The organism is Rhodococcus sp. BUPNP1, from assembly GCF_002215235.1.
Lineage (GTDB): Bacteria > Actinomycetota > Actinomycetes > Mycobacteriales > Mycobacteriaceae > Rhodococcus.
The window spans coordinates 57,150-114,820 of sequence record NZ_NERM01000010.1; the positions used below are offsets into that span (position 1 = coordinate 57,150).

Annotated in this window: 51 protein-coding genes (3 of these 51 running past the window's edge); 27 read left to right on the forward strand and 24 right to left on the reverse strand. The window is 67.8% G+C overall.

Annotation, left to right across the window (positions count from 1 at the left end; translation table 11 throughout):
* On the forward strand, positions 1–601 hold the 3' portion of the coding sequence (locus B9C99_RS12255) for a LysR family transcriptional regulator (protein ID WP_088898038.1). 296 nt of this gene lie to the left of the window's left edge; only the last 601 of its 897 coding nucleotides appear in the window; its start codon lies beyond the left edge, outside the window; its stop codon occupies positions 599–601.
* Between the two features lie 94 nt (positions 602–695).
* On the opposite strand, the gene B9C99_RS12260 is transcribed toward B9C99_RS12255, so the two are convergent.
* Positions 696–1,283 carry a PadR family transcriptional regulator gene (locus B9C99_RS12260; protein WP_088898039.1) on the reverse strand — a complete coding sequence of 196 codons (588 nt, stop codon included), beginning with the start codon at positions 1,281–1,283 and terminating at the stop codon, positions 696–698.
* 128 nt (positions 1,284–1,411) lie between these two features.
* On the opposite strand from B9C99_RS12260, the gene B9C99_RS12265 reads away from it, so the two are divergent.
* The 3 genes from B9C99_RS12265 to B9C99_RS12275 are packed head-to-tail and all read left to right on the forward strand — an operon-like array spanning position 1,412 to position 4,894.
* Entirely contained in the window at positions 1,412–2,527 is a 1,116-nt protein-coding gene (locus tag B9C99_RS12265; RefSeq protein WP_088898040.1) for an aromatic ring-hydroxylating dioxygenase subunit alpha, read from the forward strand.
* A 1-nt stretch (position 2,528) separates the two neighbouring features.
* Positions 2,529–3,509, forward strand: a complete 981-nt coding sequence (locus B9C99_RS12270) for a PDR/VanB family oxidoreductase (protein WP_088898041.1) — start codon at positions 2,529–2,531, stop codon at positions 3,507–3,509.
* Between the two features lie 32 nt (positions 3,510–3,541).
* Positions 3,542–4,894 carry an MFS transporter gene (locus B9C99_RS12275; RefSeq protein ID WP_088898042.1) on the forward strand — a complete coding sequence of 451 codons (1,353 nt, stop codon included), beginning with the start codon at positions 3,542–3,544 and terminating at the stop codon, positions 4,892–4,894.
* A 121-nt stretch (positions 4,895–5,015) separates the two neighbouring features.
* Here the strand turns inward: B9C99_RS12275 and B9C99_RS12280 are convergent, their stop codons facing one another.
* On the reverse strand, positions 5,016–6,695 hold the full coding sequence (locus B9C99_RS12280; protein ID WP_088898043.1) for an ABC-F family ATP-binding cassette domain-containing protein: 1,680 nt from the start codon (positions 6,693–6,695) through the stop codon (positions 5,016–5,018).
* Positions 6,696–6,999: 304 nt separating this feature from the next.
* Here B9C99_RS12280 and B9C99_RS12285 point away from each other — a divergent pair, with 304 nt between their 5' ends.
* Together B9C99_RS12285 and ygiD are read left to right on the forward strand one after the other, a co-directional pair.
* Positions 7,000–7,836, forward strand: a complete 837-nt coding sequence (locus tag B9C99_RS12285; protein ID WP_088898044.1) for an alpha/beta hydrolase — start codon at positions 7,000–7,002, stop codon at positions 7,834–7,836.
* Positions 7,837–7,873: 37 nt separating this feature from the next.
* Positions 7,874–8,716, forward strand: a complete 843-nt coding sequence (gene ygiD / locus B9C99_RS12290; RefSeq protein WP_088898045.1) for a 4,5-DOPA dioxygenase extradiol — start codon at positions 7,874–7,876, stop codon at positions 8,714–8,716.
* A 4-nt stretch (positions 8,717–8,720) separates the two neighbouring features.
* On the opposite strand, the gene B9C99_RS12295 is transcribed toward ygiD, so the two are convergent.
* The 5 genes from B9C99_RS12295 to catA form a co-directional block, all read right to left on the reverse strand.
* Entirely contained in the window at positions 8,721–9,689 is a 969-nt protein-coding gene (locus B9C99_RS12295; protein ID WP_006553169.1) for an alpha/beta hydrolase, read from the reverse strand.
* A gap of 75 nt (positions 9,690–9,764) precedes the next feature.
* A complete protein-coding gene (locus B9C99_RS12300) occupies positions 9,765–10,901 on the reverse strand; it encodes an alkaline phosphatase family protein (protein ID WP_088898046.1) in 1,137 nt (378 codons plus the stop codon).
* Positions 10,902–10,935: 34 nt separating this feature from the next.
* A complete protein-coding gene (gene catC / locus B9C99_RS12305; RefSeq protein WP_006553167.1) occupies positions 10,936–11,217 on the reverse strand; it encodes a muconolactone Delta-isomerase in 282 nt (93 codons plus the stop codon).
* 37 nt (positions 11,218–11,254) lie between these two features.
* Positions 11,255–12,382 carry a muconate/chloromuconate family cycloisomerase gene (locus B9C99_RS12310; RefSeq protein WP_088898047.1) on the reverse strand — a complete coding sequence of 376 codons (1,128 nt, stop codon included), beginning with the start codon at positions 12,380–12,382 and terminating at the stop codon, positions 11,255–11,257.
* A gap of 150 nt (positions 12,383–12,532) precedes the next feature.
* The gene (gene catA, locus B9C99_RS12315; protein WP_088898048.1) at positions 12,533–13,384 is read right to left on the reverse strand and encodes a catechol 1,2-dioxygenase; all 852 of its coding nucleotides are present in this window, start codon (positions 13,382–13,384) and stop codon (positions 12,533–12,535) included.
* A gap of 192 nt (positions 13,385–13,576) precedes the next feature.
* Here catA and B9C99_RS12320 point away from each other — a divergent pair, with 192 nt between their 5' ends.
* Positions 13,577–14,374, forward strand: coding sequence for an IclR family transcriptional regulator C-terminal domain-containing protein (locus B9C99_RS12320; protein ID WP_088898049.1), 798 nt, complete (start codon positions 13,577–13,579; stop codon positions 14,372–14,374).
* Between the two features lie 10 nt (positions 14,375–14,384).
* Here B9C99_RS12320 and B9C99_RS12325 read toward each other — a convergent pair whose 3' ends face one another.
* Entirely contained in the window at positions 14,385–15,305 is a 921-nt protein-coding gene (locus B9C99_RS12325; protein WP_088898050.1) for an AraC family transcriptional regulator, read from the reverse strand.
* Between the two features lie 254 nt (positions 15,306–15,559).
* Here B9C99_RS12325 and B9C99_RS12330 point away from each other — a divergent pair, with 254 nt between their 5' ends.
* The 3 genes from B9C99_RS12330 to B9C99_RS12340 all read left to right on the forward strand — a co-directional run bounded on the left by B9C99_RS12330 (position 15,560) and on the right by B9C99_RS12340 (position 18,392).
* Positions 15,560–16,126, forward strand: coding sequence for a flavin reductase family protein (locus tag B9C99_RS12330; protein WP_016691163.1), 567 nt, complete (start codon positions 15,560–15,562; stop codon positions 16,124–16,126).
* A 66-nt stretch (positions 16,127–16,192) separates the two neighbouring features.
* A complete protein-coding gene (locus B9C99_RS12335) occupies positions 16,193–17,806 on the forward strand; it encodes a 4-hydroxyphenylacetate 3-hydroxylase family protein (RefSeq protein WP_059382681.1) in 1,614 nt (537 codons plus the stop codon).
* Between the two features lie 91 nt (positions 17,807–17,897).
* Entirely contained in the window at positions 17,898–18,392 is a 495-nt protein-coding gene (locus B9C99_RS12340) for a hypothetical protein (RefSeq protein ID WP_016691161.1), read from the forward strand.
* A 108-nt stretch (positions 18,393–18,500) separates the two neighbouring features.
* Here B9C99_RS12340 and B9C99_RS12345 read toward each other — a convergent pair whose 3' ends face one another.
* The gene (locus tag B9C99_RS12345) at positions 18,501–19,418 is read right to left on the reverse strand and encodes an AraC family transcriptional regulator (RefSeq protein ID WP_232622079.1); all 918 of its coding nucleotides are present in this window, start codon (positions 19,416–19,418) and stop codon (positions 18,501–18,503) included.
* Between the two features lie 170 nt (positions 19,419–19,588).
* Here B9C99_RS12345 and B9C99_RS12350 point away from each other — a divergent pair, with 170 nt between their 5' ends.
* The 9 genes from B9C99_RS12350 (at position 19,589) to B9C99_RS12390 (ending at position 31,874) form a co-directional block, all read left to right on the forward strand.
* On the forward strand, positions 19,589–20,800 hold the full coding sequence (locus B9C99_RS12350; RefSeq protein WP_088898051.1) for a cytochrome P450: 1,212 nt from the start codon (positions 19,589–19,591) through the stop codon (positions 20,798–20,800).
* Positions 20,801–20,802: 2 nt separating this feature from the next.
* Entirely contained in the window at positions 20,803–21,795 is a 993-nt protein-coding gene (locus B9C99_RS12355; protein ID WP_172414936.1) for a 2Fe-2S iron-sulfur cluster-binding protein, read from the forward strand.
* A gap of 317 nt (positions 21,796–22,112) precedes the next feature.
* A complete protein-coding gene (benA, locus tag B9C99_RS12360; RefSeq protein ID WP_088898053.1) occupies positions 22,113–23,486 on the forward strand; it encodes a benzoate 1,2-dioxygenase large subunit in 1,374 nt (457 codons plus the stop codon).
* A gap of 14 nt (positions 23,487–23,500) precedes the next feature.
* Positions 23,501–24,004 carry a benzoate 1,2-dioxygenase small subunit gene (gene benB, locus B9C99_RS12365; RefSeq protein ID WP_088898054.1) on the forward strand — a complete coding sequence of 168 codons (504 nt, stop codon included), beginning with the start codon at positions 23,501–23,503 and terminating at the stop codon, positions 24,002–24,004.
* A gap of 32 nt (positions 24,005–24,036) precedes the next feature.
* Positions 24,037–25,656: a benzoate 1,2-dioxygenase electron transfer component BenC gene (gene benC, locus B9C99_RS12370; protein ID WP_088898055.1), complete on the forward strand. Its 1,620-nt coding sequence runs from the start codon at positions 24,037–24,039 to the stop codon at positions 25,654–25,656.
* Positions 25,653–26,450: a 1,6-dihydroxycyclohexa-2,4-diene-1-carboxylate dehydrogenase gene (locus B9C99_RS12375; RefSeq protein ID WP_088898056.1), complete on the forward strand. Its 798-nt coding sequence runs from the start codon at positions 25,653–25,655 to the stop codon at positions 26,448–26,450. The genes benC and B9C99_RS12375 overlap by 4 nt, the downstream gene beginning before the upstream one ends.
* Positions 26,451–26,550: 100 nt before the next feature.
* On the forward strand, positions 26,551–27,894 hold the full coding sequence (locus tag B9C99_RS12380) for an aromatic acid/H+ symport family MFS transporter (RefSeq protein ID WP_088898057.1): 1,344 nt from the start codon (positions 26,551–26,553) through the stop codon (positions 27,892–27,894).
* Positions 27,891–30,620 carry a LuxR family transcriptional regulator gene (locus tag B9C99_RS12385; RefSeq protein WP_088898058.1) on the forward strand — a complete coding sequence of 910 codons (2,730 nt, stop codon included), beginning with the start codon at positions 27,891–27,893 and terminating at the stop codon, positions 30,618–30,620. Before B9C99_RS12380 ends, B9C99_RS12385 begins: the two co-directional genes overlap by 4 nt.
* Before the next feature lie 12 nt (positions 30,621–30,632).
* Complete coding sequence (locus tag B9C99_RS12390; RefSeq protein WP_088898059.1) at positions 30,633–31,874, forward strand: benzoate/H(+) symporter BenE family transporter; 1,242 nt, start codon at positions 30,633–30,635, stop codon at positions 31,872–31,874.
* Here the strand turns inward: B9C99_RS12390 and B9C99_RS12395 are convergent.
* The 3 genes from B9C99_RS12395 to B9C99_RS12405 form a co-directional block, all read right to left on the reverse strand.
* Positions 31,864–34,263 carry an excinuclease ABC subunit UvrA gene (locus B9C99_RS12395; protein ID WP_088898060.1) on the reverse strand — a complete coding sequence of 800 codons (2,400 nt, stop codon included), beginning with the start codon at positions 34,261–34,263 and terminating at the stop codon, positions 31,864–31,866. The genes B9C99_RS12390 and B9C99_RS12395 overlap by 11 nt on opposite strands.
* 79 nt (positions 34,264–34,342) lie before the next feature.
* On the reverse strand, positions 34,343–34,753 hold the full coding sequence (locus B9C99_RS12400) for a VOC family protein (RefSeq protein WP_026061047.1): 411 nt from the start codon (positions 34,751–34,753) through the stop codon (positions 34,343–34,345).
* A gap of 5 nt (positions 34,754–34,758) precedes the next feature.
* On the reverse strand, positions 34,759–35,208 hold the full coding sequence (locus B9C99_RS12405; RefSeq protein WP_088898139.1) for a helix-turn-helix transcriptional regulator: 450 nt from the start codon (positions 35,206–35,208) through the stop codon (positions 34,759–34,761).
* A 157-nt stretch (positions 35,209–35,365) separates the two neighbouring features.
* Between B9C99_RS12405 and B9C99_RS12410 the strand changes: the two genes are divergently transcribed.
* On the forward strand, positions 35,366–36,373 hold the full coding sequence (locus tag B9C99_RS12410; RefSeq protein WP_088898061.1) for an NAD(P)H-dependent glycerol-3-phosphate dehydrogenase: 1,008 nt from the start codon (positions 35,366–35,368) through the stop codon (positions 36,371–36,373).
* Between the two features lie 110 nt (positions 36,374–36,483).
* On the forward strand, positions 36,484–37,158 hold the full coding sequence (locus tag B9C99_RS12415; protein WP_088898062.1) for a nitroreductase: 675 nt from the start codon (positions 36,484–36,486) through the stop codon (positions 37,156–37,158).
* 24 nt (positions 37,159–37,182) lie between these two features.
* Here the strand turns inward: B9C99_RS12415 and B9C99_RS12420 are convergent, their stop codons facing one another.
* Positions 37,183–38,370 (reverse strand): ATP-binding protein, encoded by a 1,188-nt coding sequence (locus B9C99_RS12420; RefSeq protein ID WP_088898063.1) that lies wholly within the window; start codon positions 38,368–38,370, stop codon positions 37,183–37,185.
* Between the two features lie 217 nt (positions 38,371–38,587).
* On the opposite strand from B9C99_RS12420, the gene aztD reads away from it, so the two are divergent.
* Both aztD and B9C99_RS12430 read left to right on the forward strand, forming a co-directional pair.
* Positions 38,588–39,829: a zinc metallochaperone AztD gene (aztD, locus tag B9C99_RS12425; RefSeq protein ID WP_088898064.1), complete on the forward strand. Its 1,242-nt coding sequence runs from the start codon at positions 38,588–38,590 to the stop codon at positions 39,827–39,829.
* A 271-nt stretch (positions 39,830–40,100) separates the two neighbouring features.
* Complete coding sequence (locus B9C99_RS12430) at positions 40,101–41,348, forward strand: glycosyltransferase 87 family protein (protein ID WP_253250059.1); 1,248 nt, start codon at positions 40,101–40,103, stop codon at positions 41,346–41,348.
* Here the strand turns inward: B9C99_RS12430 and B9C99_RS12435 are convergent.
* Positions 41,318–41,647 carry a branched-chain amino acid transporter permease gene (locus tag B9C99_RS12435; RefSeq protein ID WP_088898065.1) on the reverse strand — a complete coding sequence of 110 codons (330 nt, stop codon included), beginning with the start codon at positions 41,645–41,647 and terminating at the stop codon, positions 41,318–41,320. The two genes, B9C99_RS12430 and B9C99_RS12435, sit on opposite strands and share 31 nt — an antisense overlap.
* Positions 41,640–42,338, reverse strand: a complete 699-nt coding sequence (locus B9C99_RS12440; RefSeq protein WP_088898066.1) for an AzlC family ABC transporter permease — start codon at positions 42,336–42,338, stop codon at positions 41,640–41,642. Before B9C99_RS12440 ends, B9C99_RS12435 begins: the two co-directional genes overlap by 8 nt.
* Positions 42,339–42,391: 53 nt before the next feature.
* On the opposite strand from B9C99_RS12440, the gene B9C99_RS12445 reads away from it, so the two are divergent.
* Positions 42,392–43,123: a M50 family metallopeptidase gene (locus B9C99_RS12445; protein ID WP_016691737.1), complete on the forward strand. Its 732-nt coding sequence runs from the start codon at positions 42,392–42,394 to the stop codon at positions 43,121–43,123.
* A 4-nt stretch (positions 43,124–43,127) separates the two neighbouring features.
* Here B9C99_RS12445 and B9C99_RS12450 read toward each other — a convergent pair whose 3' ends face one another.
* Positions 43,128–44,678, reverse strand: a complete 1,551-nt coding sequence (locus tag B9C99_RS12450) for an acyl-CoA synthetase (protein ID WP_088898067.1) — start codon at positions 44,676–44,678, stop codon at positions 43,128–43,130.
* Between the two features lie 161 nt (positions 44,679–44,839).
* Here B9C99_RS12450 and B9C99_RS12455 point away from each other — a divergent pair, with 161 nt between their 5' ends.
* Complete coding sequence (locus B9C99_RS12455) at positions 44,840–45,895, forward strand: acyl-CoA dehydrogenase family protein (protein WP_088898068.1); 1,056 nt, start codon at positions 44,840–44,842, stop codon at positions 45,893–45,895.
* 68 nt (positions 45,896–45,963) lie between these two features.
* On the opposite strand, the gene B9C99_RS12460 is transcribed toward B9C99_RS12455, so the two are convergent.
* The 6 genes from B9C99_RS12460 to B9C99_RS12485 form a co-directional block, all read right to left on the reverse strand.
* Positions 45,964–47,475: a class I adenylate-forming enzyme family protein gene (locus B9C99_RS12460; protein WP_088898069.1), complete on the reverse strand. Its 1,512-nt coding sequence runs from the start codon at positions 47,473–47,475 to the stop codon at positions 45,964–45,966.
* A gap of 72 nt (positions 47,476–47,547) precedes the next feature.
* The gene (locus B9C99_RS12465; RefSeq protein WP_088898070.1) at positions 47,548–48,738 is read right to left on the reverse strand and encodes an acyl-CoA dehydrogenase family protein; all 1,191 of its coding nucleotides are present in this window, start codon (positions 48,736–48,738) and stop codon (positions 47,548–47,550) included.
* 1 nt (position 48,739) lies between these two features.
* A complete protein-coding gene (locus B9C99_RS12470) occupies positions 48,740–49,522 on the reverse strand; it encodes an enoyl-CoA hydratase/isomerase family protein (protein ID WP_088898071.1) in 783 nt (260 codons plus the stop codon).
* 70 nt (positions 49,523–49,592) lie between these two features.
* Complete coding sequence (locus B9C99_RS12475) at positions 49,593–50,882, reverse strand: MaoC family dehydratase N-terminal domain-containing protein (protein WP_088898072.1); 1,290 nt, start codon at positions 50,880–50,882, stop codon at positions 49,593–49,595.
* Between the two features lie 96 nt (positions 50,883–50,978).
* Positions 50,979–52,463 carry a class I adenylate-forming enzyme family protein gene (locus B9C99_RS12480; RefSeq protein WP_088898073.1) on the reverse strand — a complete coding sequence of 495 codons (1,485 nt, stop codon included), beginning with the start codon at positions 52,461–52,463 and terminating at the stop codon, positions 50,979–50,981.
* 42 nt (positions 52,464–52,505) lie between these two features.
* Positions 52,506–52,814 (reverse strand): hypothetical protein, encoded by a 309-nt coding sequence (locus B9C99_RS12485; protein ID WP_088898074.1) that lies wholly within the window; start codon positions 52,812–52,814, stop codon positions 52,506–52,508.
* A 111-nt stretch (positions 52,815–52,925) separates the two neighbouring features.
* Here B9C99_RS12485 and B9C99_RS12490 point away from each other — a divergent pair, with 111 nt between their 5' ends.
* Positions 52,926–55,073 (forward strand): acyl-CoA dehydrogenase, encoded by a 2,148-nt coding sequence (locus B9C99_RS12490; protein ID WP_088898075.1) that lies wholly within the window; start codon positions 52,926–52,928, stop codon positions 55,071–55,073.
* Between the two features lie 22 nt (positions 55,074–55,095).
* On the opposite strand, the gene B9C99_RS12495 is transcribed toward B9C99_RS12490, so the two are convergent.
* Positions 55,096–56,877, reverse strand: a complete 1,782-nt coding sequence (locus B9C99_RS12495) for a 2-isopropylmalate synthase (RefSeq protein ID WP_088898076.1) — start codon at positions 56,875–56,877, stop codon at positions 55,096–55,098.
* A 183-nt stretch (positions 56,878–57,060) separates the two neighbouring features.
* Between B9C99_RS12495 and B9C99_RS12500 the strand changes: the two genes are divergently transcribed.
* Positions 57,061–57,671, forward strand: the 5' portion of a protein-coding gene (locus B9C99_RS12500) for a FadR/GntR family transcriptional regulator (RefSeq protein WP_088898077.1). Its footprint extends 61 nt past the window's final position; 611 of the gene's 672 nt are visible here — the first part of the coding sequence; it begins with the start codon at positions 57,061–57,063; its stop codon lies off the right edge, out of view.
* Positions 57,642–57,671, reverse strand: the 3' end of a protein-coding gene (locus tag B9C99_RS26120; protein ID WP_253250060.1) for a DUF1016 N-terminal domain-containing protein. The gene runs 531 nt beyond the window's last position; 30 of the gene's 561 nt are visible here — the last part of the coding sequence; the start codon falls outside the window, past its right edge; its stop codon occupies positions 57,642–57,644. The two genes, B9C99_RS12500 and B9C99_RS26120, sit on opposite strands and share 91 nt — an antisense overlap.

Consider the following 57,671-nt stretch of genomic DNA (forward strand, 5'->3'; position numbering starts at 1 on the left):
GCAGAGCCTCGACGCGATCTCCAGCGTCCGCGAGCGTCACCCCAAGATCGACGTGGAGTTCGTCATCAAGGACTTCACCGACCGCGTCAACGCCGTCGCGTCCGGCGACGCCGATCTCGCACTGATCCGCGGCGACGTCGACCGCCCGGGGCTGGAGGCGATCCGTCTCGGCATCGAGGAACTCGTCATCGTCACGTCGACGGAGCACCCGTTGTCGGCGTTCTCCACCGTCGACCTCGGCGATCTCGCCCACTACCCACTGCTGCTGCCGCCACGCGGCAACCAGGTGCTGTTGCACCGCGTGGTCGAGGACGCCTTCGTCGAGGTCGGCCGCCGTGTGCGTCTCGGACCTCCGATCGCGAGCGACCACACCGCGACTCTCGAGGTGCTCACCAATCCGAGGGCGTGGACCGTGCTCTACGCCGGCACCGCGGCCGACACGCCCCGCAAGGGGCTGAAGTTCATGCGCGAGATCCACCACCGGCTGCAGGTGCCGGTGTGCGGGGTGGTGCGGAGCAACGCGACGCCCAATCCCGAACTCGAGTTCCTCATGCGGGCGCTCGCGCATTCGATCGTGCCGCCGACGGACAGCACGCCGTGATCGGACCGCCGACATCGGAGCGCGAAACGGTCATCGGTGCGCGCAATTCCGCGCTCTGCTGACCGTTTCGCGCGTCGCTGCAGTCCGGGGCGACTCAGTCGCGCGGCGACAGCTTGTCGAGCAGGTCGAGGCCCTGACGTGCCCACGCGATCTCGGCCTCGCCCCGGCCGATGAGACCGTCGTACGCGAACGCCTTGAACGCGATGATCCGCTCGTGGTCCTCGGCCGGATACTTCTGCACGCGTCGCGCGATGGTCGCGTTGCTGAGGTCGAGGATCGCATCGCGCACCGTGGTCCACTGGGCGATCTGTTCGGTGTAGTGGTCGATGTGCCGTTGCAGGCACTCGCGAGCGCTGTCGGGGTCGACCCATTCGAAGTAGGCCGCGCGCATGTGGGCGGCGTCGCGCACCGGGGCGTAGTCCAGCGGAGTGGACATCCACTCACGGAAAGCCCGAATGCCGTCTTCGGTGATCGAGTACCGGGTCTTGGTGCTGTTGGGACCCCAGCGCACCTGTTCGCCCTCGACGAGGCCTTCGCGCTCCATCCGGCGTAGTTCGGGATAGATCTGCGAGTCGGGTGCATGCCAGACGTGCCCGACCGACCCGCCGAACCGTTTCGCCGCATCGTAGCCGGTCAGAGGCTCGGCGGTGAGCAATGCGAGCAGCGCGTATCGCAGGCTCATGGACCACCACCTTTCCCGGGCGAGTATTCCACCCTTGCGAATAACTATATCGATAGATAGTGTGTGCTCCAGCTCACCAACTATCTATGTAGATAGTTATTTCACTCCCAGTGTTCGGAGGATCCGACATGACCGATCTCGGCCCCACCGGGGCGACCGCGAAGAACATGGCCTACCCGCTCGACGCCTGGTACGTCGTCGCCTGGGACCACGAGGTGGGTCGCCGCGAGATCCTCGCCCGCACCATCGCAGGCAAGCCGATGGCCCTCTATCGCACCGAGGAGGGCCGCCCCGTCGCCCTCGCGGACGCCTGCTGGCACCGCCTGGCGCCGCTGTCGATGGGCAAGCTCATCGGCAGCGAGGGCATCCAGTGCCCCTACCACGGTCTGCAGTACAACTCCGCAGGTCGCTGCACGCACATGCCCGCCCAGCAGACGATCAATCCGTCCGCGATGGTCGCGTCCTATCCCGTCGTCGAGCGCCACCGCTTCGTGTGGGTCTGGCCGGGCGACCCGACGCAGGCCGATCCCGATCTCATCCCGGACATGTTCCAGATGGACTCCCCCGAGTGGGCGGGCGACGGACGCACGATCGACGTGCAGGCCAACTACCAGCTCGTCCTCGACAACCTCATGGACCTCACCCACGAGGAATTCGTGCACTCGTCGTCCATAGGCCAGGACGAACTGAGCGAGTCCGACTTCGTCGTCACCCACGACGACCGCACCGTCACGGTCACCCGCTGGATGCACGACATCGACGCACCGCCGTTCTGGCTGAAGAACATGCGCGACAAGTTCCCCGGCTTCGAGGGCACGGTCGACCGCTGGCAGATCATCGAGTTCCAGGCACCGTCCACGATCCGCATCGACGTCGGTGTGGCCAAGGCCGGCACCGGCGCTCCCGAAGGTGACCGCAGCCAGGGTGTCAACGGTTTCGTCATGAACACCATCTCCCCCGTCGACGAGAGCACCGCCCTGTACTTCTGGGCGTTCATGCGCAACTACCGCCTGGAGAGCCAGCTCATCACCACGCAGCTGCGCGACGGCGTGCACGGCGTGTTCGGTGAGGACGAGGCGATGCTCACCGCGCAGCAGAAGGCCATCGAGGCGAACCCGGATCACGAGTTCTACAACCTCAACATCGACGCCGGCGGCATGTGGGTGCGACGCCTGATCCAGCGCATGGTCGAAGCGGAACGGAGCCTCGCCTCGGCCACCGCCGTTCCCGAGGGGGCCCACTGACATGAGCAACAACCAGATCCGTTGGCAGCGGGCCCGAGTCGTGAGTGTCGAGCGGGCCGCCGATTCGATCGCCGAGATCACCCTCGCCGCCGACACCGCCCACCGCGTCGAACCCGGCGCCCACATCGACGTGCGTCTCCCCTCGGGCGACACGCGTTCGTACTCCCTCGCCGCGGGTGGCCCGGACGGTCGTCTCACACTCGGCGTCCACCGCTCCCCCACCTCGCGCGGTGGTTCCGAGTACATGCACTCGCTGCGCCCCGGCGACGAACTCGAGATCACCGAGCCGCTCCAGAACTTCCCGCTGCGGGTCGGCGCACCGCAATACGTCCTGCTCGCCGGTGGCATCGGCATCACCGCGGTCCGCGCGATGGGGGCCGTCCTCCGCCGCCTCGGTGCCGACTACCGCTTCGTGTATGTCGGTCGCAGTCGCTCCGCGATGGCCTTCCTGTCGGAACTCGAAGCCCTCCACGGCGACCGTCTCGACGTCCACATCGACGACGAGGGAACAGGATTGGACGTCGCCGCGCTCGTCGACGGCGTCGACCACACCACCGAGCTGTACATGTGCGGTCCGATCCGCCTCATGGACGCCGTGCGGCGCCGGTGGCACGACCGCGACCTGCCGATGCCGAACCTCCGCTACGAGACCTTCGGCAACAGCGGATGGTTCGACGCCGAGGAATTCACGGTCACCGTGCCCGAACTCGACGTCACCACCACCGTCGGCTCCGACGAATCGATGCTCGACGCCCTCCGCCGTGCCGGTGTCGACATGATGTTCGACTGCCGAAAGGGCGAATGCGGTCTGTGCGAGGTCTCCGTCGCCTCGCTCGACGGATGCGTCGACCACCGCGATGTCTTCTTCAGCGAGGAGCAGAAGCGCTCTTCGCGTCGGATGTGTGCCTGCGTGTCACGTGTGGTGCGCGATTCGGCGTCGTCCCGATCGACGACGGGTGTCGTCACGCTCGACCTTCCCTGACCACCGCGCATTTCACACCACGAGGAAACACGATGGATCTTCGCGCACGCATCGACGCCTCGCCGATGCATCCCTACCAATGGATGGTCGTCGCCCTGTGCGTCGTGCTGAACATCCTCGACGGCTTCGACGTCATGGCCCTGGCGTTCACCGCCAAGAGCATCGGCAGCGACTTCGGTCTCGGCGGATCGGAACTCGGCGTGCTGCTCAGCGCGGGTCTGATCGGCATGGCCGTCGGCGCTCTCGCTCTCGCCCCGATGGCCGACCGGATCGGACGACGACCCCTGATCCTGATGTCGGTCGCACTCGCCACCGCCGGCATGGGGCTGTCCGCGAGCGCCGGATCGGCGTGGGAACTCGGCATCTGGCGGGTCATCACCGGACTCGGCATCGGCGGCGTCCTCGCCTGCACCACCGTCATCGCGAGCGAATACTCGTCGGCCCGCTGGCGTGGTCTGGCCATCAGCATCTACACCGCCGGATACGGCGTGGGCGCCACGATCGGCGGCATGGCCGCCGTCGGTCTGCAGAGCGAATACGGTTGGCGTGCAGTCTTCGTCACCGGTGCCGGCCTCACCGGTCTGGTGCTCGCGCTCCTCGTCGTGCTGCTGCCCGAATCCCTGGACTTTCTAACCAACCGGGGACGTGCGGGCGATCTCGACCGGATCAACACCATCGCACGGCGCATCGGCCAGAGCCCCGTCTCCGAGCTCACCCGCTCCGCAGACAAGACTGCACCGCGGGCAGGACGGATCTCGGATCTGTTCTCCGGAAGCAACACCCGATCGACGGTGCTGCTCTGGGCGGCTTTCTTCGCCACCATGTTCGGCTTCTACTTCGTCAACTCGTGGACGCCGTCGCTGCTCGAAACCGCCGGTCTCACGAAGGACCAGAGCGCCACGGCGGGCATGATGCTCACCCTCGGCGGCACTGTCGGATCGGTGCTCTTCGGAGTGCTCGCCAGCCGCTGGACCACCCGGTCGGTACTGCTCACTTTCACGATCGCCGCCGCCGCGGCCATGACCGTCTTCATCATGTCGATCTCGACCCTGACGCTGGCGTTCGCGCTCGGCATCCTGATCGGCGGACTCATCAACGGTTGCATCGCCGGCCTGTACACCCTCGCGCCGTCCCTCTACGGACCGCAGGTGCGGGCCACCGGCGTCGGTTCCGCCATCGGCATCGGCCGAGCGGGCGCCATCCTCGCACCGACCGCGGCCGGTGTGCTCCTCGATGCGGGATGGACGCCCGAACAGCTCTACTTCGGAGTGGCCGGCGTGGTCGTGCTCGCCGCGGTGGCGCTGTTCGCGCTGCGCCCGGCACGCTCGACGGACGCCTCCGCCGAACCGGTGCCGGCCGCCGTCTCCACAGAATCGCGAAGCTGACCGACGGCCGGGAATCGGAGCGCGAAGTGGTCATCGGAGCGGGTAGTTCCGCGCTCCGATGACCACTTCGCGCGTGGATGCGGTGGCCCCTGCGGCGAACAACTCCGCGGCGCCCGGACGCTCATGCCTTCGGTCCCTTCCGGGTGCATTCCTTCGGGGCGAGCCCCAGAGCCAGGTGCGGCCAGTGGGCGATGTCGCGTCGCAGCTGCCGGTCGTGGGTGGCCACCGCGACCGCGGCGTCGGTCGCCCCCAGGGCGTCGGTCAACTCGTCCACCAACGTGATCGACAGGTGGTTGGTGGGCTCGTCGAGCAGCAGCACGTGCGGTCGCGCGGCGAGCACCATCGCCAGGTCGAGGCGCCGTTGCTGTCCCATCGACAGGTCGCGCACCCGCTTGCCGAGGTCGCGTTCGGTGAACAGTCCGAGTTCGTCGAGATCGACGGCTCCCTGGTCGGGGACGAGTCCGGCGACGATCAGCTCGCCGACGTGCGCGTCGTAGACCTGTTGTACCCGCGCCGCCGACGGGGCAGGCGACTCCTGGGCGAGCCGCCCGATCCGCACCACGGGATCGCTCTCGCGGGTCCCCGACGTCGGTTCGACCTCACCGGCCAGGACCGCGAGCAGCGTCGACTTGCCGGCACCGTTGGGTCCGGTGATGACGAGCCGCGAACCGGCGAGGACGGCCAGGCTGACCGGACGGTCGAGCCGGCCGCGCACCATGACGTCCTCGACGCGCACCAACGGGGTGTCCGGGTCGATCCCGTCGGCCTCCGCGCCGAGCGCCGGCATCGAGAACTGAAGCGGCGGTACCGGTACCGCCACCGCGTGGTCGTCCAGCGCTTCCTGACGGCGGTGCACCGACTGCACGAGCGCCGGCGCACGGGTGGCACGCTGGTGCTTACCGGTGCCCTTCTCCGGCCGCCAGCCGGTGACGAGCCGATCCTGCGCGGATTCGAGGTCCGATTCCAACCGGGCCCGCTCGGCCTGCTCGCGAGCGTATTCGCTCACCCAACGGGCGTATTCGGCTTCGCGTCCCGTCCGGAACCCGGCGTATCCCCCGCCGTACAGGCGTGGGCGACCGTCGCGGCTCGGGTTCAGGTCGAGGATCGACGTGGCGACGTCGGTCAGCAGGGCGCGGTCGTGGCTGACGAGGACCACACCGCTGCGGGTCTGCTGCAGACGCTCGGTGAGGTAGTCGAGTCCCGACGCGTCGAGATGGTTCGTCGGCTCGTCGAGCAACAGGAAATCGTGTTCGGCGCCGAGCAGTGCGGCCAGGCGCACGCGGTAACGCTGCCCGACCGACATCTCCGCCAGCGGCCGCGAACGGTCGGTGACGGCGCCGAGCGCTTCGAGGGCGGTGTCGACGCGACGGTCGGCGTCCCACGCGTCGAGCTGCTCGGCGATCTCGAGGGCGTCGGCGTACGCGTCGGCGGCGCCCGGACGCTCGTCGGCGAGCGCTGCGGTGCTCTCGTCGAGCGCCCGCAGAGCGGCGCGGACGTGCGCCAGCTCGATATCGACGAGATCACCGACGGTGCGCCCCTGCGCGACGGTCATCTCCTGCTCGGCGATGCCGAACGAGCCGAACCGACGCACGGTCCCCGAGTCCGGTTCGAGGCGGCCGGCGAGGACGTGCAGCAGTGTGGATTTGCCGCGTCCGTTCTCCCCGACGACGCCGAGCCGGGACCCCGGCGTGACCGCGAGGTCGACGCCGCGCAGGACGGGATGACCGTCCCGCGCGAGGTGGACGTCGACGGCGCCGAGTTGGGCGCGGGAGCGCCGGGGCAGGGTGATGCTGATGGTCATGTGGTTTCCTCCGGGCGGAGGCGCACTCGTCCCCGGATCACGGGTGGGAGGATGCGCTCGCTGACGAACGGCCGGACACTCGGCCGTATTCGGGTACGGCTCGAACCGCGACCTCGGAGTACGTCCCGAGTCGCGGAGGGGGTGTCGTCAGTGGAAGTAGAGCGCCTGGATCATGATCTCCAGGGTACCGAGCGCCCGACCACCGTCAATCGGATTTCGGTCCTCGATCGCGGAGTGCCTCCGCGGAGCGGTACTCGTGCGAGGATGCGAGGAACAGCTGTCGACGAGGCCGCAGGAGGCGCTCATGGAGCACACCGAATCGTCGTTCACCGGCGTCGGCGCGATCCCGATCGTGTACGACGTGTGGTCGCCGGAGGCCCCCACCGGCGTGCTGATCCTCAGCCACGGGTTGGGTGAGCACGCACGTCGCTACGACCATGTCGTCGCGCGGCTCACCGATCTCGGCCTCGTCGTGTACTCCCCCGACCATCGCGGTCACGGACGGTCGGGCGGCAAGCGTGTGCGCGCCCAAGAGATGCGCGAATTCACCGACGACCTCGACAGCCTGATCGACCTGGCGACCCATGCGCATCCCGGCCTGCCGGTCTTCATGCTCGGTCACTCGATGGGCGGTGCGATCGCTCTGGCCTACGCGCTCGACCATCAGGACCGTCTCGACGCGCTCGTGTTGTCGGGGCCGGCGGTGATCGTCACGTCGGGCACGCCGAAACCGGTCGTGGAGATCGGCAAGCTGATCGGGCGTTTCCTGCCGGGTGTGCCGGTGCAGAAGCTCGACAGCAAGGCGGTCTCGCGCGATCCCGCAGTGGTCGCGGCGTACGACGCCGATCCGCTCGTGCACCACGGTCTCGTGCCCGCCGGGCTGGCGCGGGTGCTGGTGCTCAACGAGCAGAGCCTCGAGCGTCGCCTCCCGAACCTGAGGCTGCCGTTGCTCGTCATGCACGGAACCGCCGACGCTCTCGCCGATCCGGCCGGAGCGCAGCTCATCGCCGACCGTGCGGGTTCGAAGGACCTGACGTTGAAGTTGTACGACGGGCTGTACCACGAAGTGTTCAACGAGCCGGAGAAGGACCGCGTGCTCGACGACCTGACGGCCTGGTTGAAGGCACGGCTCGACAACTGAGGCTCGACAACCGGGAGGAGAGGTCGTGTCGTCACGCATGCCGGTCGCGTTCGTCGGCCACGGCAGTCCGCTCAACGCGCTCGAATCGAATCGGTACACGCAGGCCTGGGCGGCGTTCGGGCGATCCGTGCCGACGCCCCGCGCGATCCTGGCGATCTCCGCCCACTGGTTCATCAACGCCACCGCAGTGACCGCGATGCGGTCGCCGCGCACGATCCACGACTTCTTCGGGTTCCCGCAGGAGTTGTTCGACGTCGAGTACCCGGCGCCGGGTGCTCCGGAACTGGCGGAGGAGATCGCCGACCTCGTCCATCCGACGTGGGTGGGTGCCGACGTCGACTCGTGGGGTATCGACCACGGCACCTGGTCGGTGCTCACCCACGCCTTCCCCGAGGCGGATGTGCCGGTGGTGCAGCTCAGCCTCAACGCCTACAAGCCGCTCGACTATCACGTCGATCTCGGCGCCCGTCTCGCCGGACTCCGCGACCGCGGGGTGTTGATCGTCGCGAGCGGCAACGTCGTCCACAACCTCGGCGCGATGGATCCGCGACGTCCGGGCGCGGGGTTCGACTGGGCGCACCGGTTCGACGAGGACGCCTTCGCCGTCCTGCGCGACCGTCCCGGTGACGCCGCGGCGCTGGGTGAGCACCCCGACTACCGTCACGCGGTGCCGACCCCCGACCATTTCCTGCCGTTGCTGTACGTCGCGGGTCTGGCCGCCGAGTCCGGCGAACAACCGGCGACCCTCGTCGACGGTGTCGAATACGGATCGCTGTCGATGACGTCCTACGCCGTCGGCGGGAACTGTCCGCCGCGCGACGGGGACGGCCACGGCGCCGGACTACCCGAGAGCCCGGAACCGCCCGACACCAACCTGTGAGCGCTCAGGCAGCGTCGTCCACAGCGACGATCGCGCGTCGCGCGAACCGGGTGCTGAGCCCGATCAGTTCCATGGCCTCGGGGATCGCGCGGGCCAGGACCGGCCACGCGTGGATCTGCCCGCGCCACAGATGTGTCTCCACGGTGCGTCCCGCCGACGCGAGTCGCTCGGTCATGATCTCCACGTCCGGCCTGGTCAGCTCGTATTCGGCGGCGCACATGAACATCGGAGGGAACAGCGCCGGGTCGGCGTCGACGGGGTTCGTCTCGCCCTCGATCGCCTCCTCGCCGGCGAACCAGCGCGGACTGATCTTCCCGAGTGCCTTGATGGGCAGGTAGGCATCCCTCGCCATGTACTTCGGGTCGTGCTTGTCGAGGTCGAGGTTGAGCAGCGGCGAGTAGCCGATCACCGCGGCCGGTCGCTGGATGCCGCGACGCGCGGCGAGTTCGGCGACCTTCGCCGCGAGATAACCGCCGGCCGAGTCGCCGCCGACGACGATGCGGGTCGGGTCGTCGGCCACCTCGAGCAGAGCGGTGTACGCGTTCATCGCGTCCTGCACCGAACCTGCGATCGGCACGGCGGGGACCTGCCGGTAGTCCATCGAGTACACCGGGGCGCCGGAGTCGAGCGCGAGCTGCACGCACAGCTGACGGTGGGTGGACGGGCCGCAGAAGATGAAGCCGCCGCCGTGGAAGTAGAGGATGGTGGCGTCGTCGAGCGGGTCGTCGACCGGCTTCGGGGAGATGATCCGCTCACCGGGTACTCCGCCGAGTTCGGTCTGCGTGACGTGCACGGCGCGCGGCGTGGGCGTGATCCTGTCGACCACCCACGACAGCCGGCCGAGCACGGCGATGCCGAAGTCGTTGCTCGGCCAGAGACTCAGAATGGGCTTGAAGAGGATCCGGACCACCCACAGCAGGATCAGCGCGACCCTACTGCTGCGGTCGTGCCAGGTCACCGCATCGGTACGCATGTGCACACACTATGTGACCGATACGTTTCGGGCATCGAGAGTTCCGACACCCGGCGGCCCCGGACCTCGAACGCGTCACCCGATCCGCAGCAGCGGCACGAGCAGTTCCTCGTCGGTCAACGCCCCGTGCTGCCCGGGAAGGTTCGACATGACCTGCTCGCCGTCGCTGCGGATCACCGTCGATTCGCCGCGTCCGACGGCCACGATGTCGCCGATCCGCTTGGTCAGCGCCGGATCGGGATCGGATCCGAACAGGCACGCCGCGAACGCGTCGTCGCGGGTGCCGACCCACGCGTGGTCGCCGAGTTCGTTGCGCCAGCGTTCGAGGACCCGGTCGACGTGGTCGGTGTAGATGTGGCGGCACCGCGGTTCCCCGGCGATGACGGTGACGTCCTCACCGAGACCCGGGGTGTGGTCGAAGTCGATGCGGCGGCCACGCGAGGCGTCGACCATGCCGTGATCGGCGGTGACGAGCAGGCGGGTGCCGGTCGGCAGCGCGTCGGCGAGTTGCTCGACGAAACGATCGACCACCGTGAGCTGCGCGAGCCACGCCGCGGACTCCGGCCCGTAGACGTGCCCGAGGGTGTCGACCTCGCCGATGTAGCAGTAGACGAGGCTGCGGTCGCCGGCGCTCACCGCGGCGACGACCTGGGCGAGCAGATCGCCGTAGGCGGAGACGCCGACGAAGTTGCCGCCGCGCAGCACGGCCCGGGTCAGGCCGCTGCCTTCGAAGGCCTTGGGTACGACGGTGGTGACGGTCAGGCCCGCCTCGCGGCCGCGTTCGAACACCGTCGGGTGGGGTTGCACGGTCTCCGGGACGAGATCGTCGCGCTGGTCGATCGCCGTTCCGGCGAGGGTCCAGCGGAGCCAGTTGACCGGAGCCTCGATCTCGTCGACGTACGACTGGTAACCGGTGATGCCGTGGAGACCGGAGGGCAGGCCCGTCCCGAGGGAGGCGAGGCTGACGGCGGTGGTCGTCGGGAAGCCGGCACGCATCGGGCTCCCCGGCGCCTGCGTCAGATACGGGGCTGCTTTCGCGTTGCGCTGCAGCAGTTCCCATCCCATTCCGTCGACGAGAAGGACGACGGTGTGATCGACGGGGGTGAGATCGAGTCGGTTGGCCTCACCGGTGACCCCCGCGGACGAGAGCACCGACGGCATCAGGTCGGCGAGGGTCGGCTCGGCGTAGACGTCGCGCAGCGGCAGGCTCATAACCCGAGTATGAGCCACTCGCCTGCGCCGAGGGTCACTTGATGTCGGAGCCGTGCTTCGTCAGCGGCATGACCTCGATGTTCATGTAGGGGAACAGCGGCAGGTTCCACAGGATCTCGTGCAGTTCGTCGGCCGACTCGACGTCGAAGATCGAGATGTTGCTGTACTGGCCGACGATCCGCCAGATCTCCCGCCACTTGCCCTGGCGCTGGAGATCCTGGCTGTAGGCCTTCTCCTTCGCGACGGTCTCGGCGCGCACGTCGGGGTCGAGATCGCGGGGGATGTCGACATCCATCCGAACGTGGAACAGTGCCATGATGTTTCTCCTTCTTCGATTCTGACGAGAGCGCGGATCAGGAACGCGCGTACTTCTTCACGACGTCCATGTCGAGTTCGACGCCGAGTCCCGGACCCTCGGGCAGGTGCACCTGACCCTCGGAGTAGTCGAGCGGCTTCTGCAACAGTTCGACGGCGAACAACTGCGGACCGAACAGTTCGGTGCCGTAGTCGATCCCCGGTTCGGCGCACGCGAAGTGGATGGACGCGGCGGTCCCGATGGGCCCTTCGATGGAGGTCGCGCCGTGGCACCGCAGACCGGCCGCCTTCGCGACAGCGACGACCTGCTTGCTGCGCTGCAGTCCGCCGCACTTGGTGGTCTTGAGCGCGACGACGTCGGCGGCGCCGAGCTTGGCCACCTCGTACGCGTCGTGCGGGGTCTGCACGGACTCGTCGGCCATCACCGGCGCCGCGACGCGTCGGTTGATCTCGGCGAGCACGTCGAGTTGATCTGCGGGAGTGGGTTGTTCGATGAGTTCGACACCGCCGTCGACGAGCTGCGGGACGTGACGCAGCGCGGTGAAGCGGTCCCAGCGGGCGTTGACGTCGATGCTGAATCCGACCTCGCCGCCGAACGCCTCGACGATCTTCACGACGCGTTCGGTGTCGACCACCGGGTCGAGCGCACCCATCTTGAGCTTGAAGGAGTAGTTCAGGCGCTGCTCCCGCTTGTGGGTGACCTCCTCGACGATCTCCTCGAGCGGCGCGGCGCCGAGCGCCCACCGCACGTCGACGCCGGTCCGGAAGGCACCGCCCAGCAGCGATGCGACCGGCACACCCAGCGCGCGTCCCCACGCGTCGTGCATCGCGACGTCGACGGCGGCCTTCGCGAATCGCGCGTTGGCGACGATGCGCTCGATATCGACCATGACGCCGCTGATCTCGTCGACTCCGCGCCCGATGATGTAGGGCCCGATGTAGCGGTCGACGATCTGCTGCATCGTCTCGACCGATTCGCCGCCCCACCACGGTCCGCCCGGCACGACGCCCTCACCGTAACCGGTGACGCCGCCCTCGGTGGTCACCGCGACGAGCAGGATCGGCTGCGCTTCCGCCGTGGTGGTGGCGAACTTGTGGGGTCGGATCAGCGGGACGTCGATGATCGTCGTGGTGACGGAGGCGATCTTCAGATCGGGGTCGGACATCGGAATTGCTCACAATCGGATCGGGGTGTGACAGGGGATACGTTGCTGCTGCATTCAGCACGAATGCCGGTGCCCGAGTTGGGCACCGGCATTCGTTACACAGATCCGACCTTCACTCGGGAGCCGGTCGGACGGCGTCCGCGGTGCGGATCACGCTTCGGGGTCGAGCACGAAGTTGTAGGTCACTTCGTCGATGCCGTCGGCGTTGGGCTGCGGATCCAGGATGAGCTCGGGCTTGACGGCCGTGGCGACGTCGTCCTCGACCCACTCGCCGCCCTTGAAGTACAGCTGGGTGGTGATGGCGCGCTTGCCGGGAGCCTTCACCATGAGGTGCAGGTGGGCCGGGCGCCAGGGGTGTCCACCGTAGGAGCTGATGAACCAGCCGGTCGGTCCGTCGGCCGGGATCTTGTAGGGAGCCGGCTTGAGCGTGGTGATCTCGAAGTTGCCGTTCTCGTCGACCTCGACGGTGCCGCGCAGGTTCCACTCGGGGATGCCGGGGGCGAACTGCGAGTAGAAGCCCTCTTCGTCGGCGTGCCACAGCTCGACGGTGCCGCCGGGCAGGCCGTTGCCCTCGAGGTCGGTGACCTGACCCTTGAAGATCAGCGGCGGGGCGACCTTGTCCTTCTCGCGCATCGGCATCGTGCACTTGGCCGGGAGCTTCGGGCTGTTCGGCACGTAGTAGGGGCCTTCGATGGAGCCCTTGGTGCCGGAGAAGCCCTTGCGGTCGTAGTGCACCTTCTCGATCTCGTGCTCGACGAAGACGTCCAGCCACAGCGGCCACTCGCCGTACTCACCCACGTCGATCAGCCACTGCTTGAGCACGCGGTACTCGTCGTAGGTGACCTGGTGCTTCTGGATGATGTCGGCGAAAGCCCCGATCACGTCCTGGTAGATCGCCGACGCGCGCTCGACCGAGGTGTCGGACGTGACCCGCTCGGACTTGAACTTGTCGGTCGCAGCGTTGCCGGACCCGTGGGCGGTGGGGTTCTCCATGGTGGTCATGGCTCTCCTCGTGGGGGACTGAACTATCGGGAAGGGTGGGGCCGGTGCGACACGGGGGCTGCGGTGATCACCGGTCAGTACGCTGTGCGTACTTGTGTATCGCAGTGCGTACATCACATACTGTGCGTGGTGTCACACAGCTTGTCAACACCGGATCGGGCAGTATCAACAAGTACGCAGGTAGGAGGCGGGATGCCGAGCATCGACCTAGGTAATGGTCCTAGTAACGATCGGGACTTCATCCAGAGCATCGAACGTGGTTTCGCGGTATTGCACGCCTTCGACGACAAGGACCCGAACCCCAGTCTGGCCGAACTCGCCGCCAAGACCGATCTGTCGCGACCCGCGGTCCGCCGGATCCTGCTCACCCTGCAGAAACTCGGCTACGTCACGTCGCACGGTACGCGGTGGTCGCTCACTCCGCGCGTGCTCAGTATCGGCCGGCACTACACCGAATCCCACACCCTCGTGGACTCGGCGTTGCCGAAACTCGTCGAGATCGCCGAGCACGCCAACGAATCCGCATCCCTCGGGGTGCTCGACGGCACCGAGGTCGTCTACGCCGCGCGCGTCCCGGTCCGCCGGATCATGAGCATCAACGTCTCCGTCGGCACCCGTGTCCCCGCCTACGCGACGTCGATGGGCCGGGCGCTGCTGGCCTGGTCACCGCGCGAACTCGTCGATCGCGTCCTCGACGAGACCGAGTTCGTACGATTCACGAGCGCGACGATCGACAACCCCGACGACCTGCGCGCCGAACTGGCCCACGTGCGCAACCGCGGCTACGCGATCACCTCCGCCGAGCTCGAAGAAGGGCTCATCACGATCGCCGCTCCCGTCTTCGACCCCTCCGGCTATGCCGTGGGAGTGCTCGCGTGCTCGACGTCGACCGGCCGGCACACCCTCGACTCGTTCCGCGATCTCGCGGCGAAGAGGGTCGTGAACTGCGCCGAAAGGCTCAGCAGCGAGCTCGGCTACCGCCACAACTGACGGCTCCCGGTCACTTGCGCAGCGTGACCGAGGGCGCCACCCCGTACTTGCGCTTGTAGGCCGCCGCGAACCGGCCGGTATGGGTGATACCCCACTTCAGGGCCACATCGGTGACCGACAGCTCCGCCGCATCGCCCACCGCGAGCTCCTCGTGGATGCGCTCGAGACGCAGATCGAGCAGATAGTCGCGCGGGCACACCCCGAGATATTCGCGGAAGCCCTCCTGCAGGCGCCGCACACTGACACCGGCCACCTCTGCCATCTCCGCGGTGGTCCACGCCGAGGCGGGATCCTCGTGCAGCCGGTCGAGGACACGCTTGATGATGCGCGGACGCGCACCGCCGGTCGGATCCGCGTCCTCCGGCATGACCGCGAGGATGAACGAAGTGGTCAGAGCGCCCGACAACTGCTCCGCGACAAGCGGATTCCGCCAGAGCGATTCGTCCGCTTTGAGCTGTTCCACGACCGAGCGCAACAGCGTCATCCAGCTCTGACCCGCCTGCGTCGTCAGATCCACCCGATTGGGAAGCTGCAGATCGGGACGGGCGAGGATGCGCGACATCTCGCGCTGCAGATAGTCGCGTTCGAGCTTGATCCCGACGATCTCGCAGTCGTTCGTCCACTTCTGCTCCGGAGCTGCGGTGTCGGGACGGAAGACGGCGGCGTGCCCGACCTCCGACACCAACCCGCTGCCGGCGGCGATCCGCCCCGCGATCGGAATGTTCACCGCGTACGCCCCGGGATGTTCGCTGCGGATCGACACCGCCGCTCCCCAGCCGATGCGCGCGAGACGGATCGGCCCGAGCGGCAGCGTGCGGAGCCGGAGCGAGGGCGCGACGTCGTCGAGCGGCGTCAGTTCGTGCTCGAAATAGGCATTCGAGACAACCTCTTCCACCTCTTCCCAATCGACCGGCCCCGGAGTCGGCTCCATTGCCATCGGCCCCTCACCTTCGTTTCCAGCTCGTCGTCGGCGCTCCGACCTGCGCATCCGTGTGGTTCGAGCGCGTGCGATCCAGTGTGATGTGGAACACGGTCCCAGGCAAACAAGGCCCTTCGGCCCACTCACCGCGCTAGGTGGATAGTGACCGCGCTCACTGGATCGCACAAGTTTCTCGGCGTCCATATGGTCTGTGTCACATCGAATCGAAGTCCACCACAACCCGCACCGGACAGGAGGACGCAGACATGGATCAGCGCACACTCCGCAACATCTTCGGACAGTTCGCCAGCGGCGTCACCGTCATCACCTGCGCGAACAGCGACGGAGAGCCCCACGGCGCGACCGTCACCGCCTTCACCGCCGTCTCCCTCGAGCCCCGCCTGTGCCAGGTCACCCTGACCCGCACCTCCAAGGCCTGCCGGTTTCTGTCCGACGCGCCGTTCGCGGTCAACATCCTCGCCGCCGACCAGGTCGACACCGCACTGCACTTCGCGGGACGCCCCCAGTCGCCCGAGCCGGTCTGGGAGCAGGGCCCCACCGCCCCGATCCTCGCCGGCACCGCCGCGACACTGTCGTGCACGCCCTGGCGCGAATACGACGGCGGCGACCACGTCATCTACATCGGCGAGATCGTCGACGCCACCTTCGACGAGACGGTAGACCCGCTCCTGTTCTACCGCAGCACTTTCCACGATCTCGGCGCCCCGAGCACGTCCACCGCGTGGAACGGCTCGCTGGACGACCCGCACAGCGGATGGTTCGACTCCCAGACCCGCTTCGTGCCGTTCGAACTCGCCCCGGCTCGCGTCTGACGCACCGGCCCGCGCCCGAGACACAGCCCGAACCCTCTTCATCCCCACCGGACAAGGAGAAACTCCATGACCACCACCGAGCCCCGGCCCACGGAAACCGTCGACCGCTCCAAGGTCAACGTCGCCGCAGACCACCCGGCCAACCAGCAGAAGAACTTCGCCTCCCGCCCGATGACCGGCGACGAGTACATCGCCTCCATCGACGACGGACGCGAGATCTACCTGCACGGTGAGCGAGTCAAGGACTTCACCAACCATCCGGCCTTCCGCAACTCCATCCGGATGACGGCGCGCCTCTACGACGCCCTCCACACCGGTGAGCACGTCAACACCCTCACCACCCCCACCGACACCGGAAACGGCGGCGTGACCATGCCGTTCTTCCGCACCCCGAAGTCCGCCGACGACCTGCGCGCCGACCGCGACGCCATCGCCGCCTGGGCCCGCATGACCTACGGCTGGATGGGCCGCAGCCCCGACTACAAGGCCTCCTTCCTCGGCACCCTCGGTGCGAACGACGAGTTCTACTCCCCCTTCCAGGACAACGCGAAGCGCTGGTACCGCGAGTCGCAGGAGAAGGTCCTGTACTGGAACCACGCGATCATCAACCCGCCGGTCGACCGCTCGCTGCCGCCGGACCAGGTCGGCGACGTGTTCATGAAGGTCGAGAAGGAGACCGACGCCGGCCTCATCGTCTCCGGCGCCAAGGTCGTCGCCACCGGTTCGGCGATCACCAACTACAACTTCATCGCCCACTACGGTCTGCCGATCAAGAAGAAAGAATTCGCGCTGATCTGCACGGTGCCGATGGACGCACCCGGCATCAAGCTCATCTCGCGCGCCTCCTACTCGCAGAACGCCAACGTCGCCGGCTCCCCGTTCGACTACCCGCTGTCCTCGCGACTGGACGAGAACGACGCGATCTTCATCTTCGACAAGGTCCTCGTGCCCTGGGAGAACGTCTTCATGTACGGGGACGTCGACAAGATCAACAACTTCCTCGGTGGTTCCGGCTTCCTCCAGCGCTTCACGCTGCAGGGCTGCACGCGACTCGCGGTCAAGCTCGACTTCATCGCCGGTCTGCTCATGAAGGCCCTCGATGCCACCGGCGCCGGCGGATTCCGCGGCGTGCAGACCCGCGTCGGTGAGGTCATCGGATGGCGCAACCTGTTCTGGTCGCTCTCCGACGCCATGGTCAACAACCCCGAGCAGTGGATCGACGGCACCGTCATCCCCAAGCTCGAATACGGCCTCACCTACCGCATGTTCGCGATGCAGGGCTACCCGCGCATCAAGGAGATCATCGAACAGGACGTCGCCTCGGGCCTGATCTACCTGCCCTCGTCCGCCGCCGACTTCAAGAACCCCGACGTGCGCCCGTACCTCGACAAGTACGTCCGCGGCTCGGACGGCATCCAGGCCGTCGATCGCGTGAAGGTCATGAAGGCACTGTGGGATTCGATCGGCTCCGAGTTCGGTGGGCGCCACGAACTCTACGAGCGGAACTACGCCGGCAACCACGAGAACGTCAAGGCCGAGCTCCTCTTCGCGGCCGAGGGTCGCGGTGACGTCGCCTCCATGAAGGGCTTCGCGGAGCAGTTCATGAGCGAGTACGACCTCGACGGCTGGACCGTGCCCGACATGATCGGCAACTCCGACGTCAGCGCGTTCTACAAGTAACCGACTCCCGCGCGCGGGCGGATGATCTCCGTTCCCCCTGCCCGCCCGCGCGCGGCCCCCAACATCCACCCACCGCGAAGGAGCGTCCGAGATGACCACGACCGCTTCGACCTCCGTGTCCCATCCCCCTGCACCGGAATTCGACGCAGTGGTCCTCGGACGCTCCTTCGCCTCCCAGCGGATAGCCGCCCGGTTGCGCGACGAACTGCGGTTGGCGGTTCACGAGATCGGCACCGCGAGCGTCGTCCGCTACGACGACATCGACCATCGGTGGGAGATCCTCATCGGCGGTACCGTCGTCGGCCGGGCGAAGTTCGTCGTCGACGGGCACGGCGGTCTCACACTGCACGGCCGGGAGGGCACCACGCTCGAGCGTGACGCCCTGACGGTGCACGGTTTCCCGAATCTGTTCCGCCCCATCGTCGGTACGCGCACGGACCCCGTCGGGTACACGGTGTCCTGCATCGAGTACATGCGCAGCAACGGTCTGGACTACGTCGAGCGGCGGCTGCGGACGCCGGTCGCGGACGACGACTTCCCCGAGCTCTCGTTCGATCGGCCCACACCGATCCTCTGGTTCGGCTGAGCAGTTCGGCCGATCCTCTGGCTCGGCTGAGCCGTCCGGGAAGGACGCGCGAGCGGGTGACGACCACGAGGTCGTCACCCGCTCGCGTGCGTCCGTGTCCGCAGGCGTTCAGCCCTTCAGGACTTCCGTGGGCGTGACGCCGTACCGTTTCCGGAAGGCGGCGGCGAAACGTCCCGGATGGCCGAAGCCCCACCGGAAAGCTACGTCTGCCACAGTGATTCCCCCGGCAGCAAGATCCGCGTGGGCGCGATCGAGTCGGATGTCGCGCAGACACGCCGACGGACTGCTGCCCACGTACTCGGAGAATGCCTCCTGCAACCTGCGCACACTGGTCCCGGCGATCTCCGCCATGTCGGCCGCCGTCCAGACACGACCCGGATCCTCCTGCAGAGCGTTCAACACCCGCCGGACCATGCCCGGGCGGGGCGCCGGTGACACGTCGTCGGCCGGCGCGACCGCCAGGACGAAGGCCGTGGTGACGGCACCGCCGAGCTGGGCCGACACGAGAGGATTCGTGAGCACCCGGGTCGGGCCGGCGAGCTGCTCGCTCAGCGATGCCACGAGACGGTGCCATTCCTGCGCCGACCCTCGTAGATCGAGCCGGTCGGGAAGGTCGAGTCGCGACCGCAACGGACCACCGAGGATGCGGTCCGCTTCGCGTTCGAGATGATCTCGATCGAACTTGATTCCGAGGACCGAACATTCGGCGTCCCACCGGGTGATGAGCGACGGGGTGTCCGCGCGGAAGACCGTCGCCGAGCCGGGTTCGGACACAACGGTGCCCGAGCGTCCCTGCGATTCGAGCCGTCCGCTCAGCGGGATGTTCACCTCGTAGGCACCGGGATAATCGCATTCGATCGCGACGTCCGCTCCCCAGCTCATCCGGCCGATCGTGACGCCTCCGAGATCGGCCGAGACCAGTTCGAGCTCAGGGCGATCCACCTTTCCGAGGTCCGTCAGCCGGTGCGGGAAGTACACGTCCGCCACGGCGCGCGAGGCCTCGTCCCAGTCTTCGATCTCGGGCACACTCACGTCTTCGAGACTAACCGCTGCCGAGACCTGGATCACATAGTCGCGTGATTCGTCCAGGGACCGCGCAATGTGCATCGACCGGCCGGTCGGCGACTCGTATGGTCCTGGCCACGTCAACAACGGTCCGGCCGTCGCCGGACGGCTCCCGACCCGGAGGTACACCGATGACCAGCACCCTTTCGTGGCTCGACGAGATCACCATGGAAGAACTCGAGCGCAATCCGTACCCGGTCTACGAGCGCTTGCGCGCCGAAGCCCCGATCGCCTTCGTGCCCGTTCTCGGCGCCTACGTGGCATCCACGACCGAGGCGTGCCGTGCGGTCGCGGCCGGTGACGACTTCGACGGCATCATCACCCCCGCCGGTGGCCGCACATTCGGTCATCCCGCGATCATCGGCGTCAACGGCGACATCCACCGCGATCTGCGGTCGATGGTCGAACCCGCCCTCCAACCCGCCGAGGTGGACCGCTGGATCGAGGATCTCGTCCGCCCGATCGCACGACGTTACGTCGAGGCGTTCGAATCCGACGGCAGGGCCGATCTCGTCGCCCAGTTCTGCGAACCGGTGAGTGTGCGGTCGCTCGGAGATCTGCTCGGACTGAAGGACGTCAGTTCGGACAAACTGCGCGAATGGTTCCACAAGCTGTCGGATTCGTTCACCAACGCAGCGATGGACGAGGACGGAAACTTCCTGAGCCAGGAACGTTTCGACGAGGGCGACCGCGCCAAGGAGGAGATCCGCTCCGTCGTCGATCCGCTGATCGACCACTGGATCGAGCATCCCGACGACAGCGCCATCTCGCACTGGCTGCACGACGGGATGCCCGAAGGCCAGACGCGGGATCGCGACTACATCTACCCGACGCTGTACGTCTTCCTCCTCGGCGCCATGCAGGAACCGGGACACGCCATGAGTTCCACCCTGGCCGGCCTGTTCACCCGACCCGAACAGTTCGAGGCCGTGGTGGACGAACCGGGGCTCATCCCCCGCGCGATCGCCGAAGGGATGCGGTGGACCTCCCCGATCTGGTCCGGCACCGCACGTATCGCCAAGCGCGACACCGTCGTGTCGGGAATCGAGATCAGCGAGGGTTCGGTGGTCATGCTGTCCTACGGGTCGGCGAACCACGACATCGACATCTTCGACGCCCCCAGCCGCTACGACCTGACCCGCCCGCCGCTCCCCCACCTCGCCTTCGGTGCCGGCAAGCATGCCTGTGCGGGAATCTACTTCGCGAACAACGTGAGCCGCATCGGTCTCGAAGAACTGCTCGAGACCATCCCCAATCTCGAGCGGGACACCTCCGAGGACGTCGAGTTCTGGGGCTGGGGTTTCCGCGGCCCGAAGACCCTGCATGCCCGGTGGGAGATCTGACCATGTCGTACACACTGACCGCGGGCACCGGCGTCGTTCCCTGCGAACGCGGCCGGACGGTGCTGGAAGCGTTCCTGCGCAACGGCAACTGGATGCCCAACTCCTGCAACCAGGGCACCTGCGGCACCTGCAAGATCAAGGTCCTCGACGGCGAACTCGATCATCGGAACTCGCCGGAGGAGACGCTCACCGCCGACGAACTCGCGGCCGGATTCGTCCTCGCATGCCAGGCCACCCCGCGCGGCGACGTCGTCTTCGAGACCCCCGCAACAGAGGAATCCGCTGGCACGCATGTGCTGCGCGACGTCGTCGCCACCGTCGCCGAGGTGCGCGACGTCGCTGCCGACACGCGCAAGGTGTTGCTCACCGCCGACGAACCGCTCGAATTCTCGGCCGGGCAGTACGTGGAGGTGACGGTTCCCGGGACCGAGATCCGCCGGCAGTACTCGCTCGCGAATCCGCCGTCCGAGGCCAAGCAGTTCGAACTGCACATCCGCCGGCAACCCGGTGGAGTCGCGAGCAAATGGGCCTTCGAGCGCATCGAGGTGGGTGAACGCGTGGCCGTCACCGGCCCGTACGGCGACTTCACCTTCGATCCGGAGGGCACCGGCCCGATCGTCCTGCTCGGTGGCGGGACGGGTCTCGCCCCGCTCGAGGCCATCGTGCGGCAGGCGCTCTCCCTCGTCCCCGACCGGCAGATCCTGCTCTACCACGGAGTCCGTACCTGCGCGGATCTGTACGACGTCGACGTCCTCCGCGAATTGGAGACCCGTCATCCCGGTTTCCGCTACATCACCTGCGTGAGCAGGGAGAGCGGCGGAGACCGCGAGGGTTACGTCACCGACGCCTTCCTCGAGGACGTCGCGTCCGCGAAGGAGTTCACCGGTTACATCTGCGGATCGGACGCGTTCGTGGAGGCATCGGTCAAGGCGTTCAAGCGTCGCCGCATGTCGCCGCGGCGCATCCGGCGCGAACGGTTCACCCCGGCCGGCTGAGTACCCTCTCCCCGTACCGCTCGTACGCACGCGCTGCTCCCGCACCGCGATGCGCGCGAGCGGTACGGCCGTGTCGAGGAGTCTTCACGCCCCAGGGTCTCGGGGGCCTTTCGGCCCTCTGCCCAGGGGTCCTAGGTATCCCTAGGCATTTGCCTGGTGTGACCGTAGCCACAGGCTGTCATCGTGGAGATATCGCCGGACACATCGCGTCGAGCCGGACCGGAAACCCGGTCACCACGAATCTTCAGTACAGGCTCGGCCGCGTCGGACACAGCCCCGTCCGTCCCGGGAACGAAGCCCGATACCTGGAGGATCCCATGACCGACATCGTGGAGCACGTGCGCACTCGCCTCGACGGCGCACTCGTCGAAGACCCGAGCACCGGGCGGTACCAGATCCGCCGCGACGTCTTCACCGACGAGGAGATCTTCGAACTCGAGATGAAGCACATCTTCGAGGGCAACTGGGTGTACCTCGCCCACGAGAGCCAGGTCCCGAACGTCGGTGACTACTTCACCACGTACATCGGCCGCCAGCCCGTCGTCATCAGCCGCGACAAGGAAGGCGAGCTGCACTGCCTGATCAACGCGTGCAGCCACCGCGGCGCGATGCTGTGCCGTCGCAAGACCGACAACCGCACCACCTTCACGTGCCCCTTCCACGGCTGGACGTTCCGAAACAACGGAAAGCTGCTGAAGGTCAAGGATCCCCGCGACGCCGGCTACCCCGAGCAGTTCAACACCGACGGCAGCCACGACCTGCGGAAGGTCGCTCGTTTCGAGAGCTACCGCGGTTTCCTGTTCGGCAGCCTGAATCCCGACGTCAAGTCGCTCGAGGATCACCTCGGCGACACCACGAAGATGATCGACATGCTGGTCGACCAGTCGCCCGAGGGCCTCGAGGTGCTGCGTGGTTCGTCCACCTACACCTACGACGGCAACTGGAAGCTGCAGGCGGAGAACGGTGCCGACGGCTACCACGTCTCGGCCACCCACTGGAACTACGCGGCGACCACCGCGCGTCGCACCGCCGGTGAGTCCAGCAACGAGACCAAGGCGATGGACGCCGGCACGTGGGGCAAGCAGGGCGGCGGCTACTACTCGTTCGACCACGGTCATCTGCTGCTGTGGATGTGGTGGGGCAACCCCGAGGACCGTCCGCTGTACCCGCGCAAGGACGAGCTGGCGAAGGAGTTCGGCGAGAAGAAGGCCGAGTTCATGGTCGGGGCGTCGCGCAACCTGTGCCTGTACCCGAACGTGTACATCATGGACCAGTTCTCTTCGCAGATCCGGCACTTCCGCCCGATCTCCGTGGACAAGACCGAGGTGACGATCTACTGCATCGCACCGAAGGGTGAGAGCGCCGAGTCCCGCGCCAACCGGATCCGTCAGTACGAGGACTTCTTCAACGCGACCGGCATGGCCACCCCGGACGATCTCGAGGAGTTCCGCTCCTGCCAGAAGACCTACCTCGCGACCGCCGCACCCTGGAACGACATGAGCCGTGGCGCGACCCACATCCTCAACGGACCCGACGAGGTCGCGAAGGATCTCGGGATGACGAAGGTGCTGTCGAGCGGTGTCAAGACCGAGGACGAAGGCCTGTACCCGATCCAGCACGGCTACTGGCTCGAAGCGATGCGCGAGGCCATCGCCGCCGAGAGCTCTGCCGCCGACCCGTCCGCGCTCTGAGAGGAACCGGAATCATGACTGCCGTACACGAATTCACGCAGACCGACATCGAACAGTTCCTCTACCGCGAGGCCCGGCTGCTCGACGACCGCGAGTTCGAGCAGTGGCTCGAGTGCTACCACCCCGACGCCGAGTACTGGATGCCGGCCTGGGACGACGACGGCACTCTCACCGAGAACCCGCAGACCGAGATCTCGCTGATCTACTACCCGAACCGCGGTGGCCTCGAGGACCGGGTGTTCCGCATCCGCACCGACCGTTCGTCGGCGACCTCGCTGCCCGAACCCCGCACGGGACACAACATCACCAACGTCGAGATCCTCGAGCGTCGCGGCACCGAGATCGATCTGCGGCACAACTGGTTCTCGTTGTACTTCCGCTACAACACCACCGACACCTACTTCGGAACCACCTTCCTCACCCTCGACGTCTCGGGCGCACAGCCGGTGATCAAGAAGAAGAAGATCGTCCTGAAGAACGACTACATCCACCACATCGTCGACGTCTACGTCGTCTAGTTCCACCCCGATCACGAAAGGAGGCACGTGCCATGGCTTACCAGGTGGCATTGAGCTTCGAGGACGGGGTCACCCGCTTCATCAAGGTCAACCCGAACGAGACCGTCGCCGACGCCTCGTACAAGGCACGCATCAACATTCCGCTCGACTGCCGTGACGGCGCGTGCGGAACCTGCAAGGCCTTCTGCGAATCGGGCAGCTACGACGGCGGCGACTACATCGAGGACGCCCTCACCGACGAAGAGGCCGAGCAGGGTTACTGCCTGCCGTGCCAGATGATGCCGGAATCCGATCTGGTGGTGCAGATCGCGAGCACCTCCGATGTCGCGAAGACCGCGGCCGCCTCGTACAGCGCGACCATCACGGATCTGCGCCGCTACTCCGAGAGCGTGGTCGGGTTCACCGTCGAGATCGACAACCGTGACGATCTGGTGTTCCTGCCCGGTCAGTACGTCAACATCGGTGTGCCCGGCAGCGACGACGGCACCGGTAAGGCCGCGACCCGCTCGTACTCGTTCAGCACCGGCCCGCACGAGAATTCGCTCGCGTTCCTCGTGAAGATCACCGAGGGCGGTCTGATGTCCGAGTACCTGCGCGACCGCGCGCAGGTCGGCGACACCCTGGAGTTCACCGGCCCGTTCGGCAGCTTCTTCCTGCGCGAGCGCAAGCGCCCGTCGCTGCTGCTCGCCGGCGGTACCGGCCTGGCGCCGCTGCTGTCGATCCTGTCGAAGATCGAGGCCGACGGCTCGGACCAGCCGGTGCACCTGATCTACGGTGTCACCTTCGACCACGATCTCGTCGAGCTCGACGCGCTCGAGGAGTACACGAAGCGGTTGCCGAACTTCACGTTCGACTACTGCGTCGCCGACGAGGCGTCGTCCGCTCCGAACAAGGGCTACGTGACGGGTCTGTTCGAGCCGTCGCATCTCAACGACGGCGATGTGGACATCTACCTGTGTGGCCCGCCGCCCATGGTGGAGGCAGTGCGTAACCACCTGTCCGAGAACGGCATCGAGCCGACGAACTTCTACTTCGAGAAGTTCAACACCTCGGCCACCCCGGGTGGGGCAACCGCACCTGCTGCCACCGACGCCGAGAAGGCCGCGGCGGAGAAGGCTGCCGCCGAGACCGGTCGTCCGGTGGTGCTCGAGAACCCCGAGCCCGGCAACTACGAGATCGGCGAGGAGCATCCGCCCGTCGCCGAATCGGACGAGCAGTTCGATGCCCGCATGGCCCTCGAACTCGGCGTCGTCGAACTCACGATCGGCCGGCTTACGCCGGAGCAGCTCGTCGAGTTCCGCATCCTCGCCGAGGCGTCGGGCGCGTCGGTCGAAGGCGACCACTTCACCGACGCCGCGGCGTTCACCGACACCAACGCGGCCTTCCACGAGTTCCTCTTCCGTTGCTGCACCAACCCGGTGTTGCTCGAGGCGTACAACAAGCTCGAGGTCACCCGGTTGATGAAGCAGGTCCTGCGCGACGCGCAGTGGATCGAGGAGCACATCGTCGACGAGCACCTGCAGCTGGTCGAGGCGTTCGAGAAGGGCGACAAGGCCGCCGCGCGCGACCTGATCGTCGTCCACTCCCAGCACGCCAAGGAGACGATGCGCCGTGCCATCGCCACCAACGCCCCGGCAGGTGCCTCTTCATGACCGAGGCGAAGATCTTCCCGGGCCGGTTCGACGGCCGGTGCCTGACGATCACCGGCGCCGCGCAGGGCATCGGCCTCACGGTGGCGACGCGCATCGCCGCCGAGGGCGGTGAGGTCGTGCTCGTCGACCGCGCGGATCTCGTCCACGAGGTGGCCGAGCAGCTGCGTGAGGCCGGCGGCAAGGCGCATTCGGTGACGGCGGATCTCGAGACCTTCGAGGGCGCGGAGGAGGCGATCTCCCACGCCGTGCGCACCACCGGCCGCATCGACGTGCTGATCAACGTCGTCGGCGGCACGATCTGGGCCAAGCCGTACGAGCACTACGCACCGGAGGAGATCGAGAAGGAGATCCGGCGGTCGCTGTTCCCCACGTTGTGGACGTGCCGCGCCGCCGCTCCCCATCTGATCGAGCGCCGCGCCGGCACGATCGTGAACGTCTCGTCGGTCGCGACCCGCGGCGTCAACCGCGTGCCGTATTCGGCGGCGAAGGGTGGGGTCAACGCGATCACCGCGTCGCTGGCCCTCGAACTCGCCCCCTACGGGGTCCGCGTGGTGGCGACCGCACCGGGCGGCACCGTCGCTCCGGAGCGGCGGATCGCGCGCGGTCCGTCGCCGCAGTCCGAGCAGGAGAAGGCCTGGTACCAGCAGATCGTGGACCAGACGGTCGACTCCTCGCTGCTCAAGCGGTACGGCACGCTCGACGAGCAGGCCGCCGCGATCTGTTTCCTGGCCTCCGAGGAGGCCTCCTACATCACCGGCACGGTTCTTCCCGTCGCCGGCGGCGATCTGGGCTGACCGCCCCTCGCTCGGCCTCACCGGAGGCGCCCGTCCCTCCGGTGAGGCCACTTTTCTCCCCGAATTCGCTTGTGACTCCACTCACAGACCGGAGCAACGCATGACCCACGCCACGCAGACCTGGGCCAGTCCACAACATCGGCGCAGCGTCGTCTGGATCGTCGCGCTCGCCACCCTCGCGATCATCTTCGACGGCTACGACCTCGTCGTGTACGGCACCGTCCTCCCGACCCTGATGGCCGACCCGACCCAGCTCGGGGAGATCTCCGCCCAGCAGGGTGGCGCCCTCGGCTCCTACGCCCTGATCGGCGTCATGGTCGGCGCACTGCTGACCGGCGCGTTCGGCGACCGCGTCGGCCGCCGGAAGATGATGTTGATCAACATCGTCTGGTTCTCCGTCGGCATGGGTGCGGCGGCCTTCTCCACGAGCATCACGATGTTCGGTGCGCTCCGCTTCTTCACCGGCATCGGCGTCGGTGGTCTCGTCGCCACCGCCGGAGCCGTCGTCGCCGAGTTCGCTCCGCCCGGCAAGCGCAACCTGTTCAACGCCATCGTCTACAGCGGTGTCCCCGCCGGTGGTGTGATGGCCTCGCTGCTCGCGATCCTGCTGCGCGACGCCATCGAATGGCGCGGACTGTTCCTCATCGGCGCGTTGCCGCTGATCGTCCTGCTCCCGCTGGCACTGATGAAGCTTCCCGAGTCGCCGGCCTGGCTGCAGTCGCGGGGACGCTCCGAGGAAGCGCAGCAGGTGTGCGCGAAGTTCGGTTTCCCGCTGCCGTCCGCGGCACCTGTCGCCTCCACCGAGAAGATCGGTTTCGCGGCACTCGCGACGCGGAAGTACGCCCTCGGTACGGGACTGCTCGGCATGATGAGCTTCGCCGGTCTGCTGCTCACCTACGGCCTCAACACGTGGCTGCCGAAGATCATGGCCGACGCCGGCTACAACGCCAACGGCTCGCTCGCCTTCCTGCTCGTCCTCAACGGCGGCGCCATCATCGGCGGCCTGCTCGCCTCGAAGGTCGCCGACGGCCGCGGACCGCAGTCCGTCATCGTCACCACCTTCTTCCTCGCGGCCGTGGCCCTGGTGCTGCTGACCCTCGGCTTCCCGCTGCCGGTACTGCTCACCGCCGTCGCGATCGCCGGTGTCGGAACGATCGGCACCCAGGTGCTCATCTACGGGTTCGTGTCCAACTACTACGACACTCCCGCACGCGCCGCAGGCGTGGCGTGGTGCGCCGGCTTCGGTCGCCTGGGCGGCATCGTCGGCCCGGTCATCGGCGGTCTGCTCATCGGTGCGGGCTTCGCGAACAACGTGAACTTCTACATCTTCGCGGGTATCGCGCTCGCCGGTGGTCTGGTCACGTGGTTCGTGCCCCGCCCGGTCCAGTCCGTCCCGCCGGTCCGCGGTGCCGATCGCCCCGTGCCGACTACCGTGGATGTGTGACGGACAACGCTGTGCTGATCGGCCGGAACTCCGAGTTGATGCAACTCGAACGCCTCCTCGACGAAGCCCGCGCGGGTGTCCCCTCGCTGGTCCTCGTCGAGGGGGCGTCCGGCGTCGGAAAATCCTCCCTCGTCTCGTATTTCGTCGCTCGCCACGACAACCTCGCCGTGCACGACGCCACCGGAGCCCGCTGGGAGGCCGGCCATCCCTGGTCCGTGCTCGAACAGCTGCTCGGTGACACCGTCACGGCGGGCGACCCGGTGGAGGCGGCACGCACGCTCCTCGACCGGATCGACGACGCGACGGTGATCGTCGTCGACGACGCGCACTACGCGGATGTCGAGTCGTTGCAGTCGCTGTCGTCGTCGCTGAGGCGAGCGCACGGACGTCCCCTGCTCATGATCTGGATCGTGCCCGACGTGCTTCCCGACGACGTCGCCCCGGCGACCGCAGACCTCCTCTCGAACAGCCACCGCGTGGACACCCTCCACGTCGGCGCGCTGGCGCCGCCCGACGTCGCGCAGCTCGCGTTGCATCGCATCGGCGTCGACCTGTCCGCGTGGACGGCGCGTCGCCTGCAGGAACACACACTCGGGAACACCCGCTCGATCCTGCAGCTCCTCGACGAGATCCCCCGCGACGAATGGCACCGCTGGCAGGCACGCTTCCCGGCACCGAGACAACATGCCGGGAAGGTGGGCCGCATCCTCGACCGGTGCTCACCGGACACGCGCGCCCTCGTCGAATCGGTCGCCGTCCTGGACACCGCCGCGACACGGGGAGCCACCGAATCCCTCGCGCTCGTCGCCGAACTCGCCGAGGTCGGCGACACGACCGGGCCGCTCGACGAGGCCCACCGGCTCGGTCTGCTCACGATGCGTGAGCAACGGGGTGTGGTGTCGTTGTCGTTCCCCGATCCCATGACCCGCGCCGCCGTGGCCGACGAGATCGGTCCCGCGCGCTGGCACAGCCTGCACGCGCGGGCCGCCTCGCTCGTCGACGACGAGGGTGCCCGGCTGTTCCACCTGGTGTCCGCAACACCGACCGGCAACGAAGAACTCGCCGCCGACCTCGACGCCTACGCCCGGCGGTGCGCCGCCGACGGCGCGTGGTCCCAGGCCGCCGAAGCACTCATCACCGCGAGCCGCATCACCCTGGACCGGGAACTGCGGACCCGCAGGATGATCCGCGGTGTCGACGCGTTGACCGGCGCGGCGGACCTCCCCCAGGCCCAGACGTTCGTGCCCGAGATCGAGAGCGTGCCGAGCGGACCGATGCGCAACGCCGTGCTGGGTTATCTCGCGATCCAGCGGGGGCGGGCCGCAGAAGCACACCACCTGCTCACCGAGGCGTGGTCGATGCTCGACGATCCGGAGTCCGAACCCGAACTCGCCGCGACGATCTCACAGCGCATGGTGCTGCACTCGCTGGCACGGCTGCGCGGCGACGATCTCGTCCTGTGGGCCGATCGCGCGGCGGACACTCTTCCCGAGACGGCTCCACCCGTCGTCGAGTCCCGGGCCATCCGCGGACTCGGACTGGCGATGACCGGTCGCGTCGACGAGGCGGTCGAGTCGTATTCGGCTCTGTCCGATGTCATCCGGCTCGGGGCGCAGAGCCAGCGCATCCGCATGGCAGAGGGATGGCTGGCGCTGGTGCTCGACCGCCCCGACCTCGCACGGACCGAACTCGAGACAGCCGAGCCCACCACCTTCCGCGGCGGATCGCTGCGTATCTCGCTGTGGGCGCAGGCGTGGCTCGCGCGAACACAATTCGCGCTCGGTGCGTGGTCCGACGCGCTGCGCACCGTCGATCGCGCGGCGGCGCAGCTCGACGCGACGCAACTCGACCTGCTCCGACCGCTCGTCCACTGGACCGGCGCCCAGGTCCAGGCACTGCGCGGGAACTGGACCGCGGCACGGGAACACGCCCACCGTGCCCGCGCCGGGAACAACGACTACCCGCTCATGCTCGTACCGGCCTGCCTGTGCCTGGCGCAGTGCGCCGAGGTGGTCTCCGACTACACGAGCGTGTTGCGCTATCTGCAACCGATCGTCACCATGCGCGAGCGGGGCGCGGTCGACGAACCCGGCCACTGGCCGTGGCCGGATCTCTACGGCAACGCCCTCGTGATCACCGGACGCGTCGACGAGGCGGACGAATTCCTGCGGCCGCACGAGGAACTCGCCGCCGAACGCGGTCACCGTTCCGCCAAGGCCCGTCTCGGTTACGTGCGCGGGCGGATCCTCGGTGCCCGCGGCGACATCGATGCCGCCCGCGACGCTTTCGAACGCGCACTCGACGAGATCGACACGTTGCCATTGCCCTACGACCGCGCGCGCATCAACTTCGCGTACGGCCAGACGATGCGCCGGGCGGGGCGTCGCCGCGACGCCGACGCGGTGATCCGCACCGCCCGCGAGTTGTACTCGTCGCTCGGTGCCGTCTCCTACGTCGAGCGCTGCGACCGGGAACTCAAGGCCGGTGGTCTTCGTACCGGCGACAGCGAGACCGACGCGCCGCGCTCGGATTTCACGACACTCACCCCGCAGGAACGCGCCGTTGCCACTCTCGTGGCGTCGGGCCGCACGAACAAGGAGGTCGCCGGTGAGCTGTTCCTGTCCGTCAAGACCGTGCAGTACCACCTGACCCGCGTGTACTCGAAGTTCGGCATCCGCTCGCGCAGCGAGCTCGCCGCGAAGTTCCGACAACAGGATCGAGGTTGACCATTGACCGCCGTGGACGATCGCCCCACCGCCGAGACCGATCTGTTCGAACGCCCCGTGCGTCCCGTCGTCGGGCTGCGCGGGATACTCCGGGATCTCGGCCCGCGATACGCCGCGAACGGTCTGATCGGGCTCATCTTCTCGTGCACCGGACCGGTCGCGGTGATCCTCGCCGCCGGCGCCGCGGGCGGACTGAGCGCACCGCAGTTGGCGTCGTGGATCTTCGGGGTATTCGTCCTCAACGGGCTGCTCACCATCGTGATGAGCGTCGCCTACCGGCAACCGCTCGGGTTCTTCTGGACCATCCCCGGCACCGTGCTGGTCGGCGGGTCGCTCACCCATCTGAGCTGGGCGGAAGTGGTGGGCGCGTTCTTCGTGACCGCGGCGCTGGTGACGGTACTGGGTGCCTCGGGGCTGGTGCGCCGGGTGATGGAGGCGCTGCCCATGCCCATCGTCATGGCGATGGTCGCGGGGGTGTTCCTGAAGTTCGGCATCGATCTGGTTTCGGCGCTCGGTTCCGACGTCGCGATCGCCGCCCCGATGGTGATCGTCTTCCTCCTGCTCAGTTCCGTTGCGGTCCTCGGTAAGTGGATGCCGCCCATCCTCGGCGCCCTGCTCGCCGGGGTGGGTGCGGTCGCGCTGTCGGGCCGGTTCTCACCGTCCGGCACCGACAGCGCGGTCTTCGCCGCACCGGTGTTCACCGCACCGCAGTTCACGTGGGCGGCGATCCTCGAACTCGTCGTGCCGCTCGCGATCACCGTGCTGGTCGTGCAGAACGGGCAGGGCATCGCGGTGTTGCGCTCGGCGGGTCACAACCCGCCCGTCAACGTCTCGGCGATCGCATGCGGGCTGTGGTCCTTCCCCGCGGCGTGCGTCGGCGCCGTGTCGACCTGCCTGACCGGGCCGACCAACGCACTGCTCGTGTCGTCGGGGGAACGTGCCCGTCAGTACACCGCGGCGATCACGTGCGGGACGCTGGCGATCGTCTTCGGACTGTTCGCGCCGCTGTTCGTCCGGTGGATGATCGCCGCGCCCGCCTCGTTCGTCGCGACGCTCGGCGGCCTGGCGATGCTCAAGGCGTTGCAGGGCGCCTTCGTGGCCGGGTTCGCGAGCAAACACACGATGGGTGCGCTCGTCGCGTTCGTGGTCACCGCCTCGAACATCACCGTCTGGAACATCGGCGCGGCGTTCTGGGGGCTCGTCGCGGGTGTGGCCGTGTCGTGGCTGATGGAGCGTCCGGACTTCAGCCGCTGACCCCGACCCCGACGTACTCGGCGAGGTGTTCGCCGGTGAGCGTCGACCGCTGCTCCCCCAGCTCGGTGGGGGTGCCCTCGAAGACGATGCGTCCGCCGTCGTGGCCGGCGCCGGGGCCGAGGTCGATGATCCAGTCGGCGTGCGCCATCACGGCCTGGTGGTGTTCGATGACGATCACCGACTTACCGGACTCGACGAGCCGGTCGAGCAGACCGAGCAGCTGTTCGACGTCGGCGAGGTGCAGGCCCGTGGTGGGTTCGTCGAGGATGTAGGTCTCCCCCTTCTCGGCCATCGCGGTGGCGAGCTTGAGCCGCTGCCGCTCACCACCCGACAGGGTGGTCAGGGGCTGGCCGAGCCGCAGATAGCCGAGGCCGACGTCGGACAGTCGCTGCAGGATCTTCGACGCCGCCGGGGTGCGTGCCTCACCCTCGGCGAAGTACTCCTGGGCCTGCGCGACGGACATACCGAGCACCTCGGCGATGTTCTTCCCCGCCAGGGTGTACTCGAGCACGGCGGCCTGGAAGCGCTTGCCCTCGCAGTCCTCGCAGACCGATTCGACGGTGGCCATCACCCCGAGGTCGGTGTAGACGACACCGGCGCCGTTGCAGGTCGGGCAGGCACCCTCGGAGTTGGAACTGAACAGGGCCGGCTTGACTCCGTTGGCCTTCGCGAACGCCTTGCGGATCGGTTCGAGCAGACCCGTGTAGGTCGCGGGGTTACTGCGACGCGAGCCCTTGATCGGGCTCTGGTCGATCGTGACCACGCCGTCGCGGTCGGCCACCGAACCGTGGATCAGCGAGCTCTTGCCCGAACCGGCCACGCCGGTCACCACGACGAGCACACCGAGCGGGATGTCGACGTCGACATTCTGCAGGTTGTGCGTGTCGGCGCCGCGGACCTCCAGGGCACCCTTCGGGGTGCGCACCGTCGGTTTCAGCGACGCCCGGTCGTCGAGGTGACGACCGGTGAGGGTGTCGGCACGACGCAGTTCGTCGACGGTGCCTTCGAAGACCACCTGTCCACCCTCGGTGCCGGCGCGCGGGCCGAGATCGACGATGTGATCGGCGATCGCGATGGCCTCGGGCTTGTGTTCGACGACGAGCACGGTGTTGCCCTTGTCGCGCAGCTGCAGCAGCAGGTTGTTCATCCGCGCGATGTCGTGCGGGTGCATGCCGATCGTCGGTTCGTCGAACACGTAGGTGATATCGGTGAGCGACGATCCGAGATGACGGATCATCTTGATGCGCTGCGATTCTCCGCCGGACAGGGTGCCGGTGGGGCGGTCCAGCGACAGATATCCCAGCCCGATATCGGCGAAGGAGTCGAGCAGATGCCCGAGGCTCTTCAGCAGCGGAGCGACCTGCGGAAGATCCAGTCCGCGAACCCATTCGGCGAGATCGCTGATCTGCATCGCGCACACGTCCGCGATGCTCCTGCCGTCGATCTTCGACGACCGCGCTTCGGGGGCGAGACGCGTCCCCTCACAGTCCGGGCACGTGGAGAAGACGACGGCCTTCTCGACGAACGCGCGGATGTGCGGTTGCATCGCGTCGAGATCCTTGGACAGGAACGACTTCTGGATCTTCGGGATCAGACCCTCGAAGGTGACGTTGACGCCCTCGACCTTGACCTTGGTGGGTTCCTTGTAGAGCAGGTCGTGGAGTTGCCGCTTGGTGAACTTCGCGATCGGCTTGTCGGGATCGAAGAAGCCACACCCCCGGTAGATCCGGCCGTACCAGCCGTCCATGCTGTAGCCGGGGATCTTCAGGGCGCCTTCGTTCAGGGAGAGACTGTCGTCGTAGAGCACGGTGAGGTCGAAATCGGAGACGTTGCCCTTGCCCTCACATCGCGGGCACATGCCACCGAGCCGGTTGAAGGTCACCTTCTCGGCCTGGGTCTTCCCCGCGCCCCTCTCCACCGTCACCGCACCGCTGGCCCGCACCGACGGCACGTTGAACGAATAGGCGTTGGGCGGACCGATGTGCGGCTCCGCAACCCGGCTGAACAGGATGCGGAGCATCGCGTTGGCATCGGTGGCCGTGCCCACCGTCGAGCGCGGGTTCGATCCCATCCGTTCCTGGCCGACGATGATCGCCGCGGTGATGCCGTCGAGCACGTCGACGTCCGGGCGGGCCAGGGTCGGCATGAATCCCTGCACGAACGCGCTGTACGTCTCGTTGATCAGACGCTGCGACTCGGCGGCGATCGTGCTGAACACCAGAGAACTCTTGCCCGAGCCGGACACACCGGTGAACACCGTCAATCGCCGCTTCGGGATCTCCACGCTGATGTCGCGGAGATTGTTCACGCGCGCTCCGTGGACCCGGATCGCGTCGTGGGTGTCGGCGACGTGCGCTGCGTGTGCCGGTGTGTCCTTCGTCGAGGTCATGTTCGAAGACTCCAGTGGTCGTATGGATGCGGACGGAACGGGTGCGACGATCGGAGAGTAAGGCCGATCGTGGGATCGGTCAGCGCAATTGCTGGATGCGGACCATGTTTCCCGCGGGGTCGCGGAGAGCGCAGTCGCGGACGCCGTACGGCTGGTCGGTGGGTTCCTGGACGATCTCGGTGTCGCCGGCCTGCAGTTGCTCGAACGCCCCGTCGAGATCCTTCGTCGCCAGGATGATCGACGCGAAGGTGCCCTTGGCCATCATCTCGGCGATGGTGGCGTTCTCCTCCTCGGTGATGCCGGGGTCGGCGTCCGGCGGGTACAGCACCAGGGACGTACCGGGAGTGTCGCTGCGGCCGAGGGTGATCCAGCGCTTCCCGGCGTAGCCGACGTCGTTGAGGACTTCGAAGCCGAGCGTGTCGCGGTAGAACGCGAGGGACGCCTCGGGATCGGTGTGCGGAAGGAATGTCTGGTGAATGGTGATGTCCATGCCGATCACGGTATGACCGGCGGACCCGTCCGCGCTTCTCGATTCCTGATCGGTCTGGTGACATTCTTCGCCACGCACGACGGGATGCCGTTCGTCTCCTCTGCCGCCTGCTTGCGGTACACGCTCGGGGGCACGCCGACGAGTTCCGCGAAACGGGTACTGAAGGTGCCGAGCGACGAACAGCCCACCTCGAAGCACACCTCGGTGACGGTGAGGTCGCCGCGTCGCAGCAGCGTCATGGCCCGCTCGATGCGCCGGGTCATGAGATACGAATAGGGCGACTCGCCGTACGCGAGCCTGAACTGGCGGCTGAGATGGCCGGCGGACATGTTCACGCCGCGGGCGAGGGCCTCGACGTCGAGAGGTTGGGCGTACTCGCGGTCGATGCGGTCGCGGACGCGTCGCAGCAACGCGAGGTCGCGCAGGCGCTGATCGGTGACGGGTTTACCGGGCACGGGTCCGATCGTGCCACGATGTGCCGCCTCGATCCTGTCGTCGTGCGCCTCCACAGCACATCCGCCCCGCGAGGATCCCGGGACCACAAACCGGGCCCGCCGGGACCGGAAAACTGACACTCTGTCGATACCTGCCCGTACGGACGAAAGGTCACCGATGGCTCGTGCGGTTCGCGTCGTCGTTCTCGGATCGGGATCGTGGGGAACCACGATCGCGTCGTTGGCCGCACGCAACACCCCGACGACGTTGTGGGCCCGCAACGACGACATCGCGCGTGAGATCGACACCGAGCACCGCAACCGTCGATATCTCGGTGAACGGCCACTGCCGCAGGGTCTGCGCGCGACCTCCGATCTCGAAGAGGCCGCGCGCGAGGCCGACGTCCTGGTCGTCGGTGTGCCGTCGCACGCGGTGCGCAAGACACTCGAGCAGGTCGTCGACGAGATCCGCGCGTGGGTCCCGGTCGTCTCGCTCGTGAAGGGCCTCGAGCCGGGCACCCGTCTCCGGCCCACCGAGGTGATCGCCGAATGCCTTCCGGGGCACCCCGTCGGCCTGCTCGCGGGTCCGAACATCGCCGGGGAGATCGCCGACGGCATGGCCGCCGCGTCGGTGGTCGCGATGCAGGACGAAGCGGTGAGTGCGGCGCTGCAACCGCTGTTCGCCACGTCGCTGTTCCGCGTCTACCGCAACGCCGACGTGCTCGGCTGCGAACTGGGCGGGATCCTCAAGAACATCGTGGCGATCGCGGCCGGCATGGCCGAGGGGCTCAGCGTCGGCGACAACACCCGCGCGATGGTCCTCTCCCGCGGGTTGGCGGAGATGACGCGTCTCGGCGAGGCCATGGGGGCGGATCCGCGCACGTTCGCGGGCCTCACGGGGATGGGTGATCTCATCGCGACGTGCACGAGTCCGTCGTCGCGGAACCGCCGGGTCGGTGAGGCGCTGGCGCGCGGGCTCAGCATCGACGAGGCCGTCGAGGCACTGGGGCAGGTCGCCGAAGGGGTGAAGACCGCGCCGACGGTCATGGAACTCGCTCGCGAGTACGGGGTGGAGATGCCGATCGCCGCCGAGGTCGCGGCCGTGGTGACCGGGAAGAGCACCCCCACCGACGCCTATCGGGGGTTGCGCCGGGTCACACCCGGCGACGAGAAGGACATCGTCTGACCTTCTCTACCGCTTTCTCGGGCGGATCGTAGAAAGTCGGATATTCGCCTGTCGTGTGCTCGCGACCGGCTGAACGAACGCTCGGTGAAGTGATGTGCCATCGTGGTGACATGACTTCTGCCGCCGACACGCTGTCGTCCCTGCTCGACACCCGTTTCAGCTGCCGCGCCTTCCTGACCAAGCAGGTCCCGCGCGAGGACATCGAACGCATGCTGCGGATGGGTCAGCGCACCGCGTCCTGGTGCAACTCCCAGCCCTGGCAGGTGCACATCGTCAGCGGCGACGCCACCGACCGCCTGCGCGACGCCGTCTACGCGCAGGCCACCTCGGGGAACATGGATCCCGACATCCCGGGACCGGCCGAATACCGCGGCGCCTATGCCGAGCGTCGCCGCAGCGCCGGCTACGCCCTGTACAACGCGCTGGGCATCGCGCGCGACGACTACCAGCGCCGCACCGAGCAGATGCTCGAGAACTACCGCTTCTTCGGCGCACCGCACGTCGCGATCATCACCTCCGACAAGGCCCTCGGCGTGTACGGCGCCGTCGACTGCGGCGGCTACGTCTCGACCCTGCTGCTCGCTGCCGAATCGCTCGGCATCGCTGCCGTCCCGCAGGCCGCCGTCGCGATGACGGCCACCGCGCTGCGACGCGAACTGAACATCGGCGACGACCGCGACATCGTCTGCGCCATCTCGTTCGGTTACGCCGACGAGGCGCACCCGGCCAATGCGTGTCGCACGGATCGCGCGTCGCTCGACGAGACCGTCGAGTGGGTCGACTGAACTTTCGATCGCCCCGGCTGTCGGTCAGTCGTTCTGGGCGCGCAGGTAGCGCCCGAAGTGCGGAACGGTGAACCCGATGAACCCCCGCTCGGCGGAGTAGATCAGGCCCTTCTTGATCAATCCGTCGCGCGCGGGTGACAGGGAAGCCGGTTTCCGTCCGAGTTCGACGGCGATCTTCGAGGTCGCGACGGGCCCGTCGTCGCCCGCCAGATCCGCCATGGCCCGCATGTATTCGCGTTCGGCGGGGGTCGCCCGTTCGTAGCGGGAGCCGAAGAAGCCGACGGCGAGTTCCTCTTCCGCCGTGGGTGCCGCGACCCGCACGTCGTCGGCGGTGATCGGCGAATCCGCTGCGACGTCCCAGGTCGCCTTGCCGTAGGCCTGCACGAAATACGGGTAGCCGTCGGCGGTTTCGTACAGCAGGTCGAGGGCGTCCTGCGTGAACTCGACGTCCTCTCGTGCCGCGGGCGCGATGAGGGCAAGATCCGCTGCCGCACGGTCGAGCCGGTCGATGCGGTGGTAGGTGAACAGCCGTTCGGAGTAGGACTTCGACGCCGACAGCACGGCGGGCAAATGCGGCAGGCCGGCCCCGACGACGATGAGCGGCGCGGCGTCCTGGCTCAGCTCGTGGCAGGCACCGCAGATCGCCGAGACATCGTCGGGTCCGAGATCCTGCATCTCGTCGATGAACAACGCGATGCCCACGCCCACGTCGCGCGCGAGTCCGGCTGCGTCGACGAGTAGTTCGACGAGGTCGATCTCGATGTCGCCCGAGTCCGCCCGTCCTTTCACGGCCGGGGCGTCGATGCCGGGTTGCCAGCGTTCGCGCATACCCTTGTCGGCGGTGGCCCGCAGCGCGAACGACTTGAGCACGCCGAGGAAGTACTCCACCGATTCCGGATCCGGATGTGCGGCGGCGATCTCGCGGACCGCCATGTGCAGCGCCGACGACAGCGGGCGTCGCAGTCCTTGATCGGGACGGGCCTCGATCTTGCCGGTGCCCCAGCTCTTCGCGATGGCGGCGGAGCGCAGATGGTTGAGAAGGACGGTCTTGCCGACCCCGCGGAGGCCGGTGAGGACGACGCTGCGTTCGGGTCGTTCCCGGGCGATCCGTTCGAGGACCACCTCGAACGCGGTGAGTTGCTTCTCGCGGCCGGCGAGTTCGGGCGGGCGCTGTCCCGCGCCCGGGGCGTACGGGTTGCGGACAGGATCCATCTGTCGATGCTAACGGCGAGTTCATCGGATTATGGGCTGATCTAGCGCGTGTCGTAGACGGCGGTATTCGTCTATGTCCGAGCCCGAAACCGCAGTTGTTGTCGACATTTCGGCGAATTGTCGACAACAACTGCAACCTCGGCGGCTCGGAGCGACATGCACGCATGCGCATTCCAGACTTTGACATTCATTTTCACTACTGGCTATTTCTTTCCCCATGACAACGCTCTCCCGCTACGGCGGCGCCGCCCTCACCGTCGTCGCTGCAACCTTCGCCGCCGCCTGCGGCGGTACGACCGAGGCCGATACCACTGCGGCCGGCACCCCCGAGACGACGACCTCCACTGCCGCTTCCGAGGTGGCGACGGCGCAGCCGCGCCTGGCCCTGACCTACGACGGCGGCGTCCTCGTCGTCGACGAAGAAGAACTCACCGTCGTCGACGACTTCGCACTCGACGGTTTCAACCGCCTCTCCCCCGCCGGCGACGGACGCCACGTGCTGGTCTCCACCGAGGGCGGATTCCGCGCTCTCGACACCGGCAGCTGGACGGAGGCCCACGGCGACCACGGTCACCACTACGCCGGCGCACCCGCGCTCACCGACCTGACGTTCGCCGCCGAGAAGCCCGGGCACGTCGTGCCGCACGCCGGGGTCACCGCCCTGTTCGACGACGGCACCGGACGCATCGATGTGTTCGACCCCGCCGATCTCGCTTCGGCGACCGACCTGCCGGATCTCGACAGCCATGCGCTCCCCGACGCCCACCACGGCGTGGCCGTCCCGATGCCCGACGGCGGCATGCTCGTCACCCTCGGCGATTCCGAGGAGCGGACCGGTGTGGCGCTGCTCGACGAGAAGGGCACCGAGATCACGCGCACCGAACAGTGCCCGGGCGTGCACGGCGAGACGGTCGCGGCCGACGGGGTCGTCGCCTTCGGATGTGAGGACGGCATGGTGATCTTCCACGACGGAACGTTCACGAAGGCGCCGGTGCCCGACCCCTACGGCCGGATCGGGAACCAGGCCGGCAGCGAGGACTCGCCCGTCGTCCTCGGCGACTACAAGACGGATCCCGACGCCGAGCTCGAGCGTCCCGAGCGCGTCGCGCTCGTGGACACCCGCACGGCGTCGGTGCGTCTCGTCGACCTCGGTACGAGTTACACCTTCCGTTCCCTCGGGCGTGGACCGGCAGGGGAAGCGCTCGTTCTCGGCACCGACGGCAACCTCCACGTGATCGATCCCGGCTCCGGCGAGATCGTCCGGCGGATCGAGGTGCTCGAGCCGTGGACCGAGCCCGACGAGTGGCAGGCACCTCGGCCCGCACTCGAGGTACGGGGCGATACGGCGTTCGTTACCGATCCCGCCACCGACTCCCTGTACGCGGTGGACGTGACCTCGGGTGAGATCCGCTCCGCCGAACTGCCGCACACCCCGAACGAGATCAGCGGCGTCGCCTGACCCCGCTACCGGAGTATTCGGCTTTCTAGCCCTACGGCTAGAAAGCCGAATACTTTCCTCACGTCTGGTCGGCCGAGATTTTTCCGCAACGTGATCCGCCTCACTCCACAAGTGCGCGAAACGGAAATCTCCGTCAAAACGGTTGGGGAGACGATATTCTCGTCGCCTGATCCCGAAGACAACGATTGTGTAACGTGGCGACGCACCTGTTTCCTACCGGGAGGTACCGCCCGTGCTGTTGACCGAAGTCCGTACCCGACCTGTTCGATCCTTGCTGATCGCCATCGGTCTGACGGTCTCGGCGCTGGCAGTCGCGGGATACCTGCGCGACGCGGTGAACGAGTACCTCATGGATCTCGACGTCTTCCGCGATGCCGGTTGGGCCTTCCTGCACCACACCCCGCTGTACACCGAGGGGTTCTTCAGCCATTCCGGCTTCCGGTTCATCTACCCACCCTTCGCGGCGTTCCTCTTCGCCCCGATGGCGCTGGTAGGCAGTACCGCCCTGCAGGTGTTGTGGACGATCGGGCTCATCGCTCTCGTGTGGTGGGTACTGAAGGTCGTCTACCAGCGGCTCGACATGTCGCAGCCGAGCCTGATCGCTGCTGCGTCGCTCGGACCGGTGCTGTGGCTCGAGCCGTTCCGCTCCAACTTCACGTTCGGCCAGATCAACATCGTGCTCATGGCCCTGGTGGTCGCCGACCTGCTCGGCGTGATCCCGAAGCGATTCCGCGGTGTCGGCATCGCACTGGCCGCCGCCATCAAGGTGACCCCGGCCGCCTTCGGGCTGATCTTCCTGCTCCGCCGCGACTGGCCGTCGGCATTCCGTGCGCTGGGCGCCTTCGCCGCGACCGTCGCGTTCGGCTACTGGCTGCGCCCCGATTCGACCGTCTACTTCTGGACCACGGAGTTCTTCGCGACCGACCGCGCCGGCGACCCGTCGTTCTTCCGCAACCAGGCGCTCACCGGTCTCATCGCCCGCTTCGACTTCTCCGACGGCACCGCCACGGCACTGTGGCTGGCCGGTGCGCTGATCGTCGTCGCCGGTACCGCGTGGGCCGCCTACCGCTTCCTGCGTGCCGACGAACCCGTGGTCGCGGTTGCCCTGGTGGGCCTGGCGTCGCTGCTCGCCGCTCCGATCGCCGTCACCCACCACTGGGTGTACGCGCTGTTCCTCGTGCCGCTGCTGGTCGCGCCGGCCTACCGCCGCTGGTGGCCCGTGCTGGTGCCCGCCACCGTCGTCTTCCTCATCGGACCCAACCACCTGCTGCGTGAAGCGTCCTCCGGCGGCTGGGTCGAGAAGCTGCTCCTCGAAGTGCTCGGAACCTCGCAGTGCCTGGCCGCGATCGCGGTCTTCGTCGCCGCGATGATCGCCGCGCGCGGCCGCCGACCCGGCGCCGAGGCCCCGGTGGAAGCCCGCCCGGTGGAGGCCCACTCGGTGGAGGCACAGGAAGCCCCCGCGGAATCCGGTGAGAGCGCCGAGACCGCTCAGGTCCAGAACGCTGACGCGACGAGGTAGAGGCCCGTCCCGACGACCGTGCTCAGCGCGGCGTTGCGTCGCCACAGGTGCACGGCGATCGTGCCCGCGAGACCGACGGTCGCCGGGAGCCAGGTCGACTGCCCCACGTCGCGCAGCGTGTACATCACGAGGATCACCATGACCCCCGCGGGCATCGTGCGGCCGAGGAAGTCGACGAAGGCGGAGTTCTTCAGCGCCGACAACGCGAGGAACGGCGCCGCGCGCAGGGCGACCGTCACGACGAACATCACCGCCAGGGCACCGAGGACGTATGCGGCGCCGGGCACCGACTCAGGCACGGGCCACCTTGTTCCGGTAGACGAACCGCGCGAACAGGCACACCACGAACAGCCCGAGGCCGACGACGAGCATCTGCTCCTTCGCGACCAGCAACGCGACGAGACCGCAGACCAGCGCGATCACCGGCGCCGGCACGTCGCGATTGGCGCGGAAGGCGTCGATGGCGAGCACTGCGAACAGCGCCGTGAGCGCGAACTCGAGCCCGGCGAGTCCCTCCGGGAGCACCGCGCCGATCAGCGCGCCGACCGTGCCCGACACGACCCACATCAGCTGGCACAGCACCTGGACCGTGAGGATGCGGGTGCCCGTCAGCTGTTCACGTGCCTTGGGCGCGACGATCGCGTACGACTCGTCGGTGAGCGCGTACACGCCGTAGAGACGCCCGAGCCGGCTGCGGATGCGATGCAGCGGGAACGACAGGCCGTAGAAGACGTGCCGGAAGTTCACGAGCAACGTCGCCGCCGCGACCGACGCGAGCGGGGTGACCGCTGCGATGAGACCGATCGCGAGGAACTCCATCGACCCCGCGTAGATGACGGTGGAGAAGATCGGTGCCCACCACCAGTCGAAGCCGCCCTGGGTGAGCACCACCCCGAACGCGAGCCCCAGCGGAATCAGTCCGAGACCGACTGCCCAGGAGTCCGCAACACCCGCGCGGATCTCGAGGGAGCGACGGTCGGGCATGCTCACCAGGCTATCGCCGGGCGCGAGATGCCCGTGTCCGGCCCGAAGGAAGGTGATCTGTGTCCACCTCGTTCACGGAGGTCGTGTCCTCCGCGTGGCAGGCCGTGTCGACCGTCGACGAGCCCGCACCGACGATGGTCGTCGTCGGCACGGCCATCGTCGCGCTCGTGCTCGTGACCGTCCGTCCACTGTGGTTGAAGACCCGCCACGTCATCACGCAGGCGCACGAGGGGTCGCACGCGCTGGTCGCGGCGCTCGTGGGCCGCAAACTGTCGGGCATCCGCCTGCACAGCGACACCTCGGGCGTGATGGTGTCGTCCGGTAATCCGCGCGGTCCCGGCATGGTCGCGACGACCTTCGCGGGATACACCGGTCCGGCCGTGCTCGGTTTCGCCGCGGCGACGCTGCTGACGCTCGATCGGCCCGCCGCGGTGTTGTGGTCGATCCTCGCCGCGCTCGCCGTTCTGTTGCTGCTGATCCGCAATCTGTACGGCTTCGTCTCCGTCGTGATCGCGGGTGCGCTCGTCGGCGCGGCCGCCTATCTCGGTGATCCGGTCGTCCGCTACACCGCGGCGTACCTGATCACCTGGGTCCTGCTCCTCGGCGCGACCCGCCCGGTCCTCGAACTCGCCCGCACGCACTCGCGCGGTCGCGGCCGGGGTTCGGATGCCGACCAGTTGCGCTGGCTCACCCGGCTCCCGGCCGCGGTGTGGATCGCGCTGTTCGCGATCGTCACGGCGGGTACCGCCTTCTACGGCGTCACACGGATCGTGGTGACCCAGCTGTCCTGAACCGTCAGGGTGCCGGCGACACCTCGTCGTAGCGGGCGAGCAGGGCCCGACGCAGGATCTTGCCGCTGGGCAGTCGCGGAACCTCACCGAACTCGATCGTGCGCGGCACCTTGAAGTGCGCGAGGCGCTCGCGGGTGTACTCGACGAGTCCGGCCGCGAGAGCGTCGTCCGCCCGCACTCCGTCCACGGGTGTGACGACGGCGTGGACGCGCTGGCCCATCTCCTCGTCGGGCAGGCCGACGACGGCGACGTCGAGGACGGCAGGGTGCATCGTCAGCACGTCCTCGACCTCGACCGGGTAGATGTTGACGCCGCCGGACAGGATCAGATCGGTGCGCCGCGCCGAGAGGTACAGGTAGCCGTCCTCGTCGACGTGCCCGAGATCGCCGAGGGTCGTCCAGCCCTTGTCGTTGTAGGCGGCGGCGGTCTTCGCCGGATCGCTGTGGTACTCGAAGTCCAGGCCGTCGCCGATCCACACCTGGCCCACCTCGCCGGGGCCGAGTTCGCGGCCGGACTCGTCGCAGATGTGCACCTGCCCCAGGGTCGGACGGCCGACGGACCCGCGATGTTCGAGCCATTCCGGTGTGGTGATCATGAAGAATCCGTTGCCTTCACTGCCCGCGTAGAACTCGAGGATCTTCGGGCCGAACCAGTCGATCATGCGTTCCTTGACCTCGACCGGGCACGGCGCCGCCGCGTGGACCACGACGCGCAGGCTCGACACGTCGTAGCGCGTGCGGGTCGGTTCGGGGAGCTTGAGCATCCGCACGAACATCGTCGGGACGAACTGCGCATGGGTGACGCCGTACCGCTCGATGGCGTCGAGTGTGCGTTCGGCGTCGAAGGTCTCCATCACCAGCGCCGTACCCCCGTTGCGGACGGTTCCCATCGTCCAGCCGAGTGGTGCCGCGTGGTAGAGCGGTCCGGGGCTGAGATAGACGGAGTGCGGACCGAATCCGAAGGCGTCGCGCATCGTCGAATCGATGGGCAGGCCCGTGCCGAACTGGGCGCCGGTGAGCGCGGGCAGGATCCCCTTCGGACGTCCGGTGGTGCCCGACGAGTACAGCATGTAGTACCCCTCGAGTTCGTCGTCGACGGGTGTATCGGGCAGGACCGCAACAGCCTCGGCGAGGGTCTCGGCGCCGCTCGGTGAGCTTCCGCCGGTGGTGAATCGCGCCCCGAGGACGGGGTTGCCGTCGGCGACGACCGCTCCAAGGTGGTCGAGACGTTCCGAATGCACGAGCACACGCGCTCCGCAGTTCTCGACCACGTAGGCGGCCTCGTCGTCGGACAGGTGCCAGTTGACGGGCGTGTAGAGCAGGCCGGTGCGCTGCGCCGCCCACACCACGGGGAAGACGTCGAGGCAGTTCTCCATGAGGATCGCGATGTGGTCGCCGGCCCGCAGACCGCGCTGCCGGAACAGGTGGGCGATGCGGTTGGAGGCTGATTCGAGTTCGCGGTAGGTGAGCGTCGCGCCGTCCTCGACCATGACGATCGCGGGCTTGTCGCCGAAGGCGGCGGCGAGATCGGTCGGGTTCATCGACGGCATCGTCATCGGTCACTCCCTCGTGGACGTCGGCGACAAGTATTACCTGTATAACGATGTAAGGGCCAGGCTTCGTCGAAAACTCCTCCGATAGCGCGAGCGGGTCCGAGGGGTCCACAAACTGCGGCACACATGGTTAACTACGTTGACGACCACATCGAAGGAGCGTCATGGACTTCGCGTTGAGCGACGAACAGGTGGCCCTCGGCGAGAGCGAGCGCGCGTGGCTCGCCAAGAACGACCCGATCGCCGCGCGCAGACCGAGCATCGACGACGGACCGGCCCACCTCCCCGCCGACGGACTCCGCCACCTCGCACACTCGGGCCTGATCGGGCTGCTCACCACCGAGACGGGCGGCACCCACGTCGATCTGGCCGTACTCGTCGAGGAACACGGACGAGCGGGCAGCGCCCTTCCCGTCGCCGAACTGGCGGTCGCGGCGAGTCTCCTCGAGACGATCGGTCATCCCGTGGCCGCAGCGGCGGAGAGCGGTGAACGCGTCGTGCTGCCCGCCCTGTCGTCCCCCGAGAAGACCGGCCTGCAGGTCCGATTCGACGGGGACACACTGGTTCTGAGCGGTACGACGGCTCCGATCACCGACCTGATCGATGCGCACGACCTCCTGTTGGTCGCGGTCACCGACACCGGCGCAGAGGTCGCGGCGGTCGTGCCCGTGGAGACGCTCACCGTGCGACCGCTCGACACGCTCGATCTCACTCGCTCGTGGGCCGTCGCCGACCTCGACGTCACTCTTCCGCAGGGTTCGTGGTTCTCCTTGCCGACCGGCACCGTGGCCTTCACCCACGATCGTCTCGCGACCTTCCGGGCAGTCGATGCTCTCGGTGCCGCCGCACGTCTGGTCGACCTGAGCGTCGACTATGTCGGTAGCAGAACACAGTTCGGCAAGGTGATCGGCAGCTTCCAGGCCGTGAAGCACCACTGCGCGAACATGGCGACGACGACCGAGGCTTCCCGCGCGACACTCTGGGCCGCCGCCGTCGCACTCGACGGGGACGATGCCGCAGCGCGTGCCCGGGCGGTGTCCGCCGCGGTCGCGTTCGCATGCTCCGGAGCGTCCACCACCGCCCAGACGGCGCTGCAGGTCCACGGCGGGATCGGCTTCACGTGGGAGCACGACGTGCACCTGCTGCTCCGCCGCATCAAGGTCGACGAACTGCTCGACGGTTCGGTGTCGTACCACCGTCGCCGGCTCGCCGTCGCCTGAGACACCACGTCGGCCGAAACCCCGAAAAGGGGGCGGGATCCATCCGGATCCCGCCCCCTTTCTGTGCGCTATCGGGCGCGCGACGATTCGATCTCGTCCACCATCTCCAGCAGCCGACGGCGGTCGACCTTGAGCGACACACTGCGGGGCAGGGCGTCGACCCTGTGGATCTCCACCGGGATCTCGTAGGCCGTCAACCGGGTGCGCAGGAAGGTCTTCAGCTCGTCGACGTCGACATCCTCTGCGCCCTCAGCGGTTTCGATCACCGCGACCGGTACGTGTACGAGCCGCTCGTCGGGACGGCCGAAGACCGACGCGTCGAGCACCGACGGGTGGGCCCGCAGTGCGTTGCAGACGGTTTCGGGCTGGATCTTGAACCCGCCACGGACGATGGCGTCGTCGGCCCGGCCGTCGATGTAGAGGAAGCCGTCCTCGTCGAGATGTGCGAGGTCGCTGGTGCGCACCCAGTCGCCGACCCCGGTGCCGGTCTGCGGTGAACTCACCTCGAGGCGACCGGTGCTGCCCTCGGGCAGCACCGCGCCGTTCTCGTCGACCGTGCGCATCCGCACCCCCGGGAACGGCCGGCCGACGCTGCCGCGTTTGTGTTCCCACCACTGCTTGATGAGGGGTTTCGTCCACCCCGCGACAGCACCGCCGAATTCCGTTGCCCCGTACATGATCATGATGGGGATGCCGTACCGGTCGGTGAACTCGTCGGCAAGTTCGGGGCTGACGAAGGTGGTACCGGCGGTGATGGCCCGGAGGGTCGCGAGTTTCTCCTTCGGCACGTCGGCATTGAGCACCGACCGCATGGCCGCCGGTGGGAGACCCGCGACGATCATCCGGTGCTCGTACACCGCGTCGACCCAGCCCTCGACGGTGAAACGGGGCATCAACACGATCGGCCGTGCTTCCGACAGCGACTGGATCACGCCCCACAACCCGCCGATGTGCACCATCGACAGGGAGATCAGCGCGACCGGTCCGGTGAAGGGTTCGTGATCGCCCCTCCCCTTGCCGGTGTGCCCGTGCACGGCTTCGAGGGCGGCCTCGAGTTGGCGCCAGGTCAGCGGAACCCGCTTGGGCGGGCCGGTGGTGCCGGAGGTGAACATCTCGACCGCGACCGGGTCCTGCTCGTCCGGGCGGGGCGGAACCGGAGCGTCGCCGAAGACGCAAGTCACGTCTGAACCGTCCACGGCGACACCGACGATGCCCGCTGCTGCGATGGGTGCGGCGAATTCCTCGTCGGCCCAGTACTCGCGGGGCGCGAGGATCACATCCGGGTGGGCCCCGACCGCGTCCTCGACGATCCGCCGCGACGGCTGGGCCGGGTTGAGGGTGAGCAGCACGCGGTCGTGTCGCAGGATCGCGATCAGGGACGCGATGGATTCGGTGCGGTTGATCAGCACGACACCGATCCGGCTGCGAGGCCCGCACCCGAGCCGTTCGAGCTCCGCATCGATCCGCTCGGTCGTGTCACGCACCTGAGCCCATGTGTGCCAGGTCTTGCCCTCCTGCACCATGTTCGCACTGTCGGGGGTCGACCACAGCAGGGTCAACGCCTCTCTGATGCCCGTCATCGCGGAGCCTCCTCTTCGGTCGACCCGAAGGTGTTCGTAGTGCCGGCCGGCGATCCGGCCGGGGAGCGCGCCTCAGCGCGGAAGACCGAGCCCTCTCTCGGCGATCATGTTGCGCATGATCTCCGAGGTACCGCCGGCGATGGTGTACGCGCGGGCGTACAGGAATTCGTCCTGCCACCGGCCCCCGTCGACGACCTGCGGGTCGCCCTCGACGAGAATGCCGTCCTCACATGCGAGTTCCAGCGCGAATCGTGCTGTCTCGACGCCGATCTCGCTGAACATCAATTTGGCCATGGCGGCGTCGTGAGCGCGTTCGGCACCCCGCGACCAGCGGCCGATGTTCGCGTAGACCAGTGCCGACAATGCTTCGACCGACGCCTGGAGTTCGCCGATCCGCTCCTGCACCGCACCGTCCTCGATCGCCGGACGCCCGTACCGGATCGTCCTGCGCGCAAGTTCCTTCAGTGCGTCGACGTCCTGTTGCAGACGTACCGCGGCCGACGCCACGGCGCTGCGTTCGTGGGCGAGACTCGAATTCGCGATGAGCCAGCCGTTGTCGAGGTCGCCGATGAGCGCGTCGGATCCGACGGGAACGTCGTCGAGGAAGATCTCGTTGAAATCCGAGGTTCCGGTCATCTCTCGCAGTGGCCGCACGTCGACACCCGGCGATCGCATGTCGAGCAGGAAGGCACTGATGCCACGGTGTTTCGGGGCATCGGGATTCGTCCGTGCCAGGAGATAGCCGTAGTCGGCCCAGTGCCCGTTGGTCGTCCACACCTTCTGGCCGGTGACGGTGAACCCACCGCCGTCGGCCGGTTCAGCCTTCGTGCGCAGGGACGCGAGGTCGCTGCCGGAACCAGGCTCGCTGAACAGCTGGCAGAAGACGAGTTCGCCCGATCGGATGCCCGGCAGGTACTTCTCGCGCTGTTCCTCGGTGCCGAAGTCGATCAGCGCGTGCGCGACCAGCAGTCCGGCTCCCTGCACCGCGGCCGGAGCACGGCCGCGTGCCAGTTCCTCGCCGACGACGACGTCCTTCTCCGGTGAGTGCGCCGCTCCGGCACCGCCGTAGCGCTCCGGCCAGTCGGCGCCGATGTACCCGGCCTCGAAGAGTTTGCGGGTCCACTCCTTCAGCGCCGCGAGTTCGTCGGCGTCGTCGGCGCTGCGCACACCCGCCTTCACCGGCACGTCGGGTTTGTGGGTCTCGACGAACTCGCGTACCTCCTTGCGGAACTGCTCGAGTTCGGGTGTCAGTCCGTAGTCCATGTCAGCGCACCTCGTAGTCGCGCGTGGGGACCTGGGACCGATCGACCTGTGCCAGACCGATGGGATTGCCGAGATCGGTGTACATCATCCCGGTGGCAAGAGCGTGGGATCGTGTGCGGTCCTTGGACTCCCAGATCGCGCGGATGCTGCCCTGGATCGCGGCCGGCGGTTTGGCGGCGATTCGTTCGGCGAGCTTCTGCGCGCGGTCCCACAGCGCGTCGCGGGTGACGATCTCACTGACGAAGCCGATCTCGTATGCCCTCTTCGCAGACATACGTTCGTCGAGACCGAGCAGCACCATACGCAGCACCTCACCGATGGGGATGCGGTGTGCGAGGCCGATCGGTTCGAGTGCGGCGACCATGCCGTAGGAGACGTGCGGATCGAAGAACTGGGCGTCCTCGCTCGCGACGATGATGTCGGCCTCGTTGAGCCAGTAGAGCGCCCCGCCGGCGACCATACCCTGGACCGCGCACACGAGCGGTTTCCAGCAGTTGTTCTGTTTGGGCGACAGGTCGACACCAGGATCGCGACGGCTGAAGACGTTGTCGGACAGGAAGGTCCCCTCGTGGACATCGACGCCCGTGCTGAACGCGCGGTCGCCGTTGGCCCGGAGGACGACGACGTGCACGTCGTCGGTCTCGGAGGCGTAGTGCCACAGCTCCCGGAACTCGGCGCGCATCGTGTCGGTGAAGGAGTTGAGCTTGTCGGGACGGTCGAGCGTGATGGTCAGGACGTGGTCCTTCAGCTCGGCGATCACCGTGGTCGTACCGGTCAGATCCACAGGTCCTCCTCGAGCCGCTCGGTGCGCGTCGCCTCATCCTGCCCCGCTGCCGACGGGGACGGGTGGCCTTTCACGACGCCGCCCCGTTCCGCGCCGCCCGCCGCTCGCCGCGCAGCTCGGCATCGCGTTCGAGCATCTGCGCCGCGAGCTGTTCGAACTCGGCGGGAGCGTCGGGCAGCTCGACCGCAACGCCGGCCCGCGACGGGAGTGCGATGGTGGCGGTGGCGGGGCAGGTGACCTCACCGCGCTGGCTGGTGCCGCGCAGTTCGACGTCGACGAGATGACGCCCGCCCTCGGTGCGTTTACCGACGACCTCACCGGTGAAGGTGTGGGTGTCGCCGAGGTAGTTGAACTTGCGCATCTGACTCGACATCGATTCGAGCCAGGCGTCGTCGCCCATCCAGTCGGTGAGATAGTGGCTCAGCCAGCAGTCGCGCATCATGCCGTAGTCGTAGGCGGCCGGCAGGCCGATGGAGCGGGCGTAGCTGCTGTCCCAATGGATCCGCTGCGCGACGTCCGGCACACCTTGCTCGTTCGGGATGTAGAACGGTGCGATGCGCTGGCGGTTCTTGTAGGCGAGGCGGCTCGCGCACGGGGTGTACGGGGCGAAACCGTATCCGCCGGAGTGGAAGATGACCATGTCGGTGGTCGTCAGCGGGCCCTTGGCCATCGTGCCGAGACTCTCCCCGACCTCGACGTCCTCCCAGTAGCGGGTGTTCGCGCCGCGCACCTGTTCCTGCGCGTAGATCTCGTCGATCCTCGCGATGTCGTCGGGGGTGTAGGAGGCCGGCTCGATCGAGTCGTACTTCTTGCGCTTCTTCGACTCGTGACGCTCGGTGTGGATGGTGATGACCCGCTGGGTCTGGACCACCTCGGCACGCTGGTTGAACTGCACCTGGAGCCCGGTGATGATGAGCGAGCGACCGGCGAACTCGGACTGCTTCTCCTCGACCTTCTCGGTGCCGTGGAAGCCGTACAGGGTGTCGCCGTCGAGGACCGGCCGGTACCAGTGGGTCGTGGTGCCGGAGACGAACACGTGGATGCCCCGGAAGGAGGGCCGGCGCTGCTCTCGGGGCACGGGATCTGCCAGCAGTTCCTTGCGGACGGCGATGTTGACCATCGGGGGTGCGATCTGACCGCCCCAGCTGGTCTCGGCGCCGTATTCCTCGTCGGTGAACAGCGGATTGTCGTCGCCGTAGCTGCGCGCGAAGTTCCGCATGATGTCGGGTGAGGCGCGCGTGTACTGCTCCCGCTGTGTCATGGCGTGGTAGACGCCGACGAGATCTCTCGCCCGCGCAATGTCTTCATCGCGGAAGGTGTAGATCTCCGAAGGCTTCTCGGTCTTCTCCGACGTGGTCATCGACTACCTCCGTATAGGGGACGACGCTCGACGCGAGCGGCCCGTATCACCCACAGTAGGGCAACCTAGTTATACATGTAAAGACTCTGGCGAACCTCAGGCCCGACCGGGCACACCGTCGTTGACCAGACGCTCGACGACATGCCGGCGCACCAGCTTTCCCGTCTCCGTACGCGGCAGTTCGTCCCAGTAGACGATGCGGTCGGGCGTCTTCGACCCGCGCAGCGTCTCGCGCACGAACGCGCGCAACTCCTCCGCATCGACCGATTCGTCGGGGCGCAGTACCACCACGGCCTCGATGCGTTGCCCCCATTCGTCGTCGGGTACCCCCACGACCGCGGTGTCGGTGACGGCGGGATGACGCAGGAGCACGTCCTCGATCTCGGCCGGCGCGATGTTCTCGGCACCGCGGATGATGGTGTCGTCGCTGCGCCCACCGATGAACAGATAGCCGTCCTCGTCGACGAATCCGGTGTCGCGGGTGTCGAAGAATCCGCGGTCGTCGACGAGCTTGCCGATTCCCGCGTACTCGGCCGAGACCTGTTCTCCGCGAACCCAGATGCGCCCGGCCACACCGGCTTCGACGACGCGGTCGTCGGCGTCGCGGATCTCGAGGTCGATGCCGGGGACGGGACGGCCCACCGATCCGAGCCGGGCGCGGATCCGCTCGTCGCTGCTGGTCATCGCCGCCCGATGGTCGTCGGGGCCGAGGACGGTGATCGTCGAGCTGGTCTCGGTGAGCCCGTAGGCGTTGACGAAGTCGACCTGCGGCCAGGTCTCGAGAGCTCGTTCGACCACCCGACGGGGCATCGGGGCACCACCGCTGGCCAGGGAGCGCAACGACGGCACCGAGGTGTCGGCACCGGAATCGAGGATGCGCGCGAGCATCGTAGGGACGACGAGAGCGTTGGTGATGCCCTCCCCACGGACGGTGTCGAGCCATTCGGCCGCGGTGAACTGTTCGAGCACCACCGTCCGGCGACCCGCATAGAGATTCGTGAGGACGTTCGCCACCGCGGCGATGTGATAGGGCGGGACACTCACCAGGGCCGCATCGGTGTCCTCCGCCGACGCGAACTCGACGGAACCGAGCACGTACGACACCAAGTTGTGATGATGCAGCAGAACACCTTTCGGTGCCGACGTGGTGCCGGAGGTGTAGATCACCACGGCGGGCGCGTCCGAGTCGGGATCGTCGGCTTCCGCGACCTCCGCCCGGTCGAGCCGGTCGAGCCAGGCCGCGGGTGAGAGGACGCCCGGCGCGTCGCCGGTGTCGTCCGCGATCACCAGGGCGTCGGGATGGTGGGACAGCAACGCCGCACTCTGCTCCGCGCCGAGCCGGTAGTTGATCGGCACGAGCGGGACGCCCGCGCGCGCCGCGGCGAACAGGGCCACGGGGAAGGCGGGGCCGTTGACCGCGCGGTAGACGAGAGCATCGGCACCCGCCTCGCGGATCACGGCGGCTCCGGCGACGGACAGGTCGCGCAGGCGCCGGGCGGAGATGCCGTCGTCGCGGCGCCCCACCAGGATGCGGTCCTCGAGCCCGTCCGCGGCCATGTCGAGCAACATCGTGAGGTTCATGGAAGCCCCTGGTGCAGTTGTGATTCGGTAATCGATCCGGGGTCAGTCGGAGGCCGGGAGCGGTTTCGCCGTCTTCAACGACAGCGGAACGCCGTCGACGGCGAGAGCGCCGGTACCTGGTGTGGTGCACAGCAGCTCCACCGCGCCCTCGGCGTCGGTGTACCGCTTCCCCAGCGCGGTGGGGCCGTGATGCGCGTCGTCGATGCCGGTGCCGTCGCCGGTCCCCTTCTTTCCCGGCACCATCTCGGCGCCGCCGCAGGTGAGTGCGACCTCGTCTCCAGGGGCGCGGACGACGACCACCGCGGTGCCGTCGACGGTACTGGCCCAGGATCGACCTACTTCGAGTTTCACGATTCCTCCGATCGAGCGGTACTGCGCTGCGGCTTCCCAAAGTAGCGTGCGTCACATAGTTTAGATAGTGCTACAAGTGAACCGATCCGTGCACGGCCGAGGAGACCTCCCATGCCACTTCCCCTGACCGACGATCACCGCGCCGTTGCAGAGGCCGTCCGATCGTTCCTCGGCGGCCACGACGCCGGCAGCCTCGCCCGGCAGGTCACCGACGACCCGACCGCCGATACCGGCAAGCTGTGGAAGCAACTCGCCGACCTCGGATGGCTCGGCCTGCACCTTCCCGGTGAGTTCGGAGGATCGGACGCCGGCCTGCCCGAGGTGGCGGTGGTGGCCGAGGAACTCGGACGGCTCGTCGTCCCTGTCCCCTACCTCGCGAGTGTCGCCGTCTCCGCCGCGCTCGCCGCGAAGGGCGACGACGAACTGCGCTCCACCTGGCTCCCGAAGTTCGCGGACGGTTCGGTGGTCTCCGGTCTCGGCCTGTCCGGGTCCCTGACGTCGACCGGCGACACGATCAGCGGTGACGTCGACCTCGTCGTGGGCGGTGCGGGCGCGACGCTCCTCGCCCTCGTCGCAGGTGACGACCTCGTTCTCGTCGATCCCGGCCACGCCTCGGTGTCGGTGACGCCCACCGGCGACCTCGACCCCACCTCGAAGACCGCGAAGGTCGTCCTCCGCGAGACCCCGGCATCGGCCGTCGTCCCGGGCGCCGGCCGTCACGCGAGCCACGTCGCCCGCGCGCTGGCCGCTGCGGAGGCATCCGGCGGCGCCCGCGCGACCCTCGAGGCCGCCCTGGCCTACGCGAAGGTGCGCGAACAGTTCGGCCGCCCGATCGGCTCGTTCCAGGCGATCAAGCACCATCTCGCCGACATGCTCGCGACGAGCGAACTCGCGACGGGCGTGGCCTGGGACGCCGCACGCGCCGGGGCCGACGGTGAGCAGGCGCGACTCGCACTCGACGTCGCACGGGTCATCGCCTTCGACTCGTACATCGCCAATGCCCAGAAGAGCATCCAGATCCACGGCGGTATCGGTTTCACGTGGGAGCACGACTGCCATCTGTTCCTGCGTCGCGCCCACGCCCTGCGGATCCTGTTCGGCGAACCGACCGCCGCGCTCGACTCGCTCGCCGAATCGGGCACCGCCGGGCTGCGCCGACACTATGCCGTCGACCTTCCTCCCGAAGCCGAGGACCACCGCGTCGCAGCACGCGACTTCGTCGCGAAGTACACCGCGACCCCCGAATCCGAGCGACGTGCACTGCTCGTCGACTCCGGCTACCTCATGCCGCACTGGCCGCCGCCGTTCGGCCGAGGGGCGTCCCCGGTGGAGCAACTCGTGATCGACGAGGAGTTCACCGACGTCGAACCGCACGGTCTCGGCATCGGCGCGTGGATCCTGCTCACCCTCACCCAGCACGGCACACCGGAACAGATCGAACGGTGGATCCGTCCCGGTCTGCTCGGTGATCAGGTCTGGTGCCAGTTGTTCTCCGAGCCCGGTGCCGGCTCCGACGCGGCCGCGGTGTCGACGCGCGGGGTGAAGGTCGACGGCGGGTGGCGTGTCACCGGCCAGAAGGTGTGGACGTCGAACGCGCAGAATTCGACGCGCGGTCTCGCGACCATCCGCACCAACCGCGACGTGCCGAAGCACAAGGGCATCACCACGATGGTCATCGACCTGACCGCGCCCGGCGTGACCGTCCGCCCGCTGCGCGAGATCAGCGGCGATTCCGCCTTCAACGAGGTGTTCTTCGAGGACGTCTTCGTCCCGGACGAGGACGTGGTGGGCGCCGTCGACAACGGCTGGACCGTGGCCCGCGCGACGCTCGGGAACGAACGCGTCTCGATCGGCGGCGGCAAGACCGACGAGACCTACTCGGCCTACGCGCTGCTCGATCTCGCGGCGACGCACGCGCCCGGCGACGTCTCGGTCACGCGCCGGGTCGCGTCGCTGATCGCCCGGGAACAGGCCTTCGCGGTCCTCAATCTGAGGCAGGTCGTGCGGGCCGTCGCCGGTGGCGATTTCGGTCCGGAGGGCAGCGTGACGAAGATGCTCATCGCCGAACACACCCAGCACGTGGGTGAACTCGCGATGCACATCGCCGGTCCCGCGGCGTTCCTCGGGGACGAGCCGGTATGGACCCACTACTACCTGCTGGGCCGGGCGATGACGATTGCCGGCGGCACGTCGGAGATCAACCGCAACGTCATCGCCGAGCGGCTGCTGGGCCTCCCCCGCGAGCACATCGCGAACTAGGCCCGGCCGCACGGCGTTCGGGTCACCGTGCCGCCGCGACCGCTCCGAGTCGGTCGCAGGCGGCACGGACCACCGCGTGCAGGCTCGCGGTGAGCACGGAGCGGTGACGTCCCGCTGCCCATCGCGTGTCGTCGCCGTTGCGGAACTCGATCAGAGTGAGTGCGTCGGTGTCGTTCCCGGTGCCGACGCTGCTCTGGTGGAGGCCGAGTACCTCGATGTCGATGCCGTGCCGGGCCAGAGCATCGGTGAGCGCTTCGACGGGGCCCACGCCGTCGTGGACGCTGCGGTGTTCGGTGCCGTCGACGTCCAGCGTGATCGTGGTGCCCAGATCGGTCACGTCGAAGGAGCGCAGCACCGGTGTGCCCGGAACGTCGGGCCGTGCGAGGTACGCGTCGTCGAAGATCGCCCACAGTTCGGCCGCGGTGACCTCCCCGCCGGTGGTGTCGGTGTGCTGTTGCACATGGCGGGTGAAGTCGATCTGGAGCCGGCGGGGCAGTTCGATGCCGTATTCGCTCTCGAGCAGGTAGGCGACCCCGCCCTTGCCGGATTGCGAGTTGACGCGGATCACGGCGTCGTAGGTACGTCCGATGTCGGCGGGGTCGATGGGCAGATACGGTACCCGCCACTCGATCTCGGATTCGGGACGCCCCTCGGTGACGGCGCGTGCCCGGTGTTCGGCGAACCCCTTCCTGATCGCGTCCTGATGGGTGCCGCTGAAGGCGGTGTGCACCAGATCGCCGGCATACGGGTGCCGCGGGTGGATCTCGATGCGGTTGCAGTACTCGACGGTGCGGCGGATCTCGTCGATGTCGGAGAAGTCGATCATCGGGTCGATGCCCTGGGCGTGGAGGTTCAGCGCGAGTGTCGCGATGTCGACGTTGCCGGTGCGTTCCCCGTTGCCGAACACGCAGCCCTCGACCCGCTGCGCCCCGGCGAGGACGGCGAGCTCGGCGCACGCGATGCCGGTGCCGCGATCGTTGTGCGGGTGCACGGACAGGATCACCGCGTCGCGGCGCGCGAGATTGGTGTGCATGTACTCGATCTGGTCGGCATAGACGTTCGGGGTCGCGATCTCGACGGTGGCCGGAAGATTCACGATCACCGGCCGTTCGGGGGTCGCGTCCCACAGTTCCGTCATCGCGTCGCACACCTCGAGCGCGTAGTCGGGTTCGGTGAGGTTGAAGACCTCGGGTGAGAACTCGAATCGCACGTTCGGCAGGTCGCCGGCCAGTTCGAGGACGTCGCGGCCACCGGCGACGATCAATTTCTTCAGGGCAGCATGGTCACGGTCGAGCACGACCTCGCGCCACGTCGGGGCGGTCGCGGTGTACATGTGGACGACGACCTCGTTGCGGACACCCCGGACGGATTCCACCGTCCGCTCGATCAGGTCGCGACGTGCCGGGGTGAACACCACGATGGTGACGTCCGGCGGGGCGATGTCGGTCTCGGCGATCAGGCGCACGAAGTCGAAGTCGGTCTGCGAGGCGGACGGGTAGCCGACCTCGATCTCCTTGTATCCCATCGCGACCATGAGCTCGAAGAAGCGGCGTTTGCGGGCGGGATCCATCGGTTCGGCCAGCGCCTGGTTGCCGTCGCGCAGGTCCACCGGCACCCACAAAGGGGCCGCGGTCAGGCGATTCGCGGGCCAGTTCCGTTGCGTCAGCGGCACCTCCACGCGGGAGAACACGTCGCGGTAGCGATGTGAGGGCATGGCGGAGTGTCGCTGGTTGTTCCAGGTGGGGGCGCCTTCGGGAACCGCGCCGGCAGGAGTGGAGAGACGTGGGAACGCGCTGGTGCTCATCGGGGAAGTCCTTCGTCGTCGTTGCGAGGGACCGGCGCGTGTTCGACTCCACGACGGGGAGCCGGTCCGGCTAGGCCCCGCCGTGGCAGCGAAGGAGAAGGAACGCGAAGGAGCGCATGACCGGAAGGCTAGCACAACTCCTCAGACAAGTAGAGGAGTAGAGGTCTCTGCGATGATGGAGCCATGACCGTCGTCCGCCGCGAGCCCCTCGCCGACCAGGCCGCCGAACTGCTCTTCGAGCGCATCCGCTCCGGGGAATGGCCGCTCGGCGCGAAGCTGCCCGGCGAGACGACACTGGCCCCGCAACTCGGTGTCGGCCGCTCCACCGTCCGTGAAGCGATCCGCCAGCTCGCCGGTCGCGGCATCCTGACCACCCGGCAGGGCGCCGGCGTGTTCGTCACCGCCCTCGACGCACCCGAGGACTGGACGCGCACGGTCGCGCGCGCCGATATCCTCGCCGTGATCGAGGCACGCATCGCCATCGAGGTCGAGGCCTCGGCCCTTGCCGCCGAGCGTCGCACCCCTGCAGAACTGCGTGCGCTGAAGAAGTCACTGCGGGAACGCGAAATCCATCGCACGGACATCGAGGAACACGTCGACACGGACATCGTCTTCCACCGCACCATCGTGGTCGCCGCGCACAACCCGATCCTTCTCGACCTCTTCGACGGCTTCACACCCCGCAACCGTCACGCCATGATCGAGATGCTCCGCACGCGCGGCACCCACAGGGACGACGCCGACCACGACACCCACCGACGCATCTACGACGCCATCGCGGACCGTGACGCGGC

Bases quoted from the DNA above. Each gene is read 5' to 3' on its own strand.
- B9C99_RS12260 (WP_088898039.1), bottom strand. From the start codon at position 1,283: ATGAGCCTGCGATACGCGCTGCTCGCATTGCTCACCGCCGAGCCTCTG.
- B9C99_RS12265 (WP_088898040.1), top strand. From the start codon at position 1,412: ATGACCGATCTCGGCCCCACCGGGGCGACCGCGAAGAACATGGCCTAC.
- B9C99_RS12270 (WP_088898041.1), top strand. From the start codon at position 2,529: ATGAGCAACAACCAGATCCGTTGGCAGCGGGCCCGAGTCGTGAGTGTC.
- B9C99_RS12275 (WP_088898042.1), top strand. From the start codon at position 3,542: ATGGATCTTCGCGCACGCATCGACGCCTCGCCGATGCATCCCTACCAA.
- B9C99_RS12280 (WP_088898043.1), bottom strand. From the start codon at position 6,695: ATGACCATCAGCATCACCCTGCCCCGGCGCTCCCGCGCCCAACTCGGC.
- B9C99_RS12285 (WP_088898044.1), top strand. From the start codon at position 7,000: ATGGAGCACACCGAATCGTCGTTCACCGGCGTCGGCGCGATCCCGATC.
- ygiD (WP_088898045.1), top strand. From the start codon at position 7,874: ATGCCGGTCGCGTTCGTCGGCCACGGCAGTCCGCTCAACGCGCTCGAA.
- B9C99_RS12295 (WP_006553169.1), bottom strand. From the start codon at position 9,689: ATGCGTACCGATGCGGTGACCTGGCACGACCGCAGCAGTAGGGTCGCG.
- B9C99_RS12300 (WP_088898046.1), bottom strand. From the start codon at position 10,901: ATGAGCCTGCCGCTGCGCGACGTCTACGCCGAGCCGACCCTCGCCGAC.
- catC (WP_006553167.1), bottom strand. From the start codon at position 11,217: ATGGCACTGTTCCACGTTCGGATGGATGTCGACATCCCCCGCGATCTC.
- B9C99_RS12310 (WP_088898047.1), bottom strand. From the start codon at position 12,382: ATGTCCGACCCCGATCTGAAGATCGCCTCCGTCACCACGACGATCATC.
- catA (WP_088898048.1), bottom strand. From the start codon at position 13,384: ATGACCACCATGGAGAACCCCACCGCCCACGGGTCCGGCAACGCTGCG.
- B9C99_RS12320 (WP_088898049.1), top strand. From the start codon at position 13,577: ATGCCGAGCATCGACCTAGGTAATGGTCCTAGTAACGATCGGGACTTC.
- B9C99_RS12325 (WP_088898050.1), bottom strand. From the start codon at position 15,305: ATGGAGCCGACTCCGGGGCCGGTCGATTGGGAAGAGGTGGAAGAGGTT.
- B9C99_RS12330 (WP_016691163.1), top strand. From the start codon at position 15,560: ATGGATCAGCGCACACTCCGCAACATCTTCGGACAGTTCGCCAGCGGC.
- B9C99_RS12335 (WP_059382681.1), top strand. From the start codon at position 16,193: ATGACCACCACCGAGCCCCGGCCCACGGAAACCGTCGACCGCTCCAAG.
- B9C99_RS12340 (WP_016691161.1), top strand. From the start codon at position 17,898: ATGACCACGACCGCTTCGACCTCCGTGTCCCATCCCCCTGCACCGGAA.
- B9C99_RS12350 (WP_088898051.1), top strand. From the start codon at position 19,589: ATGACCAGCACCCTTTCGTGGCTCGACGAGATCACCATGGAAGAACTC.
- B9C99_RS12355 (WP_172414936.1), top strand. From the start codon at position 20,803: ATGTCGTACACACTGACCGCGGGCACCGGCGTCGTTCCCTGCGAACGC.
- benA (WP_088898053.1), top strand. From the start codon at position 22,113: ATGACCGACATCGTGGAGCACGTGCGCACTCGCCTCGACGGCGCACTC.
- benB (WP_088898054.1), top strand. From the start codon at position 23,501: ATGACTGCCGTACACGAATTCACGCAGACCGACATCGAACAGTTCCTC.
- benC (WP_088898055.1), top strand. From the start codon at position 24,037: ATGGCTTACCAGGTGGCATTGAGCTTCGAGGACGGGGTCACCCGCTTC.
- B9C99_RS12375 (WP_088898056.1), top strand. From the start codon at position 25,653: ATGACCGAGGCGAAGATCTTCCCGGGCCGGTTCGACGGCCGGTGCCTG.
- B9C99_RS12380 (WP_088898057.1), top strand. From the start codon at position 26,551: ATGACCCACGCCACGCAGACCTGGGCCAGTCCACAACATCGGCGCAGC.
- B9C99_RS12395 (WP_088898060.1), bottom strand. From the start codon at position 34,263: ATGACCTCGACGAAGGACACACCGGCACACGCAGCGCACGTCGCCGAC.
- B9C99_RS12400 (WP_026061047.1), bottom strand. From the start codon at position 34,753: ATGGACATCACCATTCACCAGACATTCCTTCCGCACACCGATCCCGAG.
- B9C99_RS12410 (WP_088898061.1), top strand. From the start codon at position 35,366: ATGGCTCGTGCGGTTCGCGTCGTCGTTCTCGGATCGGGATCGTGGGGA.
- B9C99_RS12415 (WP_088898062.1), top strand. From the start codon at position 36,484: ATGACTTCTGCCGCCGACACGCTGTCGTCCCTGCTCGACACCCGTTTC.
- B9C99_RS12420 (WP_088898063.1), bottom strand. From the start codon at position 38,370: ATGGATCCTGTCCGCAACCCGTACGCCCCGGGCGCGGGACAGCGCCCG.
- aztD (WP_088898064.1), top strand. From the start codon at position 38,588: ATGACAACGCTCTCCCGCTACGGCGGCGCCGCCCTCACCGTCGTCGCT.
- B9C99_RS12450 (WP_088898067.1), bottom strand. From the start codon at position 44,678: ATGACGATGCCGTCGATGAACCCGACCGATCTCGCCGCCGCCTTCGGC.
- B9C99_RS12455 (WP_088898068.1), top strand. From the start codon at position 44,840: ATGGACTTCGCGTTGAGCGACGAACAGGTGGCCCTCGGCGAGAGCGAG.
- B9C99_RS12460 (WP_088898069.1), bottom strand. From the start codon at position 47,475: ATGACGGGCATCAGAGAGGCGTTGACCCTGCTGTGGTCGACCCCCGAC.
- B9C99_RS12465 (WP_088898070.1), bottom strand. From the start codon at position 48,738: ATGGACTACGGACTGACACCCGAACTCGAGCAGTTCCGCAAGGAGGTA.
- B9C99_RS12475 (WP_088898072.1), bottom strand. From the start codon at position 50,882: ATGACCACGTCGGAGAAGACCGAGAAGCCTTCGGAGATCTACACCTTC.
- B9C99_RS12480 (WP_088898073.1), bottom strand. From the start codon at position 52,463: ATGAACCTCACGATGTTGCTCGACATGGCCGCGGACGGGCTCGAGGAC.
- B9C99_RS12490 (WP_088898075.1), top strand. From the start codon at position 52,926: ATGCCACTTCCCCTGACCGACGATCACCGCGCCGTTGCAGAGGCCGTC.
- B9C99_RS12495 (WP_088898076.1), bottom strand. From the start codon at position 56,877: ATGAGCACCAGCGCGTTCCCACGTCTCTCCACTCCTGCCGGCGCGGTT.